At 70.3% G+C, this 56,328-nt stretch carries 54 protein-coding genes and 1 pseudogene (2 of these 55 running past the window's edge); 26 read left to right on the forward strand and 29 right to left on the reverse strand.

Going from position 1 to position 56,328, the window contains the following annotated elements; genetic code table 11:
- The 5 genes from ACTMS0_RS21885 to ctaD form a co-directional block, all read left to right on the forward strand.
- Positions 1-842 carry the 3' portion of a glucosyl-3-phosphoglycerate synthase gene (locus ACTMS0_RS21885; RefSeq protein ID WP_441157232.1) on the forward strand. It extends 142 nt beyond the left edge of the window, so only the last 842 of its 984 coding nucleotides appear in the window; the start codon falls outside the window, past its left edge; the stop codon is at positions 840-842.
- A gap of 76 nt (positions 843-918) precedes the next feature.
- Positions 919-2,076 carry a glycosyltransferase gene (locus tag ACTMS0_RS21890; RefSeq protein WP_441157115.1) on the forward strand — a complete coding sequence of 386 codons (1,158 nt, stop codon included), beginning with the start codon at positions 919-921 and terminating at the stop codon, positions 2,074-2,076.
- A gap of 78 nt (positions 2,077-2,154) precedes the next feature.
- Complete coding sequence (locus ACTMS0_RS21895) at positions 2,155-2,616, forward strand: DUF4383 domain-containing protein (protein ID WP_441157116.1); 462 nt, start codon at positions 2,155-2,157, stop codon at positions 2,614-2,616.
- A 95-nt stretch (positions 2,617-2,711) separates the two neighbouring features.
- The gene (locus ACTMS0_RS21900; RefSeq protein ID WP_441157117.1) at positions 2,712-3,440 is read left to right on the forward strand and encodes an ATP-binding protein; all 729 of its coding nucleotides are present in this window, start codon (positions 2,712-2,714) and stop codon (positions 3,438-3,440) included.
- Positions 3,441-3,547: 107 nt separating this feature from the next.
- Positions 3,548-5,548, forward strand: coding sequence for an aa3-type cytochrome oxidase subunit I (gene ctaD, locus ACTMS0_RS21905; protein ID WP_441157118.1), 2,001 nt, complete (start codon positions 3,548-3,550; stop codon positions 5,546-5,548).
- A 41-nt stretch (positions 5,549-5,589) separates the two neighbouring features.
- Here ctaD and ACTMS0_RS21910 read toward each other — a convergent pair whose 3' ends face one another.
- From ACTMS0_RS21910 to ACTMS0_RS21925, 4 genes are all read right to left on the reverse strand, one after another.
- Positions 5,590-6,726: a SigB/SigF/SigG family RNA polymerase sigma factor gene (locus ACTMS0_RS21910; RefSeq protein ID WP_441157119.1), complete on the reverse strand. Its 1,137-nt coding sequence runs from the start codon at positions 6,724-6,726 to the stop codon at positions 5,590-5,592.
- 221 nt (positions 6,727-6,947) lie between these two features.
- A complete protein-coding gene (locus tag ACTMS0_RS21915) occupies positions 6,948-8,360 on the reverse strand; it encodes a hypothetical protein (protein WP_441157120.1) in 1,413 nt (470 codons plus the stop codon).
- Positions 8,361-8,794: 434 nt separating this feature from the next.
- The gene (locus ACTMS0_RS21920) at positions 8,795-10,558 is read right to left on the reverse strand and encodes a thiamine pyrophosphate-binding protein (RefSeq protein WP_441157121.1); all 1,764 of its coding nucleotides are present in this window, start codon (positions 10,556-10,558) and stop codon (positions 8,795-8,797) included.
- A complete protein-coding gene (locus ACTMS0_RS21925; RefSeq protein ID WP_441157122.1) occupies positions 10,551-11,675 on the reverse strand; it encodes a baeRF2 domain-containing protein in 1,125 nt (374 codons plus the stop codon). Before ACTMS0_RS21925 ends, ACTMS0_RS21920 begins: the two co-directional genes overlap by 8 nt.
- Positions 11,676-11,819: 144 nt before the next feature.
- Here ACTMS0_RS21925 and ACTMS0_RS21930 point away from each other — a divergent pair, with 144 nt between their 5' ends.
- Both ACTMS0_RS21930 and ACTMS0_RS21935 read left to right on the forward strand, forming a co-directional pair.
- Entirely contained in the window at positions 11,820-12,368 is a 549-nt protein-coding gene (locus tag ACTMS0_RS21930; RefSeq protein ID WP_441157233.1) for a hypothetical protein, read from the forward strand.
- Between the two features lie 103 nt (positions 12,369-12,471).
- On the forward strand, positions 12,472-13,332 hold the full coding sequence (locus ACTMS0_RS21935; protein WP_441157123.1) for an alpha/beta fold hydrolase: 861 nt from the start codon (positions 12,472-12,474) through the stop codon (positions 13,330-13,332).
- 27 nt (positions 13,333-13,359) lie between these two features.
- Here ACTMS0_RS21935 and ACTMS0_RS21940 read toward each other — a convergent pair whose 3' ends face one another.
- Positions 13,360-13,698, reverse strand: a complete 339-nt coding sequence (locus ACTMS0_RS21940; protein ID WP_441157234.1) for a DUF3817 domain-containing protein — start codon at positions 13,696-13,698, stop codon at positions 13,360-13,362.
- Between the two features lie 187 nt (positions 13,699-13,885).
- On the opposite strand from ACTMS0_RS21940, the gene ACTMS0_RS21945 reads away from it, so the two are divergent.
- Together ACTMS0_RS21945 and ACTMS0_RS21950 are read left to right on the forward strand one after the other, a co-directional pair.
- Complete coding sequence (locus ACTMS0_RS21945; protein WP_441157124.1) at positions 13,886-15,364, forward strand: glutamate--cysteine ligase; 1,479 nt, start codon at positions 13,886-13,888, stop codon at positions 15,362-15,364.
- A gap of 97 nt (positions 15,365-15,461) precedes the next feature.
- Positions 15,462-16,460, forward strand: a complete 999-nt coding sequence (locus ACTMS0_RS21950) for a hypothetical protein (protein ID WP_441157125.1) — start codon at positions 15,462-15,464, stop codon at positions 16,458-16,460.
- Positions 16,461-16,590: 130 nt separating this feature from the next.
- Here the strand turns inward: ACTMS0_RS21950 and ACTMS0_RS21955 are convergent, their stop codons facing one another.
- The 8 genes from ACTMS0_RS21955 to ACTMS0_RS21990 form a co-directional block, all read right to left on the reverse strand.
- Positions 16,591-17,817 (reverse strand): epoxide hydrolase family protein, encoded by a 1,227-nt coding sequence (locus tag ACTMS0_RS21955; protein WP_441157126.1) that lies wholly within the window; start codon positions 17,815-17,817, stop codon positions 16,591-16,593.
- A 62-nt stretch (positions 17,818-17,879) separates the two neighbouring features.
- Positions 17,880-18,398 (reverse strand): peptide-methionine (S)-S-oxide reductase MsrA, encoded by a 519-nt coding sequence (gene msrA, locus ACTMS0_RS21960; protein ID WP_441157127.1) that lies wholly within the window; start codon positions 18,396-18,398, stop codon positions 17,880-17,882.
- A 37-nt stretch (positions 18,399-18,435) separates the two neighbouring features.
- Positions 18,436-19,335, reverse strand: coding sequence for a redoxin domain-containing protein (locus tag ACTMS0_RS21965; protein WP_441157128.1), 900 nt, complete (start codon positions 19,333-19,335; stop codon positions 18,436-18,438).
- Positions 19,332-20,054, reverse strand: a complete 723-nt coding sequence (locus tag ACTMS0_RS21970) for a DUF1223 domain-containing protein (RefSeq protein WP_441157129.1) — start codon at positions 20,052-20,054, stop codon at positions 19,332-19,334. Before ACTMS0_RS21970 ends, ACTMS0_RS21965 begins: the two co-directional genes overlap by 4 nt.
- Positions 20,055-20,127: 73 nt before the next feature.
- A complete protein-coding gene (locus ACTMS0_RS21975; protein WP_441157130.1) occupies positions 20,128-21,090 on the reverse strand; it encodes an alpha/beta fold hydrolase in 963 nt (320 codons plus the stop codon).
- A 164-nt stretch (positions 21,091-21,254) separates the two neighbouring features.
- Entirely contained in the window at positions 21,255-22,364 is a 1,110-nt protein-coding gene (locus ACTMS0_RS21980; RefSeq protein ID WP_441157131.1) for an NAD(P)/FAD-dependent oxidoreductase, read from the reverse strand.
- Positions 22,365-22,463: 99 nt separating this feature from the next.
- Positions 22,464-22,670 carry a helix-turn-helix domain-containing protein gene (locus tag ACTMS0_RS21985; RefSeq protein ID WP_168002664.1) on the reverse strand — a complete coding sequence of 69 codons (207 nt, stop codon included), beginning with the start codon at positions 22,668-22,670 and terminating at the stop codon, positions 22,464-22,466.
- The gene (locus tag ACTMS0_RS21990) at positions 22,670-23,149 is read right to left on the reverse strand and encodes a DUF2975 domain-containing protein (RefSeq protein WP_441157132.1); all 480 of its coding nucleotides are present in this window, start codon (positions 23,147-23,149) and stop codon (positions 22,670-22,672) included. The genes ACTMS0_RS21985 and ACTMS0_RS21990 overlap by 1 nt, the downstream gene beginning before the upstream one ends.
- A 268-nt stretch (positions 23,150-23,417) precedes the next feature.
- Between ACTMS0_RS21990 and ACTMS0_RS21995 the strand changes: the two genes are divergently transcribed.
- The 3 genes from ACTMS0_RS21995 (at position 23,418) to ACTMS0_RS22005 (ending at position 27,240) form a co-directional block, all read left to right on the forward strand.
- Positions 23,418-25,550 carry a substrate-binding periplasmic protein gene (locus ACTMS0_RS21995; protein WP_441157133.1) on the forward strand — a complete coding sequence of 711 codons (2,133 nt, stop codon included), beginning with the start codon at positions 23,418-23,420 and terminating at the stop codon, positions 25,548-25,550.
- 201 nt (positions 25,551-25,751) lie between these two features.
- Positions 25,752-26,429: a hypothetical protein gene (locus ACTMS0_RS22000; RefSeq protein ID WP_441157134.1), complete on the forward strand. Its 678-nt coding sequence runs from the start codon at positions 25,752-25,754 to the stop codon at positions 26,427-26,429.
- 178 nt (positions 26,430-26,607) lie between these two features.
- Positions 26,608-27,240 carry a class F sortase gene (locus tag ACTMS0_RS22005; protein WP_441157135.1) on the forward strand — a complete coding sequence of 211 codons (633 nt, stop codon included), beginning with the start codon at positions 26,608-26,610 and terminating at the stop codon, positions 27,238-27,240.
- Between the two features lie 34 nt (positions 27,241-27,274).
- Here ACTMS0_RS22005 and ACTMS0_RS22010 read toward each other — a convergent pair whose 3' ends face one another.
- Positions 27,275-28,207, reverse strand: a complete 933-nt coding sequence (locus ACTMS0_RS22010) for an NAD-dependent epimerase/dehydratase family protein (RefSeq protein WP_441157136.1) — start codon at positions 28,205-28,207, stop codon at positions 27,275-27,277.
- Between the two features lie 190 nt (positions 28,208-28,397).
- Here ACTMS0_RS22010 and ACTMS0_RS22015 point away from each other — a divergent pair, with 190 nt between their 5' ends.
- Positions 28,398-29,012, forward strand: coding sequence for a GNAT family N-acetyltransferase (locus tag ACTMS0_RS22015; protein WP_441157137.1), 615 nt, complete (start codon positions 28,398-28,400; stop codon positions 29,010-29,012).
- Positions 29,013-29,097: 85 nt separating this feature from the next.
- Here ACTMS0_RS22015 and ACTMS0_RS22020 read toward each other — a convergent pair whose 3' ends face one another.
- Positions 29,098-29,886, reverse strand: a complete 789-nt coding sequence (locus ACTMS0_RS22020) for a class I SAM-dependent methyltransferase (protein ID WP_441157138.1) — start codon at positions 29,884-29,886, stop codon at positions 29,098-29,100.
- A gap of 141 nt (positions 29,887-30,027) precedes the next feature.
- Between ACTMS0_RS22020 and ACTMS0_RS22025 the strand changes: the two genes are divergently transcribed.
- From ACTMS0_RS22025 to ACTMS0_RS22035, 3 genes are read left to right on the forward strand one after another with little or no spacing between them, the layout of a single operon-like run.
- Positions 30,028-30,456, forward strand: a complete 429-nt coding sequence (locus tag ACTMS0_RS22025) for a hypothetical protein (protein ID WP_441157139.1) — start codon at positions 30,028-30,030, stop codon at positions 30,454-30,456.
- Complete coding sequence (locus tag ACTMS0_RS22030; protein ID WP_441157140.1) at positions 30,450-30,677, forward strand: helix-turn-helix transcriptional regulator; 228 nt, start codon at positions 30,450-30,452, stop codon at positions 30,675-30,677. The genes ACTMS0_RS22025 and ACTMS0_RS22030 overlap by 7 nt, the downstream gene beginning before the upstream one ends.
- Complete coding sequence (locus ACTMS0_RS22035; protein ID WP_441157141.1) at positions 30,674-31,651, forward strand: NAD(P)-dependent alcohol dehydrogenase; 978 nt, start codon at positions 30,674-30,676, stop codon at positions 31,649-31,651. The genes ACTMS0_RS22030 and ACTMS0_RS22035 overlap by 4 nt, the downstream gene beginning before the upstream one ends.
- Before the next feature lie 72 nt (positions 31,652-31,723).
- Here the strand turns inward: ACTMS0_RS22035 and ACTMS0_RS22040 are convergent, their stop codons facing one another.
- Together ACTMS0_RS22040 and ACTMS0_RS22045 are read right to left on the reverse strand one after the other, a co-directional pair.
- Positions 31,724-32,707, reverse strand: a complete 984-nt coding sequence (locus tag ACTMS0_RS22040; RefSeq protein ID WP_441157142.1) for a trypsin-like serine peptidase — start codon at positions 32,705-32,707, stop codon at positions 31,724-31,726.
- A 630-nt stretch (positions 32,708-33,337) separates the two neighbouring features.
- Entirely contained in the window at positions 33,338-34,237 is a 900-nt protein-coding gene (locus ACTMS0_RS22045; RefSeq protein WP_441157143.1) for a LysR family transcriptional regulator, read from the reverse strand.
- A gap of 81 nt (positions 34,238-34,318) precedes the next feature.
- Between ACTMS0_RS22045 and ACTMS0_RS22050 the strand changes: the two genes are divergently transcribed.
- The 4 genes and pseudogenes from ACTMS0_RS22050 (at position 34,319) to ACTMS0_RS22065 (ending at position 37,532) form a co-directional block, all read left to right on the forward strand.
- Entirely contained in the window at positions 34,319-35,311 is a 993-nt protein-coding gene (locus ACTMS0_RS22050; RefSeq protein WP_441157144.1) for a DMT family transporter, read from the forward strand.
- Between the two features lie 95 nt (positions 35,312-35,406).
- Positions 35,407-36,144, forward strand: a pseudogene (locus ACTMS0_RS22055) (class I SAM-dependent methyltransferase); the annotation flags it as partial.
- A gap of 135 nt (positions 36,145-36,279) precedes the next feature.
- Positions 36,280-36,819, forward strand: coding sequence for a signal peptidase I (lepB, locus tag ACTMS0_RS22060; protein ID WP_441157145.1), 540 nt, complete (start codon positions 36,280-36,282; stop codon positions 36,817-36,819).
- Positions 36,820-36,911: 92 nt separating this feature from the next.
- Positions 36,912-37,532, forward strand: a complete 621-nt coding sequence (locus ACTMS0_RS22065; protein ID WP_441157146.1) for a dihydrofolate reductase family protein — start codon at positions 36,912-36,914, stop codon at positions 37,530-37,532.
- A gap of 87 nt (positions 37,533-37,619) precedes the next feature.
- Here the strand turns inward: ACTMS0_RS22065 and ACTMS0_RS22070 are convergent, their stop codons facing one another.
- The 6 genes from ACTMS0_RS22070 to ACTMS0_RS22095 all read right to left on the reverse strand — a co-directional run bounded on the left by ACTMS0_RS22070 (position 37,620) and on the right by ACTMS0_RS22095 (position 41,619).
- Complete coding sequence (locus ACTMS0_RS22070) at positions 37,620-38,324, reverse strand: VOC family protein (protein WP_441157147.1); 705 nt, start codon at positions 38,322-38,324, stop codon at positions 37,620-37,622.
- Between the two features lie 121 nt (positions 38,325-38,445).
- Complete coding sequence (locus tag ACTMS0_RS22075) at positions 38,446-39,030, reverse strand: DinB family protein (protein ID WP_441157148.1); 585 nt, start codon at positions 39,028-39,030, stop codon at positions 38,446-38,448.
- Positions 39,023-39,754 carry a hypothetical protein gene (locus ACTMS0_RS22080; RefSeq protein WP_441157149.1) on the reverse strand — a complete coding sequence of 244 codons (732 nt, stop codon included), beginning with the start codon at positions 39,752-39,754 and terminating at the stop codon, positions 39,023-39,025. Before ACTMS0_RS22080 ends, ACTMS0_RS22075 begins: the two co-directional genes overlap by 8 nt.
- A gap of 284 nt (positions 39,755-40,038) precedes the next feature.
- Complete coding sequence (locus ACTMS0_RS22085) at positions 40,039-40,494, reverse strand: DUF6069 family protein (RefSeq protein WP_441157150.1); 456 nt, start codon at positions 40,492-40,494, stop codon at positions 40,039-40,041.
- Positions 40,478-40,600, reverse strand: coding sequence for a hypothetical protein (locus ACTMS0_RS22090; RefSeq protein WP_441157151.1), 123 nt, complete (start codon positions 40,598-40,600; stop codon positions 40,478-40,480). The genes ACTMS0_RS22085 and ACTMS0_RS22090 overlap by 17 nt, the downstream gene beginning before the upstream one ends.
- Positions 40,601-40,605: 5 nt before the next feature.
- The gene (locus ACTMS0_RS22095) at positions 40,606-41,619 is read right to left on the reverse strand and encodes an RNA polymerase subunit sigma-70 (protein WP_441157152.1); all 1,014 of its coding nucleotides are present in this window, start codon (positions 41,617-41,619) and stop codon (positions 40,606-40,608) included.
- A 128-nt stretch (positions 41,620-41,747) separates the two neighbouring features.
- Here ACTMS0_RS22095 and ACTMS0_RS22100 point away from each other — a divergent pair, with 128 nt between their 5' ends.
- Complete coding sequence (locus ACTMS0_RS22100; protein ID WP_441157153.1) at positions 41,748-42,287, forward strand: GNAT family N-acetyltransferase; 540 nt, start codon at positions 41,748-41,750, stop codon at positions 42,285-42,287.
- A 150-nt stretch (positions 42,288-42,437) separates the two neighbouring features.
- Here the strand turns inward: ACTMS0_RS22100 and ACTMS0_RS22105 are convergent, their stop codons facing one another.
- A complete protein-coding gene (locus ACTMS0_RS22105; protein WP_441157154.1) occupies positions 42,438-43,583 on the reverse strand; it encodes a helix-turn-helix domain-containing protein in 1,146 nt (381 codons plus the stop codon).
- Positions 43,573-43,734, reverse strand: a complete 162-nt coding sequence (locus ACTMS0_RS22110) for a hypothetical protein (RefSeq protein WP_441157155.1) — start codon at positions 43,732-43,734, stop codon at positions 43,573-43,575. Before ACTMS0_RS22110 ends, ACTMS0_RS22105 begins: the two co-directional genes overlap by 11 nt.
- Positions 43,735-43,976: 242 nt before the next feature.
- Here ACTMS0_RS22110 and ACTMS0_RS22115 point away from each other — a divergent pair, with 242 nt between their 5' ends.
- The 4 genes from ACTMS0_RS22115 to ACTMS0_RS22130 all read left to right on the forward strand — a co-directional run bounded on the left by ACTMS0_RS22115 (position 43,977) and on the right by ACTMS0_RS22130 (position 49,290).
- Complete coding sequence (locus tag ACTMS0_RS22115; RefSeq protein ID WP_441157156.1) at positions 43,977-45,299, forward strand: hypothetical protein; 1,323 nt, start codon at positions 43,977-43,979, stop codon at positions 45,297-45,299.
- Positions 45,300-45,338: 39 nt separating this feature from the next.
- Positions 45,339-45,830 carry an NUDIX domain-containing protein gene (locus ACTMS0_RS22120; RefSeq protein WP_441157157.1) on the forward strand — a complete coding sequence of 164 codons (492 nt, stop codon included), beginning with the start codon at positions 45,339-45,341 and terminating at the stop codon, positions 45,828-45,830.
- 437 nt (positions 45,831-46,267) lie between these two features.
- Complete coding sequence (locus ACTMS0_RS22125) at positions 46,268-47,914, forward strand: hypothetical protein (RefSeq protein ID WP_441157158.1); 1,647 nt, start codon at positions 46,268-46,270, stop codon at positions 47,912-47,914.
- Positions 47,915-48,051: 137 nt separating this feature from the next.
- On the forward strand, positions 48,052-49,290 hold the full coding sequence (locus ACTMS0_RS22130) for a hypothetical protein (RefSeq protein WP_441157159.1): 1,239 nt from the start codon (positions 48,052-48,054) through the stop codon (positions 49,288-49,290).
- A gap of 133 nt (positions 49,291-49,423) precedes the next feature.
- On the opposite strand, the gene ACTMS0_RS22135 is transcribed toward ACTMS0_RS22130, so the two are convergent.
- Positions 49,424-49,834: a DUF3459 domain-containing protein gene (locus ACTMS0_RS22135; RefSeq protein ID WP_441157160.1), complete on the reverse strand. Its 411-nt coding sequence runs from the start codon at positions 49,832-49,834 to the stop codon at positions 49,424-49,426.
- Positions 49,835-50,370: 536 nt separating this feature from the next.
- On the opposite strand from ACTMS0_RS22135, the gene ACTMS0_RS22140 reads away from it, so the two are divergent.
- Positions 50,371-50,802, forward strand: coding sequence for a RidA family protein (locus ACTMS0_RS22140; protein WP_441157161.1), 432 nt, complete (start codon positions 50,371-50,373; stop codon positions 50,800-50,802).
- Between the two features lie 12 nt (positions 50,803-50,814).
- On the opposite strand, the gene treZ is transcribed toward ACTMS0_RS22140, so the two are convergent.
- The 3 genes in view from treZ to glgX are tightly spaced (each overlapping or abutting the next) and all read right to left on the reverse strand, a layout consistent with a single transcriptional unit that may run on beyond the window.
- Entirely contained in the window at positions 50,815-52,548 is a 1,734-nt protein-coding gene (gene treZ, locus ACTMS0_RS22145; RefSeq protein WP_441157162.1) for a malto-oligosyltrehalose trehalohydrolase, read from the reverse strand.
- Entirely contained in the window at positions 52,545-54,872 is a 2,328-nt protein-coding gene (treY, locus tag ACTMS0_RS22150; protein WP_441157163.1) for a malto-oligosyltrehalose synthase, read from the reverse strand. Before treY ends, treZ begins: the two co-directional genes overlap by 4 nt.
- Positions 54,872-56,328: the 3' portion of a glycogen debranching protein GlgX gene (gene glgX / locus ACTMS0_RS22155; protein WP_441157164.1), read on the reverse strand. 661 nt of this gene lie beyond the right edge of the window; only the last 1,457 of its 2,118 coding nucleotides appear in the window; its start codon lies off the right edge, out of view — the gene reads right to left on this strand; its stop codon occupies positions 54,872-54,874. Before glgX ends, treY begins: the two co-directional genes overlap by 1 nt.

The raw sequence follows: 56,328 nt of genomic DNA on the forward strand, positions 1-56,328 counted from the left end.
CGATCCGGGAGCACCTGATGGACCGGGTGGCCCTGGTCGACGAGCTGATCGTGGTCGACTCCCGGTCCACCGACCGGACGGCCCAGGTTGCCCGGGCCGCCGGTGCCGAGGTCGTCAGCCAGGACGCGATGACCCGCGGTCTGCCGCGGCTCACCGGCAAGGGCGACGCGCTGTGGGCCGGGCTGGCCGCCGCCGAGGGTGACGTGGTCGCGTTCGTCGACGCCGACCTGCGGGAGTTCCGTCCGCACTTCGTGACCGGGCTGATCGGCCCGCTGCTCACCGACCCGTCCGTCGATTTCGTCAAGGGCTTCTACCACCGCCCCCTGGTCGGTACGACCGGCGTGGAGCCCGACGGTGGGGGCCGGGTCACCGAGCTGATGGCCCGCCCGCTGCTGAACCTGTTCTGGCCGGAGCTGGCCGGGTTCGTGCAGCCTCTCGCCGGCGAGTACGCCGGGCGCCGTGACGTGCTGGAGCGGGTGCCGTTCGTCTCCGGGTACGGGGTCGAGACGGCCATGCTCATCGACCTGCTCGACCTGGTGGGCCTGGACGCGCTCGCCCAGGTCGACCTCGGTGAACGCAAGCACCGGCACCAGGACACGGCGGCCCTGGGCCGGATGTCCGCGCAGATCATGCTCACCGCCTGGTCCCGGCTCCAGCGCCGCGGCTGGGCGGCCCCCGGCGCGTTCCCCGCGGAGCTGCTCACCCAGTTCCGGCGCGGCGGGTCGGAGGCCCTGCCGAACCTGGACCGGGAGATCGTGGTCACCGACGTCTCCATCGAGGAACGTCCGCCCCTGGCCGAGCTGCGGCACCGGGTCCCCCGGCGCCGGATGGCCGCGGCGTGAGGGCCCAGGCGCACCGCCCGGTCGGTGGTGAAGCGCGGGGCACCCACAACCCCGCCGAGGGAAGGGACCGCGCACGATGAGCCTCACCGTCCTGATGAACGCCGGCCCCTGGCTGTCCGTGCCCCCGCCCGGCTACGGCGGCATCGAGAACATCATCGCGACCCTGGTGCCGGAGCTGCGGCGGCTCGGTGTCCGGGTCGTGCTCGCCTCGGTCGGCACCAGCACCCTCCCGGTCGACGAGATGTTCTCCGTCTTCCCGGACGGGCAGTTCCACGCGCTGCAACGTCCGTACAACCAGGTCTGCGGGATCTCGCAGGCGCACCTCAACGGCGTCGTACGCGAGCTGCACAGCCGCGACGACATCGACGTCGTGCACGACCACGTGGAGGCGGTCGGGCTGGCCACGCTCACCGCGATGGGGCCGGACGCCCCACCGGCGCTGCACACCCTCCACTGGGACCTGGCCAAGCATCCCGAGCTGTACGGCAACCTCGACGGCGGGGACCGGGTCCGGGTCAACGGGGTGTCCGCCTCGCAGCTGGCCCGGGCGCCGCACGCGTTGCAGCAGCACTCGGTCGGGCACGTGCACCTGTCCACTCCGCTCGCGGTCGACGCGGACCGCCGCCCTGCCGCGCCGAAGGGCGACTACGCGGTCATCCTGGGCCGGATCAACCCGGGCAAGGGGCAGGACCTGGGCGTCCGGGTGGCGCAGCGGGTGGGTGTCCCGCTGGTGCTCGCCGGGCCGGTCGGGCCGTACCACCGGCCGGAGGACCTGGCCGCGGCCGGCGAGGAGGCCCGACAGAACCCGGACGTGCGGTTCTTCCTCGAGAAGGTGGCCCCGCACGTCGACGGCGACCTGGTCCGCTGGGTCGGGACGGTGGCGGGGCAGGAGCGCGACGACCTGGTGGCCGGCGCCCGTGCCGCGCTCTTCCCGCTGCGCTGGGAGGAGCCGGGGGGTACGGCGGTGGTCGAGTCCCTCGCCCTCGGCACGCCGGTGGTGTCGACCGCCCGGGGCTGCCTGCCCGAGCTGATCGACCACGGCCGCACCGGGCTGCTCACCACGGACGAGGAGGAGCTGGGGGACCTGCTTCTCGCGGCGAGCCTGCTCGACGAGGGCGAGTGCCGCCGGGAGGCCGCCGCCCGGTTCACGCCGGCGGTGATGGCGCAGCGGTACGTGGCCCTGTACGAGCACGTCCGCCAGCTCGCCACCGCGCCCCGACTGCAGCTCGCCTGACCCGTCACATCCGGCCGTCCCCGCGTTCGGGGGCGGCCGGGTGCGTTTCGGCCCCGCCGTGACGGGTACGGCCCACCGGTGACGGTTCCGCCCGCCCACGCGCGCGCCCGGCGCAATCCGGCGGAGGGCCAGCCGCCGGTACGCCGGGCCGCCTTCGCCGTCGCCGTGGTCTTCCTGGTCGTCGGCCTGCTCGGCTTCGTACCCGGGATCACCGAGGACTTCGCCGACCTCCGGGTCGCGGGCCACCAGTCGGGGTCCCGGCTGCTCGGCGTCTTCAAGGTCTCCGTCCTGCACAACCTCGTCCACCTGTTCTTCGGCGTGGCCGGGCTGGTCCTGGCCCGGTCGGTCCCGGCCGCCCGGGTGTACCTGGTCGGCGGCGGCGCGGTCTACGTGGTGCTGTGGCTCTACGGAATAGCGGTGGACCACCGCAGCGCGGCGAACTTCCTCCCGGTGAACGACGCCGACTGCTGGCTGCACCTCGCTCTCGGCGCCGGGATGGTGGCGTTGGGCACGCTGACCGCGCGCCGCGTCGGCCGGTGAGTCGGTGGCCGGGTGACGGTCGCCTCGGCCCGGTTTCACCCTGCTCGACGCCGGGTAGTTCGCAGGTTCCGACGACATGAGAGGCGAGGGTCGCCATGCCGAGCCGGATCACGTGCGAGGTGCGCGACTGGGCGCCGGTGACGGTGGTGCGGCTGCACGGCGGTCTCGACCTGGACAGCATGCGCGCGGTGCGCAAGGTGCTCGAGCGGTGCCTGTCCACGGAGCCCGAAGCCCTGGTGGTCGATCTGGCCGACGTCACCGTCCGCGACCGGTTGGCCCTGTCGGTCTTCGCCGCCACCGCCCGCCGCGCGGCCGACTGGCCGGCGGTCCCGGTGATCCTCTGCGCTCCGCCGGCCGAGGCGGCGACGTGGCTGGCCGAGTCGAGCCTCGCCCGGCTGTTGCCGGTACGGCGGGACTGCGCCGAGGCGACCCAGGCCGCGCGTACGGCGGCGGGGCCTCGGCTGCGTGCCCGGCTGGAGCCGGTGGCGGAGGCCTGCCGGCGGGCCCGCGAGCTGGTCGGTGACGCCTGCGCCCGGTGGAACGTGCCGGAGGCGGCCGGGCCGGCGTCACTGGTGCTCAGCGAACTCGTGGGCAACGTGGTCCGGCACGCGCACACCCCGATGCAGGTGACGTTGACCCTGCGCCGCCCGTACCTGCACGTGGCGGTGCAGGACGGCAGCCGGGCCCGGGCCCGCGCCGGGCGGCCGGACGCCCGGGACGAGGGCGGGCGGGGCCTGCTGCTGGTCCGCGAGCTGGCCCAGCGCTGGGGTTGTGTGCCGGCCGGCGGTGGCAAGGTCGTCTGGGCGACCGTGGCCGCCGATTGACCGAAATTACCGCTCCAGGCTGAATTGTCGCTGTCGCCTGGTTTCATGGGCAGAGGCGCGGGTAGCGACGCCCGTTCCATCTGTCGTCAGGGCGGGGTGATATTTCGATGGCCAAGCGGGTCACCACCGAACCACGGGACCGGGGACCGGCGGTCCTGGCGCCGGCGCGCTTCGGGGGCTTCCCCGGCCCACTCCGGTCGACACTGCCCGGCAGCAAGCTGACCCGGTGGCTGGCCACCACCGACCACAAGCAGATCGGCCTGCTCTACCTGCTGACCTCGTTCGGATTCTTCCTGGTCGCCGGGCTGCAGGCGATGCTGATGCGCGCGGAACTGGCCCGGCCCGGCCTGCAGTTCCTCTCCTCCGAGCAGTACAACCAGTTGTTCACCTCGCACGGCGCGGTGATGCTGCTGCTGTTCGCGACCCCGGCCGCGTTCGGGTTCGCCAACTACATCGTGCCGATCCAGATCGGCGCGCCGGACGTGTCGTTCCCCCGGCTGAACGCGCTCGCCTACTGGCTCTACCTGTTCGGCGGGCTCATGGTCATCGCCGGCTTCGCCACGCCGCAGGGCTCGGCGGACTTCGGGTGGACCGCGTACACGCCGTTGAGTTCGGTGGAGCACTCCCCCGGGGTCGGGGCGAACATGTGGGTGATCGGCCTCGTCATCTCCGGCCTGGGCACCATCCTCGGCGCGGTCAACCTGATCACGACGGTCCTGACCCTGCGCGCACCCGGGATGACCATGTTCCGGATGCCGATCTTCACCTGGAACATGCTCTTCACCAGCGTGCTGGTCATCCTCGTCTTCCCGCTGCTCGCCGCCGCGCTGCTGGCCCTGTCGGCGGACCGGCTGCTCAACGCCCACGTGTACGACCCGGGGACCGGCGGGCCGCTGATCTGGCAGCACCTGTTCTGGTTCTTCGGCCACCCCGAGGTCTACATCATCGCGCTGCCGTTCTTCGGCATCATCACCGAGATCGTTCCGGTCTTCGCCCGCAAGCCGATCTTCGGATACACCGGTCTGGTGTTCGCCACCATCGCGATCACCATCCTGTCGATGGCGGTCTGGGCGCACCACATGTTCGCCGTCGGCCCGGTGCTGCTGCCGTTCTTCAGCATCACGAGCTACCTGATCGCCGTGCCGACCGGGGTGAAGTTCTTCAACTGGATCGGGACGATGTGGAAGGGGCAGATCACCTTCGAGACGCCGATGCTGTTCGCCATCGGCTTCCTGGTGACCTTCCTGTTCGGCGGGCTCACCGGGGTGCTGCTGGCCAGCCCACCGGCCGACTTCCACACCACCGACACGTACTTCGTCGTCGGGCACTTCCACTACGTCCTCTTCGGCACCGTGGTGTTCGCGCTCTTCGGCGGGTTCTACTTCTGGTGGCCGAAGATGACCGGCCGGCTGCTCGACGACCGGCTCGGCAAGGCCCACTTCTGGACGATGTTCCTCGGTTTCCACGGCACCTTCCTGGTGCAGCACTGGGTGGGCAACGAGGGCTTTCCCCGGCGGTACGCGGACTACCTGCCCACCGACGGGTTCACCGCGCTGAACACCTTCTCCAGCATCTCCGCGTTCGTGCTCGGCGCGTCCACGCTGTTCTTCATGTGGAACGCCTGGAAGTCCTGGCGGTACGGGGCGATGGTCAACGTGGACGACCCGTGGGGCTTCGGCAACTCGCTCGAATGGGCCACCACCTGCCCGCCGCCGCTGCGCAACTTCGACCGCATGCCCCGCATCCGGTCCGAGCGGCCGGCCTTCGACGCCAAGTACGGCCCGCTCGTCGCCGACCTGGGCCGCGACCTGCCGCAGCGCACCGTCAAGCCGCCGCAGACGTTCGGCGACGAACTGCACCGGGAGAAGCACGTGCCGGAGTCGCCGAGCGCCGAAGGGGCGACCGGCGCGCGCGAGGCGGTCGCGTACCACCCGGCCCCGCAGTCCGGCGCCCGGCCGGTCGAGGTGCCGGAGCCGGATCAGGTGCGCCGCCCCAGCTTCGAGGACACCGACGAGCCCGAGGAGACCATCTTCGGCCCCCAGCACGAGGCGGAGAAGAACGACCGCTGGCGCCACCCGCGGGGCCGCGGCGACACGACGGGGAACTGACCGTACGAGGTGGGGCCGGCGCGCTGCGCCGGCCCCACCTGCTAGTCCCTGGTCGGGGGGAGGCCGGCGGCGGCGAGCGACCGGCGGACGGCGGGCTGCACCCGGGTCAGCCGCAGCGGTACGCCGGTGCGGGCGGCCGCCTCCCGGCCGGCCATCAGCGCGGCGATCCCGCCGGCGTCGAAGCCGCCCGCGCCGACCAGGTCGACGACCACCTCGGCGGGCTGTCCGGTCACCGCCTCCAGCATGGCCCGACGCAACTGGTCGGCGCCTTCGCGGTCCACCTCGCCGCCGACCTCGACCACCACCCGGTCACCGTTCTGCTTCACCGAGATCCTCGTCTTCGCCGTGTCGGCCTCGGCGGCGCCGTTCTGCCACGGCGGCGCTGCGTCGGCGAGCATCGCCTGCCGCAGCCAGGTCAGCGCCCGGGACAGCAGCCGGGAGACGTGCATCTGCGAGATGCCGAACCGGGCCGCGATCTCGGCCTGGGTCTGGTTGCCGTAGAAGCGCATGGCGAGGATCCGCCGCTCGCGCCACGGCAGCCGGTGCAGCAGGCCGCTCACGGTCACCCGGTCGTCCACGGACTCCAGGGCATTGTCGGACTCCCCCACCAGGTCGCCGAACTCGGCGGAGCTCTCCCCGCCCACCGGGGCGTTCAGCGACGCGGGGCTGTACCCGGCCGCCGACTCCAGCGCGGCGAGGATCTCCTCCTCCGGCGTCTCCAGCCGCGCGGCCAGCTCGGCCACGGTCGGAGCGCGGGACAGCTCGCTGGTCAGCGCCGCCGTCGCCTGCCCCACCTCGAGGATCAGGTCGCGCAGGCGCCGGGGCACGTGCACGCCCCAGGTGCGGTCCCGGAAGTGGCGTTTGATCTCGCCGACGATGGTGATCGCCGCGTACGCGGTGAACGATCCCCGTTCCGGGTCGTACCGGTCCACCGCGTTGACCAGCCCCAGTCGGGCCACCTGCTCCAGGTCCTCCAGCGGCTCACCACGCCCCCGGTACCGGCGCGCCAGCCGTCCGGCGAACGGCAGCGCGAAGCGGACCAGGTCGTCGCGTGCCTCCTGCCGCCGTTCCGGCGGCAGTCCCTCGATCCGTGCCGCGTACGCCAGGGCCGCCGCGTCGAGGTCCTCGAGACCCCGTTCGGTGGGTGGCGGTGTACCTGTGGTGGTCTGTCCGAACATCCGCGCCTCCCTCAGGAAGGTCCCCCGCCCGGATTTGGGAAACCGGTCGTGCGCGTGGTGGCACCACGCACCGGGCCGGAAGTGGGTTACGTGACTGGGACGCCAGCGGGCGACGGCCGCGCTGCACGGCGGATCAGGCCGTCGCAGCCAGCGGTGTTCCCGCTCCGTAGGTACTCAATCACGGGACCCCGGGTTCGCGAGGATGTTTCGGCGTGCCGGTCTCAACAGACCACAAGCCCCTGGTGGGCGCCGCTTTCGCGGAGCGCTTCCAGGGCCGCGCCGACGCTCATCGCCGGCGGTGTCGGCAGGTCGTACGGCTGTGCCCGCAGCACCTCGGTGGCCCGGCGGGTGGGCACCGAGGTCACCGGGTACCCCCGGGCCGTCGTGCGGTCCAGGGCGCGCCGGCGGCGGCCGAAGGCGGCCACGGCCAGCCACTGCGGCAGCCCGGCCAGCGCCGGCGACCGAAGTCCCGGAGGCTCGGGCAGGACGTCCACCGAGCTGAACGGCTCGCTGCCGGCGAGCCACCACTCCACCCCCTCCACACTGCGCCGGGTGGCGTTCTCGCACCAGTAGGGCACCATCCCCGCGCGGATCACCTGCCACGGGTCGAGCAGCCGGCCGCACTCGACGACCAGGCGGTCACCGGTCTTGCCGGCGGCGCGCAGCCAGCGCCGGTACAGATCGGCGGTCGCCGCGCTCAGCGCGGCCGGTTCCGCCACGAACACCCGGTGCAGGGGGTGCCGGTGCCTGTCGGCCCACTCCCGGACGGCCTGGTCGAAATCGGACTCCACGCCGTGCTCGGCGGGACGGGGCGGCTCGGCGACCTCCGGCGGTGTCCAGCGCGTGCCGTCGCCGCCGGCCGAGCGGAGCACCTGGCGCAGCGCCGGGCTGTCCGGGTGGAAGTCCACCGGGTCCAGCCCGCTGCCCGGGCAACCGACCTGGAAGCTGTGGCCGGGCGCGGAGTCGAGCACCGGCCAGGTGCGGGCGTCGCGGAACAGCAGCAGCGGCGCGCCGGGTTCCAGGCGGTCGGCCAGGAACCGGACGTACGCCGCGGGCAGCCGCCGCCACCGGGCGGCGAGCGAGACGGTGGCACCCGCGAGGACGCCCCGGCTGGCCGGGCAGTGCACCTGGCGTACGTGCAGGTCGGGGTTGCCGGCCAGCAGCCGTGCGGTGAGCGCGGCACCGTGATCCAGCGCGGCCTGCGGGCGGTCCACCGCGCCCTGCGCCCAGTGCACGCTCATCTCGAAGCCGGCGGGCAGCCACGGCACGCCGAGCGCCACCGCGAGGTGGGCCGTGGCACCGTGTGGGGAGCCGAGCAGCAGCCCCGGGTACCGGCGGCGCGGGTACTGGTCGACGAACCAGTCGGCGACCCGGTCGGCGTCCACCTCGGCGGTCTGTCCGACGGTCAGCGCGACCCGGCCGGCGGCCCGGGTCGCCGCGGCCCGCCGCACCGCCTCGGGGGCGCCGGTGAAGCGCGACAGCGGGCCGGGGTGGCCAAGGTCGGCGCAGTCGGCGCCGCGCAGCGCCCGGGCCGTGGCCGCGACCAGGATCCGGGCCGCGCTGCCGGCCGCCACGACCCGGTCGCCGGCCAGGCCGGCACCCGCAGCCGTGAGCCCCGCGCGCACCTTGTGCACCGGCCCCACCTTGCCTCGTTCGCTCACCACGCGGCCCGGCTTCCCGTCCCGATGCGGTTCAAACGAGGCATCCCCGACCACTAGGGAGTAATCCCATGATCTCCGGCGGATCGCCGGTCCGGGGCGGCTACCGGCTGCCGGTCCCGCCAGGTACCGGCCCCTCCAGCGGGGGTGCTTCCGTGCTGATGCCGCCAGACGACGCGGCAACAACGGAACAGGACGGGTGACGCGGACGCTGTCGAGCTGCCCTCATGGACGGGGCAGGCCGGTCGGCCGGGGAACCGGGCCGGCCGGTCTCACGGATGGGGCAGCTCGACAGGCGGGCGCCGGCTGACCCGGACGGAAGCGCGACCGGCGCCCACTGATCGACACGCACGGGTCCGCCGTCAGACGCCCGGCCGGCGCCCGCTGTTCGACACGCCCCGGGTCCGCCGTCAGACGACGTCCTCCGCCTCCACGGTCACGGCGGCGTCGAGCATCCGGTCCCGGACCCGGCGGGCGGCGGCGCCCTCGGCGAACACGGCCCGCAGGTCGGCGAACGCCGGCTCCGGCGGGGCGAGCGGCACGGTGGGATCCACGACGGCCTCCACCACGCACGGCCGGTCGGCGGCGAACGCCTCGTCCCACGCCGCGCCCACCAGTTCGGGCCGGTCCACCCGGACGCCGTGCAGGCCGAGCAGGCGGGCCCAGCCCGCGTACGGCACGTCGGGGCGCCGCCGGGACAGGTCACCCCTCGGCTCGAGGCCCCCGCCCATGCCGGAGTGGTCGCGGTTGTTGAGCACCAGCACCACCAGGCGCGGGTCGCGCCACTGCTGCCAGTGGTGCGAGATCGTGACCAGCTCCGCGAGACCGTTGAGCTGCATGGCCCCGTCGCCCATCAGGGCGAGCACCGGCTGGTCCGGGGCGGCGAGTTTGGCCGCGACGGCGTACGGCAGGGCGCAGCCCATCGACCCGAGGGTGCCGCAGAGCTGCGCGTTGACTCCGGGCGGCAGTTGCAGGTGGCGGGCGTACCAGTAGAGGACCGAGCCGACGTCCACGGCGATCGCGCCGGTGCGGGGCACCCGGCTGGCCAGCTCGTGCAGCACCAGCTGCGGGTTCACCGGCTCGGCCGGCGCGGCGGCCCGCTCGGCGGCCTCGTTCCGCCACCGGTCGACGGAGTTCTCGACGGTGGCCCGCCAGGTCGCGCGCGGCCCGTCGGGCACCCGGGCGAGCAGCGCGCGCAGCGTCTCGGCGGCGTCGCCGACCAGCGGTACGTCCACCGGGTAGCGGGAGCCGATCCGGCGGCCGTCGATGTCGATCTGGACGGTACGGGCCTGCCCCGGCATGGGGAGGTAGTCGGTCCACGGGTCGTTCGTGCCGATCATCAGCAGGGTGTCGCAGCCGCCCATCAGCTCGGCCGCGGCCGGCGTGCCGACCTCACCCAGCACCCCGGTGTGGAAGGGCAGCCGCTCGTCGAGCACCGGCTTGCCGAGCAGCGAGGTGGCCACCCCGGCGCCGAGCCGGTCGGCGAGGGCGACGATCTCGTCGGCTGCGCCCCGGCCGCCCTGCCCGACCAGGATCGCGGTGCGCTGGGCGCCGCCGAGCAGCTGCGCCGCGGCGTCCAGGTCCGCCTCATGGGGCAGCACCCGGGCCAGCGGCTCGCCGGGCGTCGCGGTGAGTACGCCCGCCGACTGGGGCAGCAGGTCCGGCACCACGGTCTCCTGCACCTGGCGGGGCAGCACGACGCAGACCGGGCTGCGGGTGGCCGCGGCGGTGCGGAACGCCTCGTCGAGCAGACCCGGCACCTGGGCCGGGGTCCGCGCGTACCGGACGAACTGGTTGCACACGTCGCCGAAGAGCCGGCTCAGCCCGATCTCCTGGTGCGCGCCGCCGAGCGGTCCCGAGGCGTCCTCGCCGACGATCGCCACGACCGGCTTGCTGTCGAGCTTCGCGTCGTAGAGCCCGTTGAGCAGCTGGACGGCGCTGGGCCCCTGGGTGGCGAGGCAGACCCCGATGCCGCCGGTGAACTTGGCGTGCCCGGTGGCCATGAAGGAGGCGGTCTCCTCGTGGCGGGCGGGGACGAAGGCGGGGTCCCCGCCGGAGGCGTCGAGCGCCTCGACCACCGGGGCGATGGCCGCCCCGGGGTAGCCGAACGCGCGCGGGACCCGCCAGGCCCGGAGCCGTTCGACCACCACGTCGGCCACGGTTCGCTCAAGCATTGCCCCGGCCCGGGGTGCCAGCGTCGACGTAGCGCAGCACGGCACCGACGCCGTCGGTCAGCTCCGGGGCCTCGTCCGGGCCGAGCACGGTCAGCTCGGCGTCGGTCCCGACCAGCGCCCGCACCAGGGCGGCGTCGGCGCGGACCTTCGCCGGGTCGCGTACCGACATCGCGGTCAGCTGCCGCGGGTCGGTGGCGATCTCGGTCGGTTCGGGACCGACCCACAGCTCCCCGGTCGCCGACGGGTCGTCGACGATGATCATGTTCTCCACCTGGTTGCGTTGCAGCGCCGAGACCACCGCGTCCAGGCCGGCGCCCACGTCCTCCTGCATGCCGAACCGGTCCAGGGTGGCGCTGATCCGCTGGTCGGCGACCTCGGCGATGGTCTGCACGGTCAGGTCGTCCAGGAGGGTCTCGTCCGCTCCTCTGGCCCGCGATCCGGCGTCGGTGCGGACGAGGACGTCCTGCCACCGATTGGGCATCTGCGCGGCGATCACACCGGTGGCCCGGACGTCGCCGGCCACCACGACCACGTCGGCGCCGACCTTCTCGGCGAGCTGCACCGTCGCGGCGGCGACGTCGCCGGCGTTGTGGTGCCACGCCTCCATCGCGGCCCGCTGGTAGCGCGACTGCGACCAGCCACCCGGCTTGACCCGCCGCAGTTGGAAGTCCTCGCGGCCGGTCACGTGGGCGCGCCGGGGCACGCCACCGGCACTGACCGCCATCGCGTCGGCGCCTTCCCGGTTGGCCAGGACCCGCACCCAGGCGACCTGCTCGCCGCGCTGGGCGAGCAGCGGCATCACGTGCGGCAGCGGCGCGAACGCGGCGAGGTCCCGCAGCGGCGGGGCGGACAGGTACTCCGACAACGCCACCCGACCGTGGCTGGCGAACACCGCGATGCCGTAGTCCCCCGGCATCGGGTCGTGCCCTCGCACGACCCGTTCGATCGCCTCGATCGAGGCCAGGTCGGCCCGTTGCTGCTGAAGTTGGTCCCGCAGTGCGCGCCAGCGCAGGTCCAGCGCCGGGTGGGCGTCCTCGGTGTCGGCGGAGGCGTCCAGGTAGACCGAGCACCACGGGCCCGGCCGGTCGTAGAGCGGGCGCAGGAAGGACAGCTGCATGCTCGACCCCTTTCCAGCTCGGCCCTGCGCTTACCCATGCCGCCCGGCTTGTCACCTGGCCCGGCGGGCGGGGCGTGACCTGCGTTCATTCACGTCGTTCAACCGACCGGGCCGATACGATCGGTGAACGGAACCGGACTCTGGGTGGTGGCGATGGACAGCGACCTGCAAACTCCGCGGATCGTCCACCCGACGGCGCGGATCGTCACCGGCCGGATCGTCCGACTGCTCGAGGGCTACCCCCGCGAGGTACGGGTGGGCCAGCCGGTGCTGGTGGTGGTGCTGGCCGCGGCCAGCGTGGCGGGGCTGCTGGTGGCCCTGGTCCGCACCGTGGTCTCCGCCGGCTCCGGGGGCACGCGCCGCCGCTTCAAGGACCTGAAGAAGGGCCCCGAGTACCTGGTCACCCCGGTCCGCCTGCGCGACACCGCGGGGCGGCTGTGCGAGGTGGAGCTGCACGGGCACCTGCCGCAGAGCGCCCTGCACCCGGCCGACCACGTGCAGGTCACGCTGCGCCGGCAGCGCGATCCCGACCTGCCGCCGAAGATCGAGCGGATCGTCAACCTCACCACCGGGCAGCTGCTCACCCCGCGTACGGCAACGCTCTGGTCGCACCTCGGGCCGCCGCTGCTGCTCCAGGCCGCGATCGGTGCGCTGCTGCTCGCCGGGGTCGCCGCCTGCTCCACGCTGACCTGAAAGGAAGGGCCCCTTCTTAACGCCTGGCGTTGTACAGGGGCCCCTTCCTCACCGCCGTGACCCGACGTTTCGGCCCATCCGGTGGCGGGCACGGCAGGCAGCCATGTTCGACGGATTCACGCTCGAGGAGATCGACGTCGGCGAGGTCCGGCTGCGGGTACGCCACGGCGGGTCCGGCCCGCCGGTGGTGCTGCTGCACGGCCACCCCCGTACGCACGCCACCTGGCACCGGGTGGCGCCCCGGCTCGCCGACCGGCACACCGTGATCTGCCCGGACCTGCGCGGATACGGCCGCTCGTCGAAACCGCCGACCACCCCGGACCACACCCCGTACTCGAAGCGGGCGATGGCCCGCGACGTGGTCGGCCTGCTCGATGCGCTCGGCCACCCACGGGCGGCGGTGGTCGGCCACGACCGCGGCTCGTACGTGGCGATGCGGACGGCGCTCGACCACCCGGACCGGGTGGAACGACTCGCCGTTCTCGACGGGGTACCCATCGGCGAGGCCCTCGCCCGGGCCGACGCCCGGTTCGCCTCCCTCTGGTGGCACTGGTTCTTCCTCGGGCAGACGAGCAAGCCGGCGGAACGGGTGATCAACGCCGACCCCGACGCCTGGTACCGCGGGTCGCCGGAGCAGATGGGCGAGGAGGCGTACGCCGACTACCGGCAGGCCGTCCGCGACCCGGCCACGGTGCACGCGATGTGCGAGGACTACCGCGCGGGGCTCGGGCCGGACCGGGCGGCGGACGACGCCGACAAGGCCGCCGGCCGGAAGATCACCTGCCCGGTGCTGTTCTGCTGGTCCAGCCGGGACGACATGGTGGACCTCTACGGCGACCCCGCGGGGATCTGGCGGGAGTGGGCCGATGACGTCCGCGCCGCGCCGATCGAGTCCGGGCACCACATGGCCGAGGAGGCGCCGGAGCAGCTCGCCGCGACCCTGCGGGCGTTCCTGGCGGAGTGACCGCGCCGGCCGGCGGGCCGGTCGGAGTCAGCCGACGGGGGCGGTGTCGCGGGCCGGGGTGGGGGCGTCGGCGAGCAGGCCCCGGCGGCGGGCCCACCGCTCGAAGGCCAGGGTGGCGAAGGGCGGCACGGCGCAGACCAGGGCCGCCCCGGTCGTGAGCAGGCTCCACCGGCGCAGCCGGGCCACCGCGAGCACCAGGACGCCGTACGCGATGAAGAGCCCGCCGTGGACCGGGCCGAAGATCTGCACGCCCAGCTCGTTGGCCGGCGGCCCGTACTTCACCGCCATGCCGGCCAGCAGCGCCGCCCAGGAGATCGCCTCGGCGATCGCCGCCACGACGAACAGCTGGGTCACCCGTTCCCGCATCGTCACGATTCCCACCCCTTCCGCGCGGCCATGCTAGTCGCCCCACCGGGGCCATCGCGGCGCGGACGGGGTGCGGCGCGACGGGGATCACCGGCACTCCGGTTGGGTAGAAGAGGACCGATGGCTCTTCCCCCACCCGTAACGGCATGCGAACTTAGGGGGAACCAGCGGTGACAGGGTGGTGACCATGGGCGAGCATGTCGGCGCGCGGACCTTCAGCCGTGAAGATCGGGCCCGGTACCGCGAGAAGGTACGCCGGTGCCTCGACGTCTTCGCCGAGATGCTGCGGGAGTCCCGGTTCGACGTCGACCGGCCGATGACCGGGCTGGAGATCGAGCTGAACCTCGTCGACGACCGGTCCATGCCCGCCATGCGCAACGCCGACGTCCTCGCCGCCGTCGCCGACCCGGCCTTCCAGACCGAGCTGGGCCAGTTCAACGTCGAGATCAACGTGGCGCCCCGGCGGCTCGCCGGCACCGGCACCGCCGAGTTCGAAGAGCAGGTACGCGCCAGCCTCAACGCCGCGGAGGCCAAGGCGCAGACGGTCGGCGCCCACATGGTCATGATCGGGATCCTGCCGACGCTGCGTCCGGAGCACCTGACCGCGGCGACGCTGTCCGCGAACCCCCGCTACAAGCTGCTCAACGAGCAGATCTTCGCCGCCCGCGGTGAGGATCTGCGGATCGCGATCAACGGCGTCGAGCGGCTGGCGGTCACCGCGGACACCATCACCCCCGAGGCGGCGTGCACCAGCACCCAGTTCCACCTCCAGGTCAGTCCCGACCAGTTCGCCGACTACTGGAACTCGGCGCAGGCGATCGCCGGCATCCAGGTCGCGCTCGGCGCGAACGCGCCCCTGCTCTTCGGCCGCGAGTTGTGGCGGGAGACCCGCGTCCCGCTGTTCGAGCAGGCCACCGACACCCGCGCCGAGGAGATCAAGGCGCAGGGTGTCCGCCCCCGGGTGTGGTTCGGTGAACGCTGGATCACCACGGTCTTCGACCTGTTCGAGGAGAACGTCCGCTACTTCCCCGCGCTGCTGCCGATCTGCGACCCGGAGGACCCGGCCGAGACGCTCGCCGCCGGCGGCGTACCGAGCCTCGCCGAGCTGCGGCTGCACAACGGCACCATCTACCGGTGGAACCGCCCGGTGTACGACGTGCTGAAGGGCCGGCCGCACCTGCGGGTGGAGAACCGGGTGCTGCCGGCCGGGCCCACGGTCGTCGACACGATCGCCAACGGCGCCTTCTACTTCGGGCTGGTCCGGGCCCTGGCCGAGAGCGACCGGCCACTGTGGTCGCAGATGTCGTTCAGCGCCGCCGAGGAGAACTTCACCTCCTGCGCCCGGTACGGCATCGACGCGCAGGTCTTCTGGCCCGGCCTCGGGTACCTGCCGGTCACCGAGCTGGTGCTGCGCCGACTGCTGCCGCTCGCCCACCACGGGCTGGACCGCTGGGGCGTGGCCCCGGACGAGCGGGACCGGCTGCTCGGCATCATCGAGAAGCGCTGCCTCACCGGTCGCAACGGGGCGAGCTGGCAGGTGGCGACCCTGCACCGGCTGGAGTCCGCCGACCACCTGGACCGGCCGGAGGCCCTGCGCGAGGTGGTCCGGCACTACGTGGACCTCATGCACAGCAACCGGCCGGTCCACGAGTGGCCGCTGCCCTGACCGGTCCCGCCCACAATCAAGCAATCGGGAAGACCCTCGCGGGCGCGGCGCGCTCCATCATGAAGGCTCACCCTCCGTGACGCCAGAGGAGCCTTCCGTGACCCAGACCGACCGGCTCACCGACCACCGCGACGCCACCGATCCGATCCGGCTGTCGACCGCACCCCGTGCCACGTCCCTGTTCGTCAACGGACACGCCCCGCGCCGACGCGGCTTGCTCATCCTGCTCAGCCTGCTGGGCGGCTTCCTGCTCACCGTGGTGTGGTCGGCGGAGTTCGTCGACCAGACCATCGGCGACAACGTCGCCAACGCCCTGCTGGGCCACGACGCTAAGGAGACGCCCCTGACCGGGGTCGTGGCCGGCGTACTGTTCGCGTTCGTCTCCGGCATCGCCGGCACCTTCACCGCGTGCAACATCGCCGCGTTCGGCGCCATCGCCCCCCTCGCCGGCTCGTCCGGCGGCCGGCTGGGCCGGTTCCTGGCGCCGCTGCGTCCGCTGGGCTGGATGGCTGTCGGCATGATCGCGGTGTCCGCGCTCTACGGCGCGATCGTCGGTCTCGTCGGGACGTCGATGCCGCAGTTCTCCACCGCTCAGAACACGCCCGGCTCGCTGTCGCCGCGCAGCATCCAGTCCATGGTGGTCTTCGGCCTGATCGGGCTGATCATGGTCTACCTGGGCCTAGCCGCGCTGAAGGTCGTGCCGGACCCGTTCGCGCGGATCTCCCGTCGGTACCCCAACGCCCCGCTGGTCTTCATGGGCGCGTTGGTCGCCGGTTTCCTCATCGGACGGCCGTACCCGCTGTTCCGGCAGATGTTCCGGGACGCGGCAGAGAGCGGGAACCCGCTCTACGGCGCGGCGGCGTTCACCCTCCAGTCGATCGGCAACATCGTGATCATGGCGGTGCTGTTCCTGTTGCTCGCGTGGTTCGCCGGGAGCCGGCTGCAGGCCTGGTTCGCGGCGCGCCCGGCCCGGCTGGCGGCGATCACCGGGGCCGCGTTCCTCGTCGCGGGTGCCTTCACGTTCCTCTACTGGGACGTCCGCCTGCTCGCCCGCCGCGAGATCATCCCCTGGTACCCGACCGCCCCCTGGACGTGACGGGCCCTGTCGCTGATCAAACTCGTGGGCCGCGGAGCGGTCAGCGGGTGACGCGGCCGAGTGGCTCGGCGTCGAGCCACTCGGCCGCCCAGCCGAGTGCGGGCAGGTGCGGACCTTCGGACACGGTCGTCTAGCGAAGCGACCGGAAGGCGGTGCGAAGCTCCTCGGACAGAAGCTGCGGCTGTTCCCAGGCCGCGAAGTGCCCGCCCTTGTCGAGCTTGTTGTAGTGGATGAGATTGGGGTACGCCTGCTCCGCCCAACTCCTCGGCGCCTCGTACATCTCGTTGGGAAAGACGCTGACGGCAGCCGGGACGGAGATGCCCTTGGCGGCGAAGAAGGAGAAGGTGTTCTCCGCGTAGATGCGAGCCGCGGAGACGCCCGTGTTCGTCAACCAGAAGAGCGTGATGTTGTCGAGGATGTCGTCTCGCGTCAGGCCGCGGGGTTGTCCGGCGAAGACCTCGCAGATCAGGTCCAGACTACGAGCGTCGTGGTCGATCATGTAGGTTGCCAGACCGACCGGCGAATCCGCGAATCCGGTCAGTGTCTCCGGGCGCGTCCCCATGAGGAGGGCGTAGGCGGAGTGCTTCCAGAAGAAGTCGATTCGCTCGCACGTGCGCCTCTCCTCGTCGGAGAGACCGGCGGGCAGCTTCCCCAGCGCGTCGTTCACCCCGGTGATGTCCGACTGCAAGAGGCTGTCGATGTCGGGTGGGACCACACCCGGCATGTTGGTGTGGACGCCGAGCAGTTCCGGAGGCGCCTGCAACCCCATCAGATCCGAGATGAGCGCTCCCCAGTCGCCGCCCTGTGCGACATATCGCGTGTATCCGAGGCGCTTCATCAGCTCGATCCAGGCCCGTGCGACACGGTCGGGCCCCCAGCCGGGCTCGGTCGGCTTGCCGGAGAAGCCGAAGCCGGGCATCGACGGGATGACCAGATGGAACGCGTCCGACGCGTCCGCGCCATGGGCGGTGGGATCGGTGAGCGAACCGACGAGCTTCAGCTGCTCGATGATCGAGCCGGGCCACCCGTGCGTGATGATCAGCGGCATCGCCTCCTCGTGCTTCGAACGCACATGGATGAAGTGGATGTCCAGGCCGTCGATCTCGGTGATGAAATTCGGTAGGGCGTTCAGCCGCGCCTCGACCTTGCGCCAGTCGTACTCCTTCTCCCAGTAGCGCGCGAGCGCCTGACTCGTCGCCAGGGGCACGCCCTGCGACTGGTCCGGGACGGTCTCCTTCTCGGGCCAGCGCGTGGCCGCGATGCGCGCCCGCAGCGCCTTGAGATCCGCCTCCGGGATCTCGATCGAGAACGGTCGGATGTCGGTGGCGCGCGCGAGGGTCTGGGTCTTGACAGCCACGTGGGCCTCCCTTTCGTTGGCGTTGCTCGATGGTCCAGCGAAGTGACCAGCCCGGTTGGGCACTAGGTCCGGCCTTCTCCCCGCCGGGGAAGCTTCCACTCCGGCCGGGGGAAGTGGCAGGTGTAACCGCCGGGATTCCGCTCCAGGTAGTCCTGGTGTTCCGGCTCGGCCTCCCAGAAGGGGCCGGCTGGGCTGACCTCGGTGACCACCTTGCCGGGCCACAGGCCGGAGGCGTCGACGTCGGCGATCGTGTCTTCGGCGACCTTCCGCTGCTGGTCGTCGATGTAGAAGATGGCCGACCGGTAGCTGGTCCCCACGTCGTTGCCCTGACGGTTCTTCGTGGTCGGGTCGTGGACCTGGAAGAAGAACTCGAGAAGGTCCCGGTAGGACAGTTTGTCGGGGTCGTAGACGATCTCGATCGCCTCGGCGTGGGAACCGTGGTTGTAGTACGTCGCGTTCGGCACGTCCCCGCCGGTGTATCCGACCCTGGTGGCGACCACGCCCGGGCGTTTTCGGATGAGGTCCTGCATCCCCCAGAAGCAGCCGCCCGCCAGGATCGCCTTCTCCGTCGTGTCGGTCATCGCTCCCCTCCCCCGTGCTCGAACATCAGGACACGCCCTACGGGCCGAACGTGAAGACGTACGCCCGGAGGCCGGGTTGGTTGATGACCAGGGTCAGCACGTGGTCGACCCGGGACGCGTCGGCGACGAGCCGAAACATGGCCGCCTGGTCGATGCGCGCGACCGCGTCCGGGTCGACGTCGGCGCCGCGCTCGTCTCCGATCGGGTTCCCGTCGAGCAGCACCCGGACCGCGGCCTGCCCGGCGGGCCCCGGGTCGACGACGAGGTTCACCTCGCCGGCGTTGAAGGGCAGGGCGAGTTCACCCGTGCCGCTGGCGAGCTCGACGTACTCGCCGCCGACGAGCCAGTCGCCGGTCAGAGCGAAGCTGCCCGGCACGCCCCGGGCGGCGCCGAGGTACGTCTCGGGTGTGACGCCGAAGTAGGAGGGTTCCCCGGTCGTGGCGAAGGCCATCGCCTCGGGGCTGACCGGCGGCAGCTTGGTACGGGGCGCCCGGATCTCGAGGAGCCGCCGGATCTCCGACTCCACCCGCTCGTAGCTGCCCTCGCCGACCCACCGGTCGACGAGTCGTCCGTCCGCGTCGAAGAGGTACTTCGCCGGCCAGGCGTCGTTGCGGAGGGCCCGCCAGAACGTGAAGTCGTTGTCGATCGCGACGGGATAGGTGAGGCCGTGGTCGCGGATCGCCCGGTCGATGTTCTCGGGCTGCCGGCCGAACTCGAACTCGGGGGCGTGCACGCCGATGACGGTCAAGCCACGTTCGGTGTAGTCGCGATGCCACGCCTTGACGTACGGCGCGGTGCGGATCCAGTTGATGCAGGTGTACTCCCAGATGTCGATCAGGACCACCCGGCCGCGTAGATCGTCGGGGGTCAGCGGCGGCGAGTTGACCCACCGCTCGACGGTGATGGGAGGGAGCTGCATGGTCATGTTCGTCGTCACGCCGGCACCTCGACGGCCGTGGCTCCGACGATGGCCTTGTCACCGTCGTTCTGGACGTAGCCGACCACCGTGGCGTGTCGTGGATCGAGATCCGGCGGCACCTCGAGTTCGACGTGTCCCTGTCCCGTGTGCAGCCTCGCCGACGTGAAGGCGCGAACCACGCCGTCCTGCCGCAGCCTGCGGCCGGCGTTCTCGCCCCGGGGGACGTCGTTCTCCAGGCCCCGCTCCACGACGGCCACGTTCAACACCCCTCGCTGCGGCGGCCGCTCGACCTGGTAGTTCACCGTCACCCGGCGCCCGCCGGCGGCCTCCACCGACAGCGCGAGCGGCGTGACGGCTGGCGTCTTCAGGGCGTACGCGATCGCGTCTGAAGCCTGCCGACGGTCGGAGCCGACGAACTCGGTGGTGCCGTTGACGATCATCTGCGGTGTGTACAACCCGCCGGAGCCGAAGGCGCGCGCGTAGTCCTCCTGGCGGAGGGTGTGCGCCGCGGCGCCGTACGGGTCGGTCCAGCCCAGGTGGTCCCAGTAGTCGACGTGGAAGCCGAGGGCGTAGACGGGCCGCCCCCGCTCCCGGGCGTCGCGGTCGATCTCGGACAACGCTGCCTCGGCGGGAGGACAGCTGTTGCAGCCCTGGGAGGTGAACATCTCCACGACGGCGAAACCGCCACCGGCCGGCCCCTGGGCACTGTTCGACCCGGTGCGCGATGTGTCCGTCATGGCGCAGCCTCCTCGGTCAGTCCTGCTGGCGGGCGTGACCTTCCCGTTCCGCGCGTGACCATGCCCGAGGCCGCTAGGACCTGGACGCCGCCGCCCCTTCCCGGTACGGGGCCAGGAACGGGGTCAGCGCCGCCAGCATCTCCTCGGGGGCCTGCTCGGAGAGCCAGTGGCCGGCGCCGGGGATGACCACGGTCTGCAGGTCGTTCGCGGCGCCCTCCATCGCGTGTCCGGCGAGGTCACCCCAGCTCTTCTCGCCACCGATGCCCAGGACGGGCATCGTGAGCGGCTGGGTCTTGCGCTGCTCGTTCTGCGCGAGCGTGGCGTCCCACGCCCGGTACAGCCCGAAGCTGCCGCGTAGCACATCAGGGTCGGAGTAGAGGTCGACGTAGTACTTCAGGGCATAGTCGGGCAGCGGCGTCCCGCCCTGGATGGCGAACTCGTAGCCGTAGAAGATTGCCTCCCGTCCCCGGACGAGCTGTTCGGTCAGCTCGTCGTTGACGCGGTTGAAGGGGATGTGCCAGAGCCGGTTGTTGATCGCCTCGGGGACGAACAGGGGCGGTGCGGGAGCCACCCCCGGGGGCCCGGGGATCTCGGCGAGGGCCACGCGGTCGACCCGGTGCGGGTAGTCCGCGGCCAGCGCGTAGCCGATGATGTAGCCGGTGTCGTGGCCGACCACGGCGTACCGCTCGTGGCCGAGTGCATCCATCAGCGCGGCCAGGTCGTTGGCGAGGGTGGCGCTGTCGTACCCGTCCTGGGGCTTGTCGGTCAGCCCGATCCCGCGCTGGTCGACCGCGATGACCGTGAAGTCCCGGGCCAGCGCCGGCATCAGCAGGCGCCAGGCGTACCAGTTCTCCGGCCAGCCGTGCACCAGCAGCAGCGGTGGCCCCTCGCCGCCGATGACCGCGTGCTGGCGCAGCCCACCCGCGTCGACGTACCGGCTGGTGAACGTGTCGGTGAAACCCGCCGGAAGCTGCGGCGCCTGCGAGACGGAGCCGGGGCCTTCCGCGACGGGGAACCGGGTGGCGGATGAACTCATTGACGATGTCCTTTCGTCCGGGGAAGCATCAGGCCCGCGCCAGCCTCGGTCATCCCGGCCCGCGCCCCTGCGACCGCCGATTCTCCTGGCGACACGGTCCCTGCGGAGCAGGTACATCCGCAGCTCACCCTGCCGAAGTACCTCGACGCGGACGCGTGTCGGCGTCAGGGCGTGGGGAAGGATGCGTCGCCGAAGAGGATGCGGCTGGCGGCGGCACGTCCGAGTGGCGTACGCAGCAGGGTGAACGCCGCTGCCGCGACGGCGGGCGTGCGTACCTGCGCCAACCCCCGGCGCAACGTCAGCCGTCCCCGGAAGCGGGCCCGCAGCGCCGCTCCGTCGTAGCGGGTCAACGCGTCCGGCCGCCCGGCTCGCAGGGCCTCGTCGAGGACGGCGGCGGCGTGCTCCGACAGCCGCAGGCACGGGTCGAGGCCGCCGGCGGTGAGCGGAGAGACCGCACCTGCCGCGTCTCCGACGAGCAGCCCGTCCGCGCAGCTGATGCGGCGCAGCACCCCGCCGACGGGGATCGGGCCACCGCGCCGCTCGACGTCGCCGGGGCGACCCGTGCCCGGCAGTCCGGGCGCTGTCGCACCGAACCGCATTAGAGCCGCCCGAAGACCGTGGGGGAAGCGGTTGGCGTAGCCGGCCACGCCGACGTGGGCATGCCGGCCGTCGTTGACGACCCACGCCAGGTAGCCGGGGGCGAGCGAGGGGTCGAGCACGCAGTGGAACGCCGGTGGCTCCTCGGAGCCGGGAATCGCGAAGACCTCCTCGGCACCGACGAGCAGGTGGTGGTTGCGGTCCAGGGCGAGGTCCCGGGCGACCCGCGAGCGGGCGCCGTCGGCGCCGACGACGAACCGCGCCCGGACCGTGGTCGGCCCGTCCGGACCGGCCAGGACGAAGGAGCCGGCTCGCCGACCGGCGTAGCGGGTGCCGAGCGCGACGCGTACGCCGGCATCGGCCGCGGCGCGGGCCGCTGCCACGTACAGCGGTGCCATGTCGCCCACCCGGTACTCGTCGCGCGCGCTGACCAGGTTCACCGGGCGGCGCAGCCCTGGCGGGTAGAGCACCACTCGGCGAATGGGCGGCCCCAGGCACTCGGGAGGCAGCGAGAAGTCGTCGAGCGTACGCCGGACGAAGATCCCCGTCGTGCGGATCGCGCCAGTGAGCGTGGGGCGTCGTTCGACCAGCAGCACGTCGTGGCCGTGCTGTGCGAGCAGCGTGGCCGTGTGCAGCCCGGCCAGCCCGGCCCCGACGACCAAGACGTCTACGGTCATCAGCCCTTCACCTGTCAGAGTCGTCGCGGGACCGTTCACTACCGGTTCGCGTCGTCCGCATGACGTCCCCGTACCGCTTCGTGAGCCCACGGACCTCGATCATTCGTCGACCCACTCGAGGAGGTCGCCGGGCTGGCAGTTGAGCACCCGGCACATGGCCTCCAGGGTGCTGAAGCGGACTGCCTTGGCGCGGCCGTTCTTGAGCACGGCGACGTTCGCCGGCGTGAGCCCCACCCGTTCGGCGAACTCCCCCACGCTCATCTTGCGCTTGGCCAGTTCGACGTCGATGCGTACGACGATGGGCATCAGATCACCGCTTCCATGTCGGTACGCAGCGTCGTGGCCTGCCGCAGCAGCGCGCGCATCACCACCATCAGAAGCCCCAGCACGGTGACCCCGGTCAACATCAGGAACAGCAGCAGCGGCAGTCCGGGGTCGTCCGCGTTGAAGCCGACGTACAGAAACACGGCCAGGAGCACCGCCCACGCCGCGCCGATGGCCCACACGATCGCGTCCACCCACTTCAGGGAGACGTCACTGAAGATGCGGTCGTCCTTGACCAGGGTGAGCAGCTTCCAGGTGGCCACGATCACCACCTGGGCGCACAGCACCCAGAACACCGTGACGGCAGTCGCCGGCCATCTCAGGTACGCCATGTCCGGCGACTCCTTCGCCATGTGCGCGAACTGCCCGGGCAGCGACATGGTCTGGAACAGGACCAGGATCCCGAACAGCACGACGAGGAAGACTCTGAGGAGGGCTACCGCCCGACGCTCTGTAACCATGCATCGAGTTTCGCTAGCTACCTATCGAATGTCAATAGGTTTGGTGATCCTCTTCGCGCGCCGTGCGCCACCGCGCAGTCATCTGGACCGGCGGCCCGAACTCTTACCAGCCACCGGTGTCCGGTTCGAGACAGGCGCGAGGATTCGCAATGGGTGCCTGGCACAGTACGGTCGGTGATCTGATCACCGGTCAGCCACGGATTGGTGTGCAGGTCGTACGTCAGCCGCGGCCGATCCAGACGCCGCCCGTCGATCACCGGATGGTGGCATGCGCGTTCCCGCCCGTCTGCCGCTGCTGTCGCGGGGCACCCTCCTCTTCGTCGCCCTGGCGCTGGCGGCCGTCTCGACGATCGCCCTGGCCCTCGAGAGGCCGAGGTCGGCGACGGTAGCGGACTACCTGGCCCACTCCTCCATCGCGGGGCGAGACCTGCGGGTCGGGGTCCTCCTCCCCGAGCGGCCGCCGCCGGGCGGGCCCGACCCGTACGCGACGGGCAGAGGTTTCGATGTCGACCTCGCTCTCGCGTTCGCGCGCTCGCTCGGCGTGACAGCCCACTTCCGGGTGCTGGATTCGACCGACCGGGTCGCTGCCCTGGTCGAACGCAAGGTTGACGTCGTCTTCGCCGGCCTGCTCAGGACGGCGGAGCGGGAACAGGCCATCCAGTTCGCCGGCCCGTACCGTGAGGGTGGCCTGGTCGTCGCGACCCGGACCACGTGGCCGTCACCGGCCAAGCGGCAGCGGCTGTGCGTGGTGGCGGGGTCGGTCGTCGAGCCCGTCGCCGCCCGGGCCGGCGTGGTGCTGGTCCGTCGCCCGACCACCAACGCATGCCTCACCGATGTGCTCGCCGGCCGCCTCGATGCCGTCGCGGGTGAGGAGATCGTGCTGCGCGGCCACGCCCACGCCTCGGAGGGGAAACTGAAGCTCTTCCCGCTGGCGGCGAACCAGCAGGCGCAGCGCTACTTCATCGGTGTCGTCCCGGGCGACCCGTTCCTCAAGGCGCTCGTCAACTCGTTTCTGCAGGCCAGCTATGCCCGGGAGGTGGACGGCGCCTGGCAGCAGGCCGCCGCCCGCCATCTCGCCCCGCGCGGCTTCACCGGCCGCCAGCCGCGGCCGGAGGGAACCCTGCTGCGCGGGGCGGGTGACGGGCCACGCTCGCCCGACGGCGCGGCCGGGGTGCCGCCCGCGGTCACCACCGTCGCGCCCCCGACGAGGCACGGGTTCAGGACGGTGGCGCACCGGCGACACCGCCACGCGACGCGCCGCACCGTCCGGCTCACCACCGGACGGGCCCCCGGCGGCACCGCACCCGATGGTCCGCCGGTGCCCCCGGGCGGACCGGTGCTGGCCGGGGTGACCAGGAACGGCCCGCCGTCACCCGGGGCGTGGTCACTGCTGTTCGGTGTGCCGGTCACCGTCTCCGCGCTCTACCTGTGGATCCAGTCCGGCGGAGATCGCCAGTTCACGCTGATGCTGGCCCAGAGCGTGAACCCGATCAACTTCCTCGCGACCGTGAGCCTCTCCGTGGTGTGGATCTTCCCGGCGGTACCCGCGCTGCTCTTCACCGTCGGGGCCGTGGTGCTCAGCAGCGTGGTCGACCAGGCCGATCGGCAGCGCCTGTGCGACGCGTACACGGTTGCCCGCTGGACGGCGCGGACCCCCGGTTGGATGGTCTGGACGGCGATGGTGACCGCCGCCGTCAGCACTCCTCTGGTGTTCGCACCGGCGTGGGCGCTGGCGCTCTGCGTCGCCCGCCAGCCCGCGGTCACCGGGCGTCGGTCGACGATGGCCCGCCGGCTGCGGTGGCCCGCCCTGTTGGCCCTCGGGATGGTCACCGGCCTACTCGCCTACCGGGGAATCGTCCGGGGCGAACCCACGCTCGCCCTGACCGTCGCCTGGCCGGTGCTGCTGCTCCTGGCCGGAGTCGACGCGCCGCTGCGACCCGCGCACGTCCCGGCCTTCCTCCGGGCCAGCGCCGCCCTGGCCGGGCTGCTCGCACTCGGTGTCGTGCATGCCGTGGTGACCACGCCGATCCTGCCGTCCACGTCACTCCAGATCGCCTCGCCGCCGCCGAGCAGCACGCCGGGACCGGATCGGACTCCGGCGGGCACCGACCCGGACGCCCCGGCGGACCCGCCGCTGCGCCACCTGCGTGGCTACGTGGTCTCCGTCGACGACGGGTACACCACCGTCCTCTCCGACGCCGGCGGGATCGAGGTCGTCGGCAACGACGAGATCAGGTCCCGGGTCTCCTGCCCCAGCCTGACCGACCTGCCCGAGGACTCGCCGGCCCTGGTCGGTCTGCCCCTGCGCGAATCCCTGCTCCAGGCACTCGCGCGCCAGCAACGCCCGACGACCTTGGAGGACCCGCGGTGCATCGTCCGGGTCGACGCCCCCTCCCGCTGACCGGTGGCACCAGCAGGCCCGCCCGCACGTGTCCCAGACAAGACCAAACGGTTCTTAACTCCCAAAGGACATGAGTTAACTACTTATGGCGTGGCAAATGCTTCATGTTACGAAACCTGGAAAGTCCTCTCGTTCCGTATGAATCGGCCTAACGTTCCTCATGGCTCGTCCTCCTGAGCCGACCCAGAAGGAGTGAGGAACATGTCGATGAACTTTTTGACCAAGCTCGCCGGTGGGGTGGTGCTGGGCAGCGCCGCCCTGCTGCTCGCCGCGCCCGCCACCGCGCTCGCCGCGACCGACGACGGACCATCCAAGGAGCCCTCGGCCTCGGACCGGGGGCAGGAGTCGAAGAAGAAGTCAGACGACAAGCCGAAGACGTTCGACCTGAAGGACAAGGACGGTAAAGGGGTCATCTGCGCGACCACCAAGCAGATCAACGAGCAGAACATCTCGCAGATCATCAAGGACAACACCATCACCGACAGCGTCGTCACCTTCAACCTGTCCGGAGCGCAGTCGGCGACGAACGACAACAGAAGCCAGCCCAACACTCTCATCGTCTGCATCCGCGACCTCGACGTGGCGCTGGACGTGGAGGCCGACCTGCTCGGCGACCTCCTGCGGATGGTCGAGGCCAGTACCGGCCGGGTGGGCCAGGCTCCTGCCGCCAACACCCCCGCGGCTGGCGGCGCGTACGCGGGTCCGGACGGAGCCTGGGTGCTGCCGAGTACGGCCGGCGTCGCGGCCGGTGACGGTGGCGCGCTCGCCGGGACCAACACTGGTGCCCTGACGGCGGCCGGTGCCGGCATGATGGGCGTGGGCGTGCTCGGTGGCATCGCCCTGCTGCGTCGGCGGTCCGCCAGTGGCCCTGTCGCCTGAGGCGGCCAGGAGCGCCAGCGGCCGCCACGGTTTCCCGTGGCGTGCCGCTGGCCTCGTCCTGGTCGTCCTTCTCATCCTCACCGGAGCAGGACTGATCCGGCTCGCCGCCACGGCTCCTGATCCGGTCCTGCCGCCACAGCCCGACGCCGCCGCCGCACCGCAGTCCCTGCTGTCACCGTTGGCGGACGAACCCACCACACCAGACCCGACGCCGAGCGGAGCCAGCGCGTCGCCGGCCACCGGGGCGACGCCCGGCGCGGCGCGGGGTGCTCGCGGCCACCTCGACGGCGATCTCGGGTCCGCCGCGACCCGCCCATCTCCCTCACCGACGTTGGCCGGGATGCCGCGATCGCAACCCACCCGCGTCAAGATCCCGCGCATCGGCGTCGACGCGCCGACGGTTGCGCTCGGGCTGGACAAGAACCAGCAGATCGCGGTCCCGCCGCTGAATCAACCCAAGACGACCGGGTGGTACAAGCTGGGGCCGAGTCCCGGCGAGGTGGGGACCGCGGTGGTGGTGGGCCATGTCGACTCGCGCGTCTCCGGGAAGGCTGTCTTCTTCCGTCTGGGCGCGCTGAAACCGGGAGACACCATCGAGGTGCTCCGCAAGGACGGCAAGAAGGCCCGATTCATCGTCGACGGAGTGGTCCGCTACCCGAAGAACAAGCTCCCGCTGAACCTGGTCTACGGTCACACCGGCAAGGCGCAGCTCCGGTTGATCACCTGTGGTGGCGCCTACGACAAGGCAGCGAAGTCGTACAAGGACAACATCGTGGTGTTCGCGACCCTGGCCACCGATCGTGCCCGCTGAGGCCTTGGTCCGCCGAGAACCCGGGTCACCCGGATCAACCGAACAGCTCTCGGAATCCCTCCCGCCACGACGGGTACTCGAGGCTCAGCCCCAACTCGGCCTTGGCCTTGGCGTTGCTGGCCGCGCGGAGTTGGGTGCCGTAGTACACGGCTTGAACGCCGATCTGTTCCTCGGCCTCCACCACGGAGACGCGCCGCGGCGGAGGAGCGTCCAGGAGTTCGGCCAGGTACGGCAGCCACTCAGCCTGGGAGGCGGGCTCGTCCCCCACGACGTTGTAGATACCGGGGCGTCCCCTGTCGATAGCGTGCACGGTGGCCGACACCGCGTCGCGGACATGAACGAACGGATACCGGCCCCCGCCCTCGCCGACGATCGGCACGTCGCCCGACTTGACCCCGGTTGCCCATTCGCCACCCGGCCCGATCGCGGTGCCTTCGCCGTAGAGAAAGCCGTATCGGAGGACGACGCCTTCGATCCCCGGTGTGCCCAACACCTGTTCCTCGGCCGTGATATTCGCCTGTATGTGGCTTCGGATCGGCTCCGGGGCGTCCAGGTACAGCGGCGCCGACTCGTCCGTGGGCCCCGATCCGACCGGCTCGGTCATGAAGCTGGCGCTCTGTGCGACAACCCGACGGGTGCCGGCGTCGCGAGCCGCCGTCATCAGTATCTTCGTTCCCTCGCTCCGCAGCCGGTTGGTCAACTCCAGCCACTTCGCGTAGTCACGGGACGGCGCGGAGAGCGCCGTGATCTGGTTGATGATCACCTTTGGTTCGGCCTCGAGAATCGCCTGACGCACCGCAGCCTCGTCGAGCCCGTCCATCAATGCCGGCCGCGCCCCGAGCGTCTCTAGGACGGAGAAGTTCTCACTCCGGTGGGTGCTGGCCGTAACCTCGTGGCCCCGGTCGACCAGCGCCTCGACGAGCGGCCGACCCAAGACCCCGGTTCCCCCCGCGACGAAGATCCGCACTGCCGTCTCCCTGCTGTAACGGGACCCCCAGACTCATCGTGACCTGCGGCTCTGGTTGACGGTGACCAATCGGTCAACCTCGCGGCCGTAGGCACCGCCGTCGACGGCCGCGGGCGCCCACTCCGAGCCCCGGCGGCGTTCCCGCCAAATCGGATCGCATCACTGGAGGGCATCATGCGATCGTTGCCGGGTGCCTCAACCGATCTTGCGCACTGACCGCCTGCTGCTGGTCCCGCTCGCCGACCGGCACCTGGAGCTGGAGGTCCAGCTCGACGCCGACCCGGAGGTGCTGCGCTACCTCTTCGGCCGGGCGCGATCGCGGGACGAGGTGGTCGCATCGCACGCGCAGAGGATGGCCTTGGCCGACAAGGTGGACGGGCTGGGCTACTGGATGGCGTTCGGCACCGATGGCGGGGCGCGCGGCTCGACGCCGCCGGCACGCGAGGACGACGGCGACTTCGTCGGGCTCATGATGCTCCCGCCGGCGCACGGCCCCGACCAACCTGACGACCCCACCGTCAGCGACCTGGGTTACCGCCTCCTTCGTCGGTACTGGCGGCGGGGCCTGGCCAGCGAGGCATCCCGCGCCCTCCTGCGGCACGCCTTCGACACCGTCGGGCAGAGCCGGGTGATCGCGCAGACCATGGCCGTGAACACCGGCTCCCGCCGCGTGATGGAGACCGTCGGCATGCGGTACGTACGCACGTACTTCCCGTCCTGGGACGATCCGCTGCCGGGAAGCGAACTGGGTGAGGTCGAGTACGAGATGACCCGCGTGATGTGGGAGGCGAGTCAACGCGGGTGACCCCGAGCGAGCGGGACGGCAGACCGTTCACCGGGTGAGGCCGACCAGCGGCGCCAGGCGTGCCACGCCGGCCGGCGCACGGTCCCTAGGTGCGCCTGCGCGCCAGCCACAGCCCGGTGGTCAGTTTCTGCTCGACGACGCCGCCGCGCGCGTCGACGACGTCGGCCAGGGCCCGGTGCAGGCGGGATCGCTGCTGCTCGGGCAGCATCCGGTGTGGGGAGAACGTGGACAGCAGGGTCAGGTAGCGGGCGGTGTCGTACGGCACCACCGTCACGACCCGCTGCTCCTCGACGTCGGTGAACCACGGTGAACCGCGCAGTTCCTCGGGGTGGAACACGCCCGGGTGGCGGGTGTGGACCGGTCGTCCGGGCTGATCGGCGATCTCCGGCGCGTGCTCCAGGTACACCGCGTCCATCTCCGCGCGCAGTCCTGCGTCGGCGAAGCCGAAGTCGTGCCCGAAGACCGCGAGCACCCCGCCTGGAACCAGCGCCTCGGCGGCCAGGCGGGTGCGCCGGGTGTGGTCGACCCAGTGCCAGGCCTGCGCGCTGGCCAGCAGGTCGACGCCGCCGGGCGGAGGGATCGAGTCCTCGAACCGGCTGACCACCACCGACACCAGGTCGTCGCCGTCGAAGCGGCGGGCCAGCAGCGCGGCCATCGCCGGGTCCGGTTCGACGCAGGTCAGCGGTACGCCGAGGCTGCGCAGCAGCGCCGTACCCTTGCCCGTCCCCGCGCCCGACTCCACCACGGTCCTCGGCGCCCGGCCCGCGTACGCGGTGATCAGGTCGAGGATCTCGGCCGGGTAGCCCGGCCGGACGTCGTCGTAGGCATCGGCGACCTCGCCGAACACCCGCTGCTGCTCCCGTGGCGCCGTCACGGGTGAACCCTACCGAGGGCGGCGCCGGAGACAACCGCGGTGGTACGACGCGCCGCCCACCTGATGTAAAAGTTTTTAGACATAGTGTCAAGGATGCCTTACTCTGACGATGTCAAGAATTCTTTACGTCGGGAGTCAGTCATGACGCACGAAGAGAAACGCGCCTGGACCATGCTGGTCGTCAGCGTGATCGCGTACGCCGTCTACGCGGCCGTCGTCCTGAGCCGGGTCGACAGCGGGCCGCTCGCCGCCACCCCCTACGCCGGCGTTCTCCTGTGGACGGTCGGCGGCGCGATCGTCGCGAACATCGTGGCCGAGATCGGGATGAGCGTGGTGAACCCGCGCGCGTCGCGCGTCAAGGACGTGCGCGACCGGGAGATCGGGCGGCTCGGCGACCATGTCGGCCAGGCGTTCGTGGTCATCGGCGCAGTGTCGGCAATGCTCATGGCGCTGGCCGAGTGGGACTGGTTCTGGATCGCCAACGTCGTCTACCTGTGCTTCGTGCTGTCGGCCGTGGTCGGATCCCTGGCGAAGGTGATCGTCTACCGCAGGGGTGTCCCGCAGTGGTGAAGCCGACCCGCGTCACGAACACCATTCGCGCGCTGCGCTTCGCGCACGACGAGATGACCCAGGCCGAGCTCGCCGAGCGGATCGGCGTGACCCGGCAGACCGTGATCGCCATCGAGCAGGGCCGCTACTCGCCCTCGCTGGAGATGGCGTTCCGGATCGCCCACGTGTTCGGCGTGCGGCTCGACGACGTGTTCCACTACCCCGAGGAGACGGCACCGTGAAGGCCATCGTTCAGGACACCTACGGCTCGGCGGACGTGCTCCAACTCCGCGACATCGACCGGCCGGCCATCAGCGACGAGGACGTCCTCGTCCAGGTACGTGGGGCCGGGATCGACCCCGGAGTGTGGATCTTCATGGCGGGCCGGCCCTACCTGGCGCGGCTCGCGAGCGGGCTGCGCCGGCCCCGGGTGCCGGTGCGCGGCCGGGACCTGGCCGGGGTGGTGGCCGCGGTCGGCGCCCGGGTGACCCGGTTCCGGCCGGGCGACGAGGTGTACGGCACCTGCCTGCGCGGCTCGTACGCCGAGTTCGCGAGCACGCCGGAGCGCCGGCTGGCCCGCAAGCCGGCCAACCTGTCGTTTGCGCAGGCCGCCGCCGTACCCGTCTCCGGGATGACGGCACTGCTCGCCGTGCGCGACAGCGGCGCGGTGCGCCCAGGTCACCGAGTGATGGTGATCGGCGCGGCCGGCGGCGTCGGGTCCCTCGCCGTGCAGATCGCCAAGGCGTACGGCGCGACGGTGACCGCCGTCTGCGCCCCGGCCAAGACCGACTTCGTCCGCGCCCTCGGCGCCGACGACGTTCTCGACTACACCCGCGAGGAGGTCGACCGCGACGGCCCGGTGTACGACGTGGTCATCGACACCGGTGGTGACCGCCCACTGTCGCTGCTCCGGCGCGCGCTCACCCCGCAGGGAACGCTGGCGCTGGTCGGTGGCACGTACACGAAGGGCAGCTTGCTCGGCGGCTACGGCCGGCAGATGTTCCGCGCGCCGATGCTGTCCCTGTTCGTCGGCCAACGGCTGCGCTCCGTGAGCAGTGTGGAGCGCACCGAGGACCTGGACGAGCTGCGGGACCTCATCGAGTCCGGTCTGCTCACCCCGGCGGTCGACCGCACCTTTCCCCTCGCGGAGGCAGCCGACGGGATCCGGCACTTCCGGGACCGGCACCCTGCGGGCAAGGTCGTCGTCACCGTCTGACCACGCCGTACCGGCTAACACCCGCACGTGAGGAGCCCCGGCCATGGGCCGGGGCTCCGTTGCGCACGTGGGTTACGCCGGGGAGAGACCTTCCGCGAAGTCGTAGAGGCTCTTGATGTCGTTGTCGAAGTACGGGCCGTCGAACTGGCCGTTGCCCGGGTTGTCGCCGTGGCTGACGACGCTGTTGATGTATCCGAGGCCGTTCTGGTCGTTGTATTCCTGGAACCAGGGTCCGCCGCTGGAGCCGTAGGTCATGTTGCACCACATCCGGATCTGCTGGCCGCCGGCGTACCAGGTGCCGCTCTGGCAGTAGTACTGGCTCTCGCCGCCGCCGAGGTTGGCCGGGTAGCCGAGGGCGGTGATCAGGGAGATGTTGTAGCCCCAGTTCCAGCGCAGTCCGTTGCCGCCGACCGTGTCGACGACCTTCAGGCCCCAGTTGCCGCCGTTGTGCATGATGGCGATGCCCATGTCCTCGTCGAGGCTGCTGTTGCTGACCCACGCGGTGCGGGCCGTGAGCTGGTAGGCCACGAACGTGCCGAACGGGCGCGCTCCACTGCGGTACCGCGGCACGAACTGCCAGTTGCTGTACCACTGCCCGCCGCGACCCTGGTGCACGCAGTGACCCGCGGTCATGACCAGGCGGCGCTTGCCGCTGGCAACGGTGCTCGCCGAGCATGAGGCGGTGCCGCCGGTGGGGGTGGTGAAGTAGACCTTGCCGGTGGTCTGTGATTCGTTGAGCTGAATGCTGACGTCATCGCCGGTGGCGACGCTCGCCACCACGGGCTTGACCGTGCCCGCCGGTCCGCCGGGCTTCGGCGCCCGGTCCGGCGACTCGGTGGCACTCTTGGGCTTCACGATGTCCAGGTCGACGGCGCTCGCCATACGCTCCGGCGTCCAGAACGCGGCGACCTCCTTGGCGACCGCTTCGTTGGTGATCGCACGACCGTCCTTGGTCCGGGCGACGGTGGTCGTGTTGCCGTTCCGGTCGCTTGTGGTCGGCTTCGCCTCGGCGGCTGTCGGGCCGGTCACGACCAGCGCGAGCGCCAGGCTGGCCATTGCGGACCATCGCAGGGTTGATTTCAAGAGGTCCTCCCCTTTTTCTCGTGCCCCAATTGGGCCACCGCAACGTATCGACTGAATTACATTGAGCGCAATGTAATCGGATGGCAGATAATTGACACCACTGCCCGGCGATCGAAAACGGCGTGCAAATCCCAGCGCTGCGAATCCGTGCTTTCCGCTCCAGGACGTTCTTTGTTATCGACGAGTGGGACTTGCGATGCTGGCACATCGATGGCCGCGCCATTCCCCCACCTGCCGACAAGGGCACTGAGCAGGCGGTATGGCCCAAGCGATCACCGGCGGCCGGGGCTAAAGTGCATCAAGCGCACTCACATGAACAACGGTTGACAATCCCGAATCGTGGTGGACGAGACTCCACCTGCTTGGCTCTCTGGCCAAGTGGTGCGATATGGAGGAACCTTCGGAAAAATGCGTTCCTGTGCGTCCCGAAAGCATCCAAAACGACGATAGTCTTCGTAGCCCCAGGCAAGCGAGACCAGAATTCGATGGCCGCAGTCGCAATGGCTGCAATTGATGAGTCAGGATCCCGACGGTCACCTCGCTTCCGCGCGGCGGACGGCACGATGCCGGCCCGCCGCGCGGCGGCTGACCCGCGAGACGGGCCTACTGCGCGTACGCGGAGGTGGCAGCCTCCCGCAGCGCGGCGACCGCCGTCCGCACCGCCGGTGTGTGCTCGACCGCGTCGTGCACCACCACGTGGATCGACCGGAGCGGCGTCGGGCGGACCACCCGGACGCGGGCCACGCCGTGGGGCAGGTGTGCCGCGCCGAGCGCGGGGAGCACAGTGAGGCCGATGCCGGCCGCGACGAAGGCGAGCGCCGTCGGGTAGTCGTGCGCCTCGACCCGGAAGGCCGGGCTGAAGCCCGCGGCGGTGCAGGCCTCGATGAGGTTGGCGCGGCACCAGCCGCGGGCGAAGTCGTTGTCGACCCAGCGCTCGTCGGCGAGGTCGGCCAGGTCCACCTCCTCCTGCCCGGCGAGGCGGTGCCCGGCCGGCAGCACGGCCACGTACGGGTCGTCGAGGAGATGGTGGGCGGTGAAGCCCGAACCGGGGTCGAACCCGGTGCGCGCCACCACCACCTGCACGTCGGCGCGTTCCTCCCGGCTGTCCGGGATGTGTTCGCGCAGTTCCAGGTCGAGCCGGACACCGGGGTGTTCGGTGAGGACGCGCCGCACCACGAGCGGCATCCACGCCGCGCCCACCGATGCGAAGTACGCGATGGACAGTGCGCCGGTGCGCCCTGTCCGCAGGTCGGCGATCAGCGACTCGGCGGCACCGAGCCGGGCGAGCACCCGGTCCGCCTCGGCGGCGAGGGCGTGCCCGGCGGCTGTGGGCCGCAGGCCCCGCCCCGCTCGGGCCAGGAGGGTGAGGCCCGTCTCGCGCTGGAGTGCGGTGAGGTGCTGGCTGATGGCGGACGGGGTGTAGCCCAGGTTGGCGGCGGCCGCCTGGACGGACCCGGACGCGACGACGGAGCGGAAGACACGGAGGCGGTGGACGTCGAGCACGCCACGACTGTAAAGCACGGCTGAATCGTTGTGAAGGAATAGTCACTGGTGCTGAACATTCAGGCGCACGAGAATCGCCACATGACGCCTGCGCAGCTCACCGCCGCCCCGAGCCGGCCGGACGCCACCGAGGGCGACCGCGCCCTCGCGGCGTACCCCCGGTCCTGGCCGATTGTCGCCGCCGCCGGGACCACGGTGTTCCTGTGGGCGTCGGCGTTCGTCGGCATCCGCTTCGCCGGGCACGACTACTCCCCCGGCGCCATGGCGCTGGGCCGCATGGCGGCGGCGTCCATCGCGCTGAGCGCGTTCGTGGCATTCACCGCCGGGCTGCGACGCCGCAGCGCCCGACCACAGCACGCCGTGCCGGACGGCGCGGCGCCCCGCCGGGCCGCTCTGCCCCGTGGCGGCACCCTGGGGCTGATCGCGCTGTGGGGCGTGGCCTGGTTCGGCGGGTACAACGTGGCCCTCAACGCCGCCGAGCGGCTGGTCGACGCCGGGACGGCGGCGCTGCTGGTGGCGATCGCGCCCATCCTCGTCGCGGTGGCCGCGGTCCTCGTCCTCGGCGAGCGGCTCACCGGCCGGCTCGGCGTCGGGGTGGCGATCGCCTTCGCGGGAGTCGCCCTGATCGCGGCCGGCGGCTTCACCGGGCACGCCGACAAGGTCGGCGTCGTGCTGGCGGTGCTCTCCGCCGTGCTCTACGCCTTCGGCGTGCTGCTCCAGAAGCGCCTACTGGCGCGGGTGGACGCCGTGACGATGACCTGGCTCGGCGCGCTGGCCGGGACCGCGGCCCTGCTGCCGTTCGCGCCCACGCTCCTCGGAGAACTCGCCACGGCCCCGCCGTCGGCCACCCTGGGCATGCTGTACCTGGGCCTGTTCCCGACCGCGATCGGCTTCCTCACCTGGGGCTACGTCCTGTCCCGATGGACGGCGGGGCGCACCAGCGCCGCCACCTACCTGGCGCCGCCGGTGACCGTGCTGCTGTCGTGGACGCTGCTGGGCGAGGTACCGGCGCCGCTCGCCCTGCTGGGCGGCGCGCTCTGCCTGACCGGCGTGGTCCTCGCGACGCGCCGCTGACGCCCATCCCGACGCCTAGTATCCAGGGCAGCGACGCCAAGGCACGTGCGCGGCGTGGGGATGGTGACAGCCAGGGAGACAGCGACATGTCCAGCGCGCAGTTGTACGACACCATCGGAGCCACTTACACCGTGACCCGGCGCACCGAGCCGCGGATCGCTGCGCGGATCTGGGCTGCGCTCGGCGATGCGCGGACGGTATTGAATGTCGGGGCTGGCACCGGCTCGTACGAGCCCCCCGACCGCCACGTCCTCGCGGTGGAACCGTCGGCGCTCATGCGTTCGCAGCGCCCCCCGGACGCGGCGCCGTGCCTGGTTGGATCTGCCGAGAACCTGCCGTTCGATGACCAGTCCTTCGACGCAGCGATGGCTATTGCCACCGTTCATCACTGGCAGGACCCGATCGCGGGCCTGCGCGAGATGCGGCGCGTTGCTCGCCGCGTGGTGGTATTCACGCACGACACCAGTGACACCGGATGGCGTCGTCGGTTCTGGCTTACTCGCGACTACCTGCCTGAAGTCGCGGACCTCCTCGTCGGCCGGCCTTCGCTGACCGAGCTGGCCAGCACGATCGGAGCCCGCGTGGAGCCGGTGCTCATCCCCTGGGACTGCGCTGACGGCTTCTTCGAGGCCTACTGGCGCCGGCCCGAGGCATACCTGGACGAGAACGTCCGTCGCGGGCTGTCGGTCTGGGCCAGAGTCGGGCCGGACGCCGAGCAGAGGGCAGTGCACAGCCTCCGTGATGACCTCGCCTCAGGTCGGTGGACAGAACGCAACCGTGACCTCGTCGATCTCGACGCAGCAGAGCTTGGCCTTCGCCTGCTTGTCGCCTGATCCCGCCACATCTGGGTACGACTTCGCCCCAAGGCAACGGCGTGTTCCTACAGCGACAAGAGTCTCGGCCGGGGCGACTGGCAGGGCCTCCGGAAGCGGTACTGAGCCTGAGGGCTGAAAGGCTACGGTGAACCGATGGCATGGGTGGCCCCGGCGACCCGCGCCCCCTGGCATGATCCCCACGTGCGGAAGATCCTCATTCTGGCCGGCCTCGTCGTCACGCTGACCGCCTGTGGGCTGGCCGGCGACCACCGCAAGGACAAGCGCTACCAGCAGGTTTCCCGCGCGATGGAACCGACGGTCGCCGCGGGCTCGGGCTTCGTCGCCGAGGTGGTGAAGCGCGGTGACTACCGACCTCGCGCGGGCGACATCGTGGTGTTCACGCCACCAGCGGGCTGGAACGCCGGAGACGAGCCCCGGATCCTCCGCGTGGTGGCGGTGCCCGGGGACACCATCAGCTGTTGCGACGCCCAGGACCGGGTCGCCCTCAACGGCACGGCGTTGGACGAGCCCTACGCCGCGAAGACAAAGTACGACCCCCCAGCGGCGTTCGAGTCCGTCACCATGCCCGAGGGGAGCGTCTTCCTGCTCGGCGATAACCGAGGTGTGGCCAACGACTCCTCGTACAACGGTCCCGTGCCGGTGGAGAACGTCATCGGCGTCGTCAAGCTCTGACCAGGCAATGCCAGCGGCCATCGTCACATGTTCAATGACGTTGACAGGAAGCCCACCGCTAAGGCGGCGAAGGTCGCTACGAGGAGAGAGCGATGACCAACCAAATGGGCCGGGTGATCTGCGACATCACGATCTCGACCGACGGGTACTCGGCCGGGCTCAACCAGACCGAGGAACGCCCGTTCGGCGACGACGGCGGCGACGGCTCGGGCGACAAGCTGCACGCCTGGATGTTCGACACTCCCGACGAGAACCGAGCCGAGGTCGACCAGATGACCGCCGCCAAAGCATTCATCATGGGGCGCAACATGTTCGGTCCAGTGCGTGGCGACTGGGATCGGCGGTGGAACGGCTGGTGGGGCGACGATCCGCCGTTCCACGCCCCGGTCTTCGTGCTGACCCACCACGCGCGCGACCCGCAGCCGATGGACGGCGGCACCACGTACTACTTCGTCACCGACGGAATCGAGTCGGCACTGGCACAGGCACGCGCGGCGGCCGGCGACGGCGATGTCGCGATCCAGGGCGGCGCGACCACCATCAACCAGTACCTCGCCGCCGGCCTGATCGACGAGCTGCGGCTGCACATTGTGCCGCTCACGCTCGGCGCCGGCACGCGGCTGTTCGAGGGCGTCCCGCCGCTGAAACTTGAGCAGGTGAAGTCGCGAGCCGCGACCTCGGTTACGCACGTGACCTACCGCGTCGTGTCCTGAGCTGGAGGGCGGTTTTACACACGACTACCGCAGGTTGCAACACGGCGGTAGTCGTCCCCAATGCCGCGTTACCCGGACGCGCTGCGGTCAGTGCCCTCTCAGGCAGAACTCGTTGCCGTCGGGGTCGGCCAGCACGACGGCGCCGTCCTCACCGACCTCGAGTCGAGTGGCCCCGAGGGAGACCAGCCGGTCGACCTCCGCCTGCTGGTCGCCGCCGGCCGGGGCGAGGTCGAAGCGCTGCCGGTTCCTCGCCTCTTTCGGGGCCACGGGCGGGCCTCCCCACGCGACCTTCGTGCCGCCGTGCGGTGACTGAATCGCGGTCTCCTCGTCCTGGTCCCACACCAGCGGCCAGCCCAGCGCCTCGCTCCAGAAGAGGCCGACCTCCCGCGTGCCGTCGCAGGCGAGCTCCCCGAGGAAGCCGCACCCGGCGAGGAAGTTGTTGCCCGGCCCGATCACGCAGAACTCGTAGCCCTCGGGGTCGGCCAGGACGACGTGCCCCTCCTCGGGGCGCTGCCCGACGTCGAGGTGGCCGCCGCCGAGCCTCAGCGCCGTCGCCACCGTGTGCTGCTGGTCGTCGCGGCTGACGCTGGTCAGGTGAAGGTGCATGCGGTTCGGCCGCACGTTCTCCGCGCGGCTGGGGACGAACCGGAGGCTGAGCTGGGTGTCGTCGCCGGGCAGGAGCGCACCACCGGCGTCCTCGACGACCTCCCGGCCGAGCATGCCGGCCCAGAACTGCGCCAGGCGAGCCGGATCACGCGCATCGAAGGTCACCGAGAGCAGTCGCGAGATCATCCCCGCACAGTAAGCACGGGTCAGAAAGACAACAAGGCAATAAGCCGGTCACCGGGTCAGGCCGACCAGCGTCGCCAGGCGCGCCACGCCGGCCGGCACCGGACATTGGCTTACGACGCCCTCAGGCAATGGTTGGATCGGCTGCCTTGGCGGCCCGCTCGATCTCCGTGCGTCTGGCTTCCCAGAAGGCCGCGTCGCGCTGCTGGTTGGCGTACCTGGCTGCTGTCCCTGTCGAACCGTCGAGCTGTTCGCGCAGGATGTCGGCGTGTCCGGCGTGGCGGTTCGTCTCGGTGAGAATGTGGACCAGGATGGCGAACAGCGTGACCTGTGGGCGCGGCCACCAGGGCACGTAGCCGGGTGAATCGACGGCCAGGGCGGTGATCGTCGCGTCTGAGTGCTCCCACACGCGACGGTAGCGGTCGGTGATCTCCTCGCGCGTCTCGTGCTCGGTCGCCCACATGTCGGTACCGCGTGCGTCGACGTCGTCCCAGCGGGCCAGGGGTTCGGGGAACGGCCGCCCGAAGACCTCGCCGAAGTACCTGGACTCCCAGACCGACAGGTGCTTGACCAGACCGAGAAGGTTCGTGCCAGTTGCGGTCAGGGGGCGGCGGATGTCGTACTCGCCGAGCCCATCGAGCTTCCACAGGATCGCCTCGCGAACCTCCCGCAGCTCAGTGTGCAGGTACGTCTTCGCGAAGTCAGCCATGCGAGTTCTCCGACGTTGCCGATGTGCTGCCCGTCAGCGGTGGCCACGACGTCGGGGGTGGGCCAAATGCGCGACGACCGGCCCGCACAGCCAGAGTGGCGAGGGCAGCGTTGGCGCCACCACCGATCACCGCGCCGATACCGAACGGTGCCACTCGACCGAGAACGATGATTCCCTGCTTGGTCCCGTACTTCGTGATGAAGTGTTTCCCCAAGATCCCGTTGATCTGACGCAACGTCTCGATAGGCACCTTGGCGACAACCTGACGTCCCCAGTGTTGCCCCGTACGCTCGGCGACCTTGGCGATGGTGGCGGAGCCGGACCCGCCGAGCATGATTCCCATCACGATCGTTCGACGGCGCTCGATCTCGTCGATGCGGACGCCGTGGACTTCGGCGATCGAGAGCGCGAAGAGGGCGCTCAGCTCAAGAGATGAGAGAGCCTCGCCGGCCGACAGTGCCAGTGCGACGCCCGTGCCGACGCCGGGCGCGGCTGCGGCTCCTCCAACTGCAGCACCCGTCCCGGTCAAGGCGCTGACGTACATCCGCTCCAGATTGCGGATCACCTGTGCCGGTGTCGCCTCTGGGTTCCGCTGGCGGGCCCGGGCGATGTTCTTGCGGACCAGTGGGCTCTGGATGGCGATTGCCTTGTCCAGGAGGTCGAGGACCCGCTGGCCACGCACGGCTGCTTCCGGAACCGGTCCGTCGTGGGCATCTGTTGCCATGCGTTGAACTCCTCAGGTCGCCACGTCACAGCTGGGTCTTCCACTTGATCAACCCAGCGGACCTTACGCCAGTTCGTTCAACAGTGGACGCCGTACGAACGGGCGAGTTCGTTGACTGAAACGCCTGCGGTGTAGGCGGTTCGAACGGCGTCCACCTGCGTCGCCTGGCGCGGACTCGATGACCTGGAGAGAGCGGAACCTGGAATGGAGGGTGGCAGCACCCGGGGCCACGTTAGTGCGCTCGCGTACGCCCTTGCGCCGCGCGGTGTCCCGTTGCGGGATCGTCAATCGGTCCGCGTGCGGAGGCTCCGCGCCAGGGTGGGGATCATCACCGTCGCAGCGACGAGGTGTAGCCCAAGGAGGGCGGTGGTGGTGGCGGTGTTTGCCCCGGACAGGAGGGGCGGGACCAACGAGATCGCGGTCAGCGACACTGCCGTCCACACGAATCGCTCGGCGGGGCGAGCGCTCCACCGAAGAAGAGCGACGGCAATGACGATGCCCACGACCGAGAAGAAGCCGGTCACCACGGCGAACCCGGAAAACGGGATCGTCTCGCCACCATCGGGGACCTCGAAGTCGACGCCAACGACCTGGGCAAGCGCAGCGGCGAGGGTGGTGGCCACCATCGCTGCGAGCGTGGCGATGAAACCGGTGACGGCGAGCCCGCGGAGTCGGTGGGTGTGGCTGGCCTGGCCGGATGCCGGGCCTGCGACGACCCCGGTGTCATTCATGCTGTTCATGTCGTTCCTCCTGCACCCGCCCGCGGGTGACGACGCCGAACGCGTCGCACCACTCCGCCGCGACCACCGCGACACGCGCGCCACCGCGCAGCGCGAGCGTCCACACCGGGACTACTCCGTGCCGTCCGCCGGCAGGCGCTCCGGCAGCCCGAGCCGCGGGAACTGGTCGTCGTGGAACGTGACGATCTCGGTGATCGCCCCGCCGGTGACGCGCAGGACGTCGATCGTCAGCGGCAGGTACGCGCCCTCCCGCTTCCGCCAGAGGTAGAAGGCGACGGCGGGCTGCCGATTCACGGAGGTGAGGACAGCGCGCAGGTGCTTCAGGTCCTCGAAGCCGCTCTCGACCCAGTCGTTCACCACCGCGTCGCGGCCGACGTACAGGCCCGGCGTGGGCGGCATCGAGCAGCGGACGTCGTCCCGCAGCAGTGCGGCGAGCCCGTCGATGTCCGTGGCCACGCTGGCGTCGGTATAGCGGCGCACCAGCTCGCGCGTCCCGGCGTCCCCCTCGCCGCCGGTCCAGTCCTGCCGCTCGGCGGGCAGGTGCTCCCGCATGCCGGCGCGGGCCCGCTGCAGCGCGCTGTTCACGGAGTTGACGGAGTCCCCGAGGAGCTCCGCGACGTCCTTCGCCGGCCAGCCGAGCACGTCCCGCAGGATCAGCACGGCCCGCGGGCGCGGCGCGAGGTGCTGGACTGCGACCAGGTACGCCAGCTCGATCGTCTCCCGCGCGACGGCGACGGTCTCCGGCTCGTCCGCGTCGCCCGCGGGCAGCTCGTCGAGCAGCCGGTCCGGGTAGGGCTGCAGCCACAGCACCTCGCCGCCGGTCGCGGGCTCCGGGCGGCACTTGGCGAGCAGGTCCAGGCAGGCGTTGGTGGCGATCCGGTACAGCCAGGCCCGGAACGTCGACCGCCCCTCGAAGGTCTCCCGCCGCCGCCAGGCACGGAGGAACGTCTCCTGCACGGTGTCCTCGGCGTCCTCGAACGACCCGAGCATCCGGTAGCAGTGCACGTGCAGCTCCCGCCGGTGCCGCTCCGCCAGCCCCGAGAACGCCGGCTCGTCGACCTCGCCCAGACCGCTCCCGCCCAGACCGCTCACGCCCAGCTCCTCCAGCCGCGTGTCCGCACTCATCACGTCATCCTTCCGCCTCGTCGTGTCCCGTCGTAGGTGTGACGGGTGCGGGCGCGACAACTCATCACGACATGGCGGCCCGCATTAACCGGTCGGTGGTCACCCCTGTCGGCTGTTAGCGTCGTGCCGTGTTCGCCACCGAACGGGTCCGGCTGCGCCCACCCACGCCCGACGACGCGCCGAACATGTTCCGCCTGAAGGGCGATCCCGAGCTGCACCTGATCACCGACGGCGAGCCATTCGTCCCGCGCCACGTCGGCCAGCTCCGGGCCTGGCTGGAGAAGCAGGTCACCGAGCCGCCCGACGGCCAGTCGACGGTGTTGCTGCTGGCCGAGACAGTGGCCGACGGCACGTTCCTGGGTCGCGGCGTCCTGTGGGGGATCAACGCGTTCAACCGGTACGCCCACCTCGGCATCACGCTGGTCCCCGAGGCGCGCGGCCAGGGGTACGGGACCGAGGTGATCCGGCTGCTCTGCCGGTACGGCTTCCGCAACCGCAACCTGCGCCGCCTGGAACTGGAGACGCTGGCCAGCAATACGGCCATGCGGCGGACCGCGGAGGCGTGCGGCTTCACGCACGAGGGCACCCAGCGGGAGCGCGAGTACGACGGCGACGGCTTCGCCGACTTTGTGATCTACGGCCTGCTCCGGCGCGACTGGAAGCCGTAGCCGGGTGCGGGCTGCTCGACGACGCGCCGATGAGCACCTGCCGCCTCGCCCCCCGCGCCGATCATGGAGTTGTAGTGCCCAACTTGACCGGATATCCGCCACTTCTTCGGCACCACAGCTCCATGATCGACGGAAGCGGGGCGCGGCGGATCACCGGGTGAGGCCGACCAGCGTCGACAGGCGCGCCACGCCGGCCGGTGCCGGGTGGCCCCGGGCGACCTCGGCGATCACCGTACGCGCCAACGGTCGGCACCGGACCTCGGCCGGCGCGACGGCGTCGGCCTCGACCAGCGCGCGGGCCGCGCCGCGCAGGTCACCAATCTGGAGGTACGCCCGCGCGACGTCCACCAGGTACGCGGCCCGGTGCTCGGCCGGCAGCCGCCGCCACGCCTCCCGTTGCGTGACCGTCGCGTGCCGGTGCACCGCTCCCCCGGCGTTCCCCAGCTCGACCGCCGCCACCACCCGGGCCAGCTCGACGGCGGCCGGCCCGAAGCCGGTCCGGTGCGGGTCGTCGCCGGCCCGGACCTGGGCGGCGATCCCGGCGGCCCGCTCGGTCAGCTCGTCGGCTCGGTGGGCGTCGCCGCAGCCGGCGGCGGCCAGGGCGGCCTGGAGCAGCAGCGTCCCATGGACGGCCCCCGGCGTCGGCGCGACGCGGCTCGCGGCGGCGAGCGTCGCGGCGAGGGCCAACCGGTGCCGGCCCAACGCGCGCAGCGCCTGCCCGATCGACACGGCCGCGGTCGCGGAGAGGACCGGGTCGCCGCGCGCCACGGCCATCGCCCGATCGGCGGCCAGCCAGGCGAGGTCGGCCTCGCCGAGCTTCACCAGCAGCGACGAGGTGATCCGGTACGCCGGCACCAGCAGCTCCCGCGTCTGCGTGCCCTGGGCGGCGTCGAGCAGCCCCGGCAGCACCCGCACGAGCTGTGCGTAGTGCGCGTGCTGGTAGGTCAACCAGGCGTGCTCGACGTGCCGCCTGACCTCGACGGCCGGCTTCGGGCAGCCGGGCCGGTGGTCATAGCGGGCGAGGGCGGCCCGGATCCCGTCCACGCCGTCCACCGCTTGGGGTGTGACCGGTGCCGGCGGGTGGTGCTGGCCGAGCAGCGCCATCGGGTCGACGCGCAGCACCTCGGCGATCTCCTGGATCACCGGGTACCGGTCCAACGTGCGGACACCCCGCTCCACCTTGTCCACCCAGCTCTTCGACCGGCCGAGCCGGTCGGCGAGCATCTGCTGGGTCATCCGCCGCCGTACCCGCCAGCGCGCCACCCGCCGACCGATCGGCAGCTCATCAGCGGTCACGCCGCCACCGCCGGTCCGGCACCGCCCGAGTGGTCTCCTCCACCGGTACGCGCTCCGCCTCGGCCTGCTCCAGGAGCCGCCGTTTGGCGGCCTCCCGCTCAGCCGCCTCAACCTGCTCGCCCCAACTCATCGCCAACTCGTCCTGCCTCATCCGCACCTCCCTCAACCGGAGCGCCAACATCCACGGGTTCCTGATGGCAGCGAAATCGAAGGCTGGCCGACGGAACAGGTGGCGGCCGATGTGTGCCGTTGCGCTGGCCTCACCCGACGTTGTGTGGGCTTGCGTGGGTCCCCACTGCACCGCAGCACCCCATAAGCTCGTCACAGCTAGTAGTCACGCGGATTCTGGAGGCACAAACCGTGGTGCGGCCAGTTACGAACGCAGCGTTCGAGGTGTTGCTGCGCGCCGCCGGGTACGGCAACGCCCACGCTGCGTTCGCCCGCCAGCTCAACCACGCCGGCCGCAAGCACGGCACCTGGCGATACGACGCCGCCAGCGTCTATTGGTGGCTACGCGGACGCCGACCCGCTGAATATGTCCAAGCCACCATGACCGAGGTATTCAGCCGCAAGGTCGGTCATCCGGTCGCGGTCGTGGAGCTCGGATTCACCGCCGGCAACGTTGACGTGCACGTCCCCTACCCCGCATCCGCCGCTCAAGCGATCGATTCCGCAGAGCAGCTCTGGACCATGCTGACCAAGCACTTCAGCCCACAGACCAACGTGACGTTCGACAGCGCCAACGCCCTACAGGCCGCGATCGCGTGGCGGTACGACCTACCCGACGAGACGCTTAGTCGCAGCGGCCGGCAGCCGGTCACGGCTGGCGACGTCCAGTCGCTGTACGTCCTCGCCGAACACTTCACCGACCTCGATCGACGTCATGGTGGCGGTTCCCCGCACATCCGGGCGCTCATGGCCAGCTTCCTCGTGCGTCAGGTCTCCCCCATGCTGCACGGCACCTACACCGACGCCGTCGGGCGCGACCTCATGCGGGCAGCCGCGATGCTCGCCGGTCAACTCGCCTTCATGTCCTACGACGCAGGCGAGCACGCTGTCGCCCAACAACACCTGACTATTGCCCTGCGGCTCGCCAAGGCTGCCGGCGACCGCTTGTACGGTGCCCACCTGCTGGCCAATCTCGCCACGCAGGCTGTCTACCTCGGACACGCCCGCGACGCCACTCGGCTAGCCGAAGCTGCCATCGACGGGGCAAGCCGCACCCCCGCCGCTGTACGCGCCCGGCTCTACACCGCCGCCGCCAGCGCACACGGCCGGTCCGGCGAGCGACGTGCGTGCCAGAGCGCACTCGCCAAGGCCGAGCGTGCCCTCGACCGAGCAGATCTCGACACCAGCCCATCATGGGTCAACTACTTCAGCCCGGCACACTTCGCCGGGACCGCTTTGAGGTGCTTGAGCGACCTGCACCTATACCGACAGGCCCTGCGACACGCACCTGAAGCGCTCGCTCTCGCCAACCAGAACGCTCGGACCCGCGCCCTGCATACCGCGCTCATCGCCGCGACTCATGCGCGTGCCGGGGACCTTGACGCCGCCTGCGGCTGGGGCCGGGAGCTGACGCGGCGCACCCCAGACGTTCGCTCCGCCCGCGTGAGACATCGTGTCCAGGAACTGGTCACCATGCTGAGCGCCCACCGAGCGCTGCGCCAGGTCAACGAACTCATGCTTGCCCTCGGGACGCCACCGCCGAAGTAGCGGAGGTCAGACAGAGGTGTGTGGGCTAGCGTCACCGAGGTGACCTGGACGGAGCCCACCACCTGGTACGCCAATCTGCCCGCCTTCTACGCCGCCGCAGCTGCGTACATCACCGACCCGACCGGCAACGTACTGCTCGTCAAACCCACATACCGCGACCACTGGGCCTTTCCCGGCGGCTACGTGGACGAGGGCGAATATCCCCATGACGCCTGCGCCCGAGAACTCCACGAGGAGTTGGGAATTGCTGTAGGGGTGGGTCAACTGCTGGTCGTGGACTGGGCACCTCCTGCCGGGCAGCGCCCACGCGACCTCATCAGCTTTACCTTCGACTGCGGGTCCATCAACGATCTCGAGGGCTTTAAGCTGCGCAGACACGAACTGGAAGACGTCGCCTTCCTACCGCACCACGAGGCGGAGCTTCGCCTTCCGCACAATGTCGCTCCGCGAGTCGGCGCAGCGATGCGCGCCCGAGCCGGACACGCCGCGGTATACCTGGCCGGCGGTGCTGGCACACAGACTCGCAGATGAGCAACGGCCACCGGTACGGGCAAGCCGCAACCACCACCACGCTGACCTGCTAAATCGACGCACGCGACAGCTAGCGCGCATCCTGATCGAGATTCACCGGCCTGCCGACGGCGTAGGTCCGCAGTCTCATGGTCTACTAGTAGGCCCTCGGCTTCTCAGACGGCGCCCCTAACTGGAGTTGGGTTGCTCTAACCCCTGGTAGGCGGGGCAACCAGACCGACCGGCGCAAGGATCCCAAAATGTCTACAAGTCCCTCGCACGACTCTTCCCAACAGCAGACGGACTGGGCGCTATACGTTCAGCGGCCTGGAAATCCCGAGCTTGGGATCAGTCATCAACTACTCCATATACGTGAAGTTGGGGACGAAGAATATAAAGCGATCCGAAATTCAATCAAGCTATTTGCCAGCTTCGGGTCCGGTTGGGGCTGGAGCAAGGTGAGCACAGCAGTCCGGGACTTATTCGGATATTTTGACGCAGCCGTGGCGACATTCCGCGCAGCCCGCACCACGAATCCGACCGACTTCGCCCAGATAGACAGAGCGCTACGCGGGCTCGCAAAGGATGTCGAGGAGTGGCTTAAGACGCTTGAGGGGCCGCCAGCGACGGAAGCAAATGCTGCCATTCTAGAAAGGGTGCGGGGCTACATCAGGACACTCGGCACTGGAACCGCCACTCAAGTACTTCGGCAGCTTGGAGCCATTTCGAGTGGCACACTCCTCGCAACGGCGGCGAAAACGTCCAACATTCCGCCGACATTGATACCAATCGTTAGGCCGGAAGCACTAGCTCTTCTGGGAATCACTCGGCCGGGACAGGCACTGCGCCTAGACGAGCTGTTAGTAACGCTTACGAGCGAATTGGAGCCGCTGGCCGCTCACTTGCTAGTAGCCCACGAAGCCCCATTGACCGCCGCCGCCTCCCGGTTTATGAGTTTGGGAGCAGAGGCAGTTTACGGCTCACCGACCCTCATGCCCGTTTCTGTCCGGGAACAATCTACTGCCGGTGGCGGCACAAATCTGACGCTGATCACTGTTCCAGTCGATGAGGTTCCCGTCATCATGCGCGCCCTACAAGTGGCCCAACATATGGTGCGTCCGTCGGAAGAAGGTCAAGATTCAGCGCGCACTTCGACCGCAGCCGACGTCCCGACTTCACAGGCCCCTTCGTCGGGCTCTTCGGCTGAGGGCGAAACAGTAGTTGGCAAGGACGCCGACGAGGCGAGGGAAACTAGCCCCACCCGCCCGCAGCCGGCGGACATCCACGGTTTGCTCCACCAAGCATCGCAGCTGACTAGTTCTATAGAAGAGCAATGGTCGGCTGCGCTTAAGGAAGCGGAGACGTGGTCGGCGGAACTCTTCTCCCAGTGGGTATCCGTTACCCATGCTTTACGCGATAGCACCGCAGTGCATGCCGAAGGTTTCAGGCTACTCGGGATTGGGTCAGAGGTAACCTTCCCAATCGACGCCAAGTTCGCCGAGGAAATCGAGGTTCAACCTGGGCCGGAGCAGGAGGCCCGGCAGCTTTTCACGGCCCAGCTTTACGCCATGACAGCTCTCATGGACGCCATGGAGGGCCTGAAACGGCCGACGGCTCTCAGGATTGATACACATTCTGGCACCTCCCGTTCTTGGTGGGAGGCAGGCGCATTCTCCCTTGTAAGGGCTCGCGCAAAGATTGCGATCAAGGTAGACCGAGAGCTGAACGCTCGCTCTCGCGGAAACGAGCCACCGGAACGGCCATGGGTTGAAGAGTTCGCTACAGCAGAATCATGCCTTTCGAATGGACTGCCAGAGGCGGCAGTAATATACTTGGAAAGAGTAATTCAGAAAATGAGAGCTACCGGGTTACTGAGCGCAGCTAGCCCTGGTCAGCTTGCTCAGGAGAGCTTCGCTCAGAAGATAAGCCAAGTCGCCCAATTGACTCTCGACGGCAAGGATGTCCATTACGGCACCTACCTACTTCTGGCGAATCACGGGCTATCCGAGATCCAGCGGCTGGTTAGGGATCGGGTAGCCTCACAGCTTCCCCGACCAGCGCGAGCGCCCGAGGATAGCGCCGATGCGAAGGGCGTTCAGCCATGACAGGAGCGGGCTTCAATCTTCCTCCAGATCGTCTAGGCCTCTCGAACCTCCGCCTAGGCGATCTGCGTGTTTCTATTGGGTCAGTCGACGTGAGCCGGGCACGTCGAGGCGGAAAAGTTCATTCCGCGGTCAATGAGATGGCAACGGCAGAGATTATCCTCGATTCACAAGATCCCGCTCTGGCAGTCGTCGATTTTGCAGGAACAGTCACAATAGATCGCAGCAACGATGAACGGTCCAGAGTCTTTACAGGATCAATTATTGATGTAACCCCGATCGGCGCCGAGATACACATCTTATGCAAGACGGGAGCCGAATTCATCGATCGGCCAATTGGAGGACTAGCGGCAGTAGAGGCGACCGCCCTCGACCTCATCTACGGACTCGTTCGCTCCGCCGGCCTCCCCGATGAACGGATCAGTATCGAAGGTCTGGAACGCCTTCCTACCGAAGTTTTTGAGGTCGCGTTCCCGATTGTAGGCCTGACGGTGGACGATGTTACTCGGGTAGGAAGCACTTCCTTCATTCCGGCTAATAGTGGCCTGGCTACCATCGCCGCTTTCAATGATGACTCAGAACTCTTGCGAGAGTTCGTTGACGCGGAGGCAGTGGCGGTTTGCTATGTTACAGCACGGACGATGTTCGAGGCCGAATACCGCGCCCTATCCATTGTGGATGGCGCGATCGCCTGGCTGCTTGTCCGTAGTCGATACTCGGGCGCACAGTTGACCTCCGGCAGCAACCAGGAATGGCATCGGGCCTCGTTGTCCATGTTGCCACAAAGGCTTGAAGTAGCGGCAGTTCGAGGCCTCAGCACCGCACGTTCTTGGATTAGGCGCCTAGAGGATCCTGTTGCACGGAAGAACATGACGGCGAAGGATATCAAGGCGATGATGCCGCCGATGGCGGACCGAATTTCCGAGACTGATCGCCAAGCCCTGCTGGCGTGTGCACGAGCCATAAACTCGCACGACCCGGTGATTCAGGTTACTGCGCTTTGGGAGGCGATTGAATACTACGTTGGCGATACCGTGGCGCCCGCAATGTTCACGAGGGCCGAGCTTCGCGCAATCCGCCGCTCTCTGCCGCCAGACATCAAGGACGAAAAGAGAAGGAGAGTGGAGGATATGATCGGCCTACTTAATACTCCGCCCCTGATAGCAAGACTTCGCTACCGATTGGCTTCGGACGGTGTTCCGATTAGCGAATCTGAAGTATTGCTACTCAAGCGGCTTCGCGGTGTCCGAAATAATGTCGCGCACGGAAAGGTAACAGAAAGGGTCGAAGAGTCGGACATTACCTACGGAACCGCCATTGTCGTCCGCATGCTGGTCGCAGCCATGGAGCGACGCCTTTCAGGAGATGCAATTTGGTGACAGGGCTGGCTCGGACGGCGGGCCTAGGCGCGCCCGAGCCGTGCACGAATAGCGCGGTCACCGAGAGTCACTCACGCTTCGCGGCATCAAGCACCGCCGCCCCAGTCGGATGTACTCGCGCCGACCGTGGACCTCAGAGCGCCACGATTGCCGCTGCCTCCACTGGTAGCTCGATTCGGTCGCGCATCACCGTGGCCCCGTCGCCGGTGGCGAGCAGGACCTTGTGTACCACCCCGGGCAGCGTGATTCGCTGCGGCTTCCCGGCCAAGTTCGCCGCCACCAGGCACTCCCCCCGCCGCATCAGCAGGATCTGGTTCCCATGCCGTACGTCAACCGCTGACAGCCGCGGATCCGACAGGTCAGCACGCGATTTCCGCAGTGCGATCAGCCGCCGGTAGAACTCGTACATCTCCCGGTGCTCCGGCTTGTCCAGCTCCGCCCAGTCCAACCGCGACCGGATGAACGTCTGCGGATCCTGCGGATCCGGCACCTCACCGGCAGCCCACTCGTGCGCCGCGAACTCCCGCTTACGCCCGAGTGCCACTGCCGTAGCCAAATCGGGCTCTGGACGACTCGTGAAGAACTGCCAAGGCGTAGAAGCGGCCCACTCCTCCCCCATTGAACAGCATCCGCGTGAACGGCGCCGCCACCGGCATCAAATCCACTGGAGGCGTCTAAGCTCACCGGCATGGGCTGGAGACTGAACGAACCCGAGCCCTTCGCACGAGCGACGGGCTGGAGCCAGGTCCGGTTGTGGTTCTGGCAGCTGTCGCGGCGGGTGCGCCGGGCCCAGCACCGGAGGTAGGCGGCACGGCTCGCCGATCAAATCTCTCGTCGGTCACGTCGAGGACTGCTCTCACACCACGAAGACCGAGGTCGTCTCAACCCCCAACCAGGCCGCCGATACGCCTCGTACCGGCGCTAACACTCGTACTACGCGCCACGCCTCCGACCCCACTACGTAGGGCTGGAGCACCAGGACCGCGATAACGATTAGTCATGATCCAAGCACTCCTCGCAACTATTGTTGGTCGTTGAGAGTGGACGTCCAAACAGCAGGTACAGAGGGGCGAATTCGACATGGCCGGTAACGTTCGTGCGGGAGAAACTGACGAACTGACGTTCATCAACCCCAAGGGTCTCTACGATCCTCGGCCGAACGCGTACTCGCATCTTGCGGTGTTCCCGGCCGGCTGGCGGATGATCCTCCCCGCAGGGCAAGGCGGCGAGACCGAAGACGGCGTCCTGTCGGAGGACTTCGGGACGCAGCTCAGGCAAGCCCTGGCGAACACGGAGACCGTGCTCGCAGCCGCTGGCGCCAGGATGTCGGACGTGGCGAAGTTCAACCTCCTCATCGTCGACCACGACGAGGAGAAGTTCGGGGTGGTGAAGCAGGAGTTCGGTCGCGTGTGGGGTGACCGCAAGCCGGCATGGACTCTGATCCCGGTGCCCGCCCTGGCGCTGCCCGGCATGCTGGTGGAAATCGACGTTATCGCCGTGGTGCCCCGGTGAGGTGAACCCAGCTCACAGTGCCACGATGGCCGCTGTCTCTGCTGGTAGCTCGATCCGGTCGCGCATCACCGTGACCCCGTCGCCGGTGGCGAGCAGCACCCGCCGCACCACCCCGGGCAGAGTGATCCGCTGCGGCTTGCCGGCCAGGTTCGCCGCCACCAGGCACTCCCCTCGCCGCATCAGCAGGAACTGGTCCCCGTGCCGTACGTCCACCGCCGTCAGCCGCGGGTCCGACAGGTCAGCACGCGACTTCCGCAGCGCGATCAGCCGCCGGTAGAACTCGTACATCTCCCGGTGTTCCGGCTTGTTCAGCTCCGCCCAGTCCAACCGCGACCGGATGAACGTCTGCGGATCCTGCGGATCTGGCACCTCGTCCGAACCCCACCCGTGCGCCGCGAACTCCCGCTTACGCCCATTCGCCACCGCAGCAGCCAACTCCGGCTCCGGGTGGCTCGTGAAGAACTGCCACGGCGTAGAAGCCGCCCACTCCTCCCCCATGAACAGCATCGGCGTGAACGGCGCCGTCATCAGCAGCGTCGCCCCCACCCGCAGCAGCCCAGGCGAGAGCGTGGAAGAGATCCGATCCCCGGTAGCCCGGTTCCCGATCTGGTCATGGTTCTGGAGGTACGCCACGAACCGGTGCCCAGGAACCCGCTGTCGATCCACCGGCCGCCCGTGGTGCCGTTGACGGAAGCTCGACCACGTGCCGGCGTGGAAGAACCCGCCGGTCAGCACGTCAGTCAGGCACTCCAGGGAGCCGAAGTCGCCGTAGTACCCCTGCCGCTCCCCCGTCAGCAGCGTGTGCAGGGCGTGGTGGGCGTCGTCGTTCCACTGGGCGTGCAGGCCGTACCCGCCGGCCTCGCGCGGCGTGATCAGCGTCGGGTCGTTGAGGTCGGACTCGGCGATCAGCGACAGCGGCCGGCCCAGGTGCGTCGACAGCGACTCCACCTCGACGGCCATCTCCTCCAACAGGTGCGTCGCTCGGGAGTCGGGCATGGCGTGGACGGCGTCCAGGCGCAGGCCGTCGACGTGGTAGTCGCGCAGCCACATCAGCACGCTGTCGATGATGTAGCGGCGGACGCCGTCGCTGTGCGGCCCGTCGAGGTTGATCGTGCGGCCCCACGGGTTGCTCTGCTCGCTGAGGTACGGCGCGAACATCGGCGCGTAGGCCCCGGAGGGCCCGAAATGGTTGTAGACGACGTCGAGGATCACCCCCAGCCCCTTGGCGTGGGCCGCGTCGACCAGGCGTTTCAGCCCGTCCGGGCCGCCGTACGGCTCGTGCGGCGCGTACCAGCAGACCCCGTCGTAGCCCCAGTTGTGCTCGCCGTTGAAGGCGTTGACCGGCAGCAGCTCGATCATGTCGACGCCGAGGTCGACCAGGTGGTCGAGGCGGCTGATGACCCCGTCGAAGGTGCCCTCGGGGGTGAAGGTGCCGACGTGCAGCTCGTACAGGACGCTGCCGGGGAGCTGCCGGCCGGTCCAGGAGTCGTCGGTCCAGGGGAACGACGCGTGGTCGTAGACCCGGCTCGGTCCATGGACGCCGGAAGGCTGCCAGCGCGACCGGGGGTCGGGCAGGGCGTAATCGTCGTCGTCGAGGAGGAACGCGTAGTCGGTGCCGGGGCCGGCGCCGGGCACGTCCACCCGCCACCAGCCGCCGGAGGCGGCGCGCATCTCGTGGTCGGCGGCGCCGAAGAGGCGCAGCCGGACCCGGGCGGCTTCGGGCGCCCACACCGTGAACTCGGTCATGCAGCGGCCTCCACGGAATAGGTGGGAGCGAGGAGGGCGACGGGATACGTGCTCAACAGATCATGAAGAAGCAGCTCAGACCCACTGTAGACCCGACCGGTGAACATGTCCGTAACACGGTGAACGGAAATCGGCAGCCTCGTGCCCCGCCAGCCGCCGGCGGCGGCCAGCCGCACCGGCAGCCGGGTGGCGACGGCGATCGCCCCGCCCCGGTCGAAGGCGACCACGTGCCGGGCGGCGAGCCCGCGCGCCGGCACCGGCCGGTAGCCGGTGAACAGCTCCGGGCGGTCCCGGCGCAGCCGCAGGGTCCGCGACACCACGAGCAGCTTCGCCGCCCCGGACGCGTCGACCGGGGGAAGCCAGCCGGCGTCGAGCCGGGCCAGGAGTTCCCGGCGTACGGGGAAGTCGACCGGCCGCCGGTTGTCCGGGTCCACGAGGGAGTTGTCCCACAGCTCGGTGCCCTGGTAGGTGTCCGGCACCCCGGGCATGGCGAGTTGCACGAGCTTCTGCCCGAGGGAGTTGGACCAGCCGGGCGGGGTGATCCCGGCGGCGAAGGTCGAGAGTTCCGCGTTCAACGAGGGGTCGTCGTAGAGGGCGTCGACCAGGTCGTGCATCGCCTGCTCGAACGCCGGGTCGGGGTCCGCCCAACTGGTCGAGGTCGACGCCTCCCGGGCCGCCTTCTCCGCGTACGCGTGAAGGCGCTCGCGCTCGACGGGCCAGGCGCCGACGGCGGTCTGCCACAGCAGGTGCGCGAAGGCGGGGTCGGGTAGCGGCACGCGGGCCATCCAGCTCCCCACCTGCACGGCCCAGCGGTACGGCACTTCGCTGAGCACCGCGAGGCGGGCCCGGACGTCCTCGCTGCGCTTGGTGTCGTGGGTGGAGATCGTGGTCATGGCAGCCGGCCAGCACACGTGCCGGGCGGCGGCGAAGCGGTGGAACTCCGCCGGCGGGGTGCCGAAGTGGGCGGGGCTGCCGCCGACCTCGTTGAGCGCGATGAAGCGGCTCCACCGGTAGAAGGCGGTGTCCTCCACGCCCTTGGCCATCACCGCGCCGGTGAGCTGCGGGAAGCGCTTCGCCAGCTCGTCGTCCGGGTCGCGCAGCCGGCGGGTGACCGCGTCCAGTACGCCGGTCAGGTCCGGTCGGCGACGGCCGGCCTCGGAGCGGGCGGCGGCGAGGTGCCGGGCGCCCACCGGCGGGTAGCCGCGGTAGACGGCGAACGCGGCGGCGAGTTCGGCGAGCGCGGCGCGCACGGCGTGCCGGTCCAGCTCGGGGACGAGGGTGGCGAGCCGGGTCAGCTCGGCCGAGAGCAGCCGGGTGGCGGCCTCCATCTTGGTGTCGTGGGTGAGGTCCTCCCAGGACACGTGCCCGCCGGCGAGGCGGGTGTCCAGGGCGGTGAAGTCCCCCTCGGCGTCCGGGTCGACGAAGAGACCGGAGACCGCCGCGAGGGCCTCGTAGCCGGTGGTGCCGTCGACCGGCCAGTCCGGCAGTTCCTCCCCGTACTCCAGGATCTTCTCCACCACCAGCCACGCGTCGGGGGCGGCGGCGCGGAGCCGGGCCAGGTAGCCGGTGGGGTCGCGCAGCCCGTCCGGGTGGTCGACGCGGATGCCGTCGATCTCCCCGGCCTTTGCCCACCGCAGGATCAAATCGTGGGTGGCGGCGAAGACCTCCGCGTCCTCCACCCGCAGGCCGGCCAGGTCCGCGACGGCGAAGAACCGGCGGTACGTGAGTTCGCTGTCGCCGCGCCGCCAGGAGACCAGCTCGTAGTGCTGCCGGTCGTGCACCTCGCGCGGGGTGCCGTCGCCGGTGCCGTCGGCGATCGGGAAGCGGTGCTCGTGGTAGCGCAGCTCCCCGTCCACGATCTTCAGGTCGTCGAGCGCGGCCGGTTCGTCGGCGAGGACCGGCAGCAGCACCCGGCCCCGCTGCCAGTCGATGTCGAACCACCGGGCGTACGCCGAGTCGCGGCCCCGGCGCAGCACGTCCCACCAGGCGGGGTTGGCCGCCGGCCGGGCCACGCCGGCGTGGTTGGGCACGATGTCCACGACCAGGCCCAGCCCGACGGCTCGCAGCGCGGCGAGGAGGCGCTGCCGGCCGGCCTCCCCACCCAGCTCGGGGTTGACCGCGCGGTGGTCGACGACGTCGTAGCCGTGCTGGGAGCCCGGAGTGGCGGCGAGCAGTGGCGCGCTGTAGAGGTGGGTGACGCCGAGGTCGGCGAGGTAGCCGGCGAGCCCGGCGGTGGCGTCGAGGTCGAAGCCGGGGCGGATCTGGACACGGTAGGTCGACCCGACCCGGTGGGTGGTCGGGTCGGGTCGGGGGGTGTGGGACATCAGATCGTCCTCTCCAGGACCATCAGGGAGCGGTCGGGGACGGTCAGCGCGTCGCCGGCCTCGACCGTCGTCGTCTTCTCCGCTTCCGGCTCCGCGGTGCTGATGACCAGCTCCCACCGCTGGCCGAACTCGGCGGGCGGCATGGTGAAGTCCAGCGGCGCGTCGTGGGCGTTGAAGCACAGGAGGAACGAGCTGTCGACGTGGCGCTGGCCGTACTGGCCGCGCTCGCGGATGCCCTCGCCGTTGACGAACAGGGCGACGGACCGGCCGAAGTCGTTGCCCCAGTCCTCGCCGGTCATCTCCCGGCCGTCGGGTGTGTACCAGGCAAGGTCGGGCAGGGGCTCGTCGATCAGGCGCGAGCGCACCGGCAGGCCGGTGAAGAACCGGCGGCGCCGGAACACCTGGTGCCGGCGGCGGAACTCGACCAGCCGGCGGGTGAACTCCAGCAGGTCGATGTCGGCGTGCTCCCAGTCGATCCAGGCCAGCTCGCTGTCCTGGCAGTACGCGTTGTTGTTGCCCCGCTGGGTACGCCCCAACTCGTCGCCGTGGCCGATCATCGGCACGCCCTGCGACAGCATGAGCGTGGCGAGGAAGTTGCGCCGCTGCCGCGCCCGCAGCGCCAGGATGCCCGGGTCGTCGGTCTCGCCCTCGACCCCGCAGTTCCACGAGCGGTTGTGGCTCTCGCCGTCCCGGTTCTCCTCGCCGTTGGCCTCGTTGTGCTTGTCGTTGTACGACACCAGGTCGTTGAGGGTGAACCCGTCGTGGCAGGTGACGAAGTTGATGCTGTGGAACGGGCGGCGCCCGTCGTCCTGGTAGAGGTCGGCCGAGCCGGAGATGCGGGAGGCGAACTCGGCGATGGTGGCCGGCTCGCCGCGCCAGAAGTCGCGAACTGTGTCCCGGTACTTGCCGTTCCACTCCGTCCACACCGGCGGGAAGTTGCCGACCTGGTAGCCGCCGGGCCCGACGTCCCACGGCTCGGCGATGAGCTTCACCTGGCTGACCACCGGGTCCTGCTGCACCACCTCGAAGAAGGTGGAGAGGCGGTCGACCTCGTAGAACTCCCGCGCGAGGGTGGCGGCGAGGTCGAACCGGAAGCCGTCGACGTGCATCTCGGTCACCCAGTACCGCAGCGAATCCATGATCAGCTGGAGTGAGTGCGGGCTGCGGACGTTGAGGCTGTTGCCGGTGCCGGTGTAGTCGACGTAGTACCGCCGGTCCTCCTCGGACAGGCGGTAGTAGCTGGGGTTGTCGACCCCCTTGAAGCTCAGCGTCGGGCCGAGGTGGTTGCCCTCGGCGGTGTGGTTGTAGACCACGTCGAGGATGACCTCGATGCCGGCGGCGTGCAGCGCCTTGACCATGCCGCGGAACTCCTGGACCTGCTGCCCGAGGCGGCCCAGCGCGGAGTAGCCGTGGTGCGGGGCGAAGAAGCCGATCGTGTTGTAGCCCCAGTAGTTGC

Source organism: Micromonospora sp. H33 (genome assembly GCF_052068455.1).
Classification (GTDB): Bacteria; Actinomycetota; Actinomycetes; order Mycobacteriales; family Micromonosporaceae; genus Micromonospora.

Excerpts from the sequence above, each read along its gene's own strand:
- ACTMS0_RS21890 (WP_441157115.1), top strand. The coding sequence starts at position 919 with ATGAGCCTCACCGTCCTGATGAACGCCGGCCCCTGGCTGTCCGTGCCC.
- ACTMS0_RS21900 (WP_441157117.1), top strand. The coding sequence starts at position 2,712 with ATGCCGAGCCGGATCACGTGCGAGGTGCGCGACTGGGCGCCGGTGACG.
- ctaD (WP_441157118.1), top strand. The coding sequence starts at position 3,548 with ATGGCCAAGCGGGTCACCACCGAACCACGGGACCGGGGACCGGCGGTC.
- ACTMS0_RS21910 (WP_441157119.1), bottom strand. The coding sequence starts at position 6,726 with ATGTTCGGACAGACCACCACAGGTACACCGCCACCCACCGAACGGGGT.
- ACTMS0_RS21920 (WP_441157121.1), bottom strand. The coding sequence starts at position 10,558 with ATGCTTGAGCGAACCGTGGCCGACGTGGTGGTCGAACGGCTCCGGGCC.
- ACTMS0_RS21925 (WP_441157122.1), bottom strand. The coding sequence starts at position 11,675 with ATGCAGCTGTCCTTCCTGCGCCCGCTCTACGACCGGCCGGGCCCGTGG.
- ACTMS0_RS21935 (WP_441157123.1), top strand. The coding sequence starts at position 12,472 with ATGTTCGACGGATTCACGCTCGAGGAGATCGACGTCGGCGAGGTCCGG.
- ACTMS0_RS21940 (WP_441157234.1), bottom strand. The coding sequence starts at position 13,698 with ATGCGGGAACGGGTGACCCAGCTGTTCGTCGTGGCGGCGATCGCCGAG.
- ACTMS0_RS21945 (WP_441157124.1), top strand. The coding sequence starts at position 13,886 with ATGGGCGAGCATGTCGGCGCGCGGACCTTCAGCCGTGAAGATCGGGCC.
- msrA (WP_441157127.1), bottom strand. The coding sequence starts at position 18,398 with ATGACCGACACGACGGAGAAGGCGATCCTGGCGGGCGGCTGCTTCTGG.
- ACTMS0_RS21970 (WP_441157129.1), bottom strand. The coding sequence starts at position 20,054 with ATGACGGACACATCGCGCACCGGGTCGAACAGTGCCCAGGGGCCGGCC.
- ACTMS0_RS21975 (WP_441157130.1), bottom strand. The coding sequence starts at position 21,090 with ATGAGTTCATCCGCCACCCGGTTCCCCGTCGCGGAAGGCCCCGGCTCC.
- ACTMS0_RS21980 (WP_441157131.1), bottom strand. The coding sequence starts at position 22,364 with ATGACCGTAGACGTCTTGGTCGTCGGGGCCGGGCTGGCCGGGCTGCAC.
- ACTMS0_RS21985 (WP_168002664.1), bottom strand. The coding sequence starts at position 22,670 with ATGCCCATCGTCGTACGCATCGACGTCGAACTGGCCAAGCGCAAGATG.
- ACTMS0_RS21990 (WP_441157132.1), bottom strand. The coding sequence starts at position 23,149 with ATGGTTACAGAGCGTCGGGCGGTAGCCCTCCTCAGAGTCTTCCTCGTC.
- ACTMS0_RS21995 (WP_441157133.1), top strand. The coding sequence starts at position 23,418 with ATGCGCGTTCCCGCCCGTCTGCCGCTGCTGTCGCGGGGCACCCTCCTC.
- ACTMS0_RS22000 (WP_441157134.1), top strand. The coding sequence starts at position 25,752 with ATGTCGATGAACTTTTTGACCAAGCTCGCCGGTGGGGTGGTGCTGGGC.
- ACTMS0_RS22025 (WP_441157139.1), top strand. The coding sequence starts at position 30,028 with ATGACGCACGAAGAGAAACGCGCCTGGACCATGCTGGTCGTCAGCGTG.
- ACTMS0_RS22040 (WP_441157142.1), bottom strand. The coding sequence starts at position 32,707 with ATGGCCAGCCTGGCGCTCGCGCTGGTCGTGACCGGCCCGACAGCCGCC.
- ACTMS0_RS22050 (WP_441157144.1), top strand. The coding sequence starts at position 34,319 with ATGACGCCTGCGCAGCTCACCGCCGCCCCGAGCCGGCCGGACGCCACC.
- lepB (WP_441157145.1), top strand. The coding sequence starts at position 36,280 with ATGGCATGGGTGGCCCCGGCGACCCGCGCCCCCTGGCATGATCCCCAC.
- ACTMS0_RS22065 (WP_441157146.1), top strand. The coding sequence starts at position 36,912 with ATGACCAACCAAATGGGCCGGGTGATCTGCGACATCACGATCTCGACC.
- ACTMS0_RS22070 (WP_441157147.1), bottom strand. The coding sequence starts at position 38,324 with ATGATCTCGCGACTGCTCTCGGTGACCTTCGATGCGCGTGATCCGGCT.
- ACTMS0_RS22075 (WP_441157148.1), bottom strand. The coding sequence starts at position 39,030 with ATGGCTGACTTCGCGAAGACGTACCTGCACACTGAGCTGCGGGAGGTT.
- ACTMS0_RS22080 (WP_441157149.1), bottom strand. The coding sequence starts at position 39,754 with ATGGCAACAGATGCCCACGACGGACCGGTTCCGGAAGCAGCCGTGCGT.
- ACTMS0_RS22085 (WP_441157150.1), bottom strand. The coding sequence starts at position 40,494 with ATGAACAGCATGAATGACACCGGGGTCGTCGCAGGCCCGGCATCCGGC.
- ACTMS0_RS22095 (WP_441157152.1), bottom strand. The coding sequence starts at position 41,619 with ATGAGTGCGGACACGCGGCTGGAGGAGCTGGGCGTGAGCGGTCTGGGC.
- ACTMS0_RS22110 (WP_441157155.1), bottom strand. The coding sequence starts at position 43,734 with ATGAGGCAGGACGAGTTGGCGATGAGTTGGGGCGAGCAGGTTGAGGCG.
- ACTMS0_RS22130 (WP_441157159.1), top strand. The coding sequence starts at position 48,052 with ATGGCAACGGCAGAGATTATCCTCGATTCACAAGATCCCGCTCTGGCA.
- ACTMS0_RS22140 (WP_441157161.1), top strand. The coding sequence starts at position 50,371 with ATGGCCGGTAACGTTCGTGCGGGAGAAACTGACGAACTGACGTTCATC.
- treZ (WP_441157162.1), bottom strand. The coding sequence starts at position 52,548 with ATGACCGAGTTCACGGTGTGGGCGCCCGAAGCCGCCCGGGTCCGGCTG.
- treY (WP_441157163.1), bottom strand. The coding sequence starts at position 54,872 with ATGTCCCACACCCCCCGACCCGACCCGACCACCCACCGGGTCGGGTCG.